The 57,671-nt window shown below is 61.0% G+C and carries 45 protein-coding genes, 1 pseudogene and 1 other annotated feature (2 of these 47 running past the window's edge); of the genes and pseudogenes, 23 read left to right on the top strand and 23 right to left on the bottom strand.

Annotated features, from left to right (window positions below; all coding sequences use genetic code 11):
• On the top strand, positions 1-198 hold the end of the coding sequence (locus AACW87_RS10375) for a class I SAM-dependent methyltransferase (protein ID WP_241324936.1). 993 nt of this gene lie to the left of the window's left edge; only the last 198 of its 1,191 coding nucleotides appear in the window; its start codon lies off the left edge, out of view; the stop codon is at positions 196-198.
• 461 nt (positions 199-659) lie between these two features.
• Here AACW87_RS10375 and AACW87_RS10370 read toward each other — a convergent pair whose 3' ends face one another.
• Positions 660-1,304 carry a glutathione S-transferase family protein gene (locus AACW87_RS10370; protein ID WP_241324935.1) on the bottom strand — a complete coding sequence of 215 codons (645 nt, stop codon included), beginning with the start codon at positions 1,302-1,304 and terminating at the stop codon, positions 660-662.
• 265 nt (positions 1,305-1,569) lie between these two features.
• Here AACW87_RS10370 and AACW87_RS10365 point away from each other — a divergent pair, with 265 nt between their 5' ends.
• The 4 genes from AACW87_RS10365 to AACW87_RS10350 all read left to right on the top strand — a co-directional run bounded on the left by AACW87_RS10365 (position 1,570) and on the right by AACW87_RS10350 (position 6,013).
• On the top strand, positions 1,570-2,754 hold the full coding sequence (locus AACW87_RS10365; protein WP_241324934.1) for an acyltransferase family protein: 1,185 nt from the start codon (positions 1,570-1,572) through the stop codon (positions 2,752-2,754).
• A 401-nt stretch (positions 2,755-3,155) separates the two neighbouring features.
• On the top strand, positions 3,156-4,193 hold the full coding sequence (selD, locus tag AACW87_RS10360) for a selenide, water dikinase SelD (RefSeq protein WP_241324933.1): 1,038 nt from the start codon (positions 3,156-3,158) through the stop codon (positions 4,191-4,193).
• A 28-nt stretch (positions 4,194-4,221) separates the two neighbouring features.
• Positions 4,222-5,337 carry a tRNA 2-selenouridine(34) synthase MnmH gene (gene mnmH, locus AACW87_RS10355; protein WP_241324932.1) on the top strand — a complete coding sequence of 372 codons (1,116 nt, stop codon included), beginning with the start codon at positions 4,222-4,224 and terminating at the stop codon, positions 5,335-5,337.
• 31 nt (positions 5,338-5,368) lie between these two features.
• Positions 5,369-6,013: an MBL fold metallo-hydrolase gene (locus AACW87_RS10350; protein ID WP_241324931.1), complete on the top strand. Its 645-nt coding sequence runs from the start codon at positions 5,369-5,371 to the stop codon at positions 6,011-6,013.
• Here AACW87_RS10350 and AACW87_RS10345 read toward each other — a convergent pair.
• The 7 genes from AACW87_RS10345 to AACW87_RS10315 all read right to left on the bottom strand — a co-directional run bounded on the left by AACW87_RS10345 (position 6,003) and on the right by AACW87_RS10315 (position 17,439).
• Positions 6,003-7,004, bottom strand: a complete 1,002-nt coding sequence (locus tag AACW87_RS10345; protein WP_043555675.1) for a response regulator — start codon at positions 7,002-7,004, stop codon at positions 6,003-6,005. The genes AACW87_RS10350 and AACW87_RS10345 overlap by 11 nt on opposite strands.
• Positions 7,001-10,171, bottom strand: coding sequence for a hybrid sensor histidine kinase/response regulator (locus tag AACW87_RS10340; RefSeq protein ID WP_241324930.1), 3,171 nt, complete (start codon positions 10,169-10,171; stop codon positions 7,001-7,003). The genes AACW87_RS10345 and AACW87_RS10340 overlap by 4 nt, the downstream gene beginning before the upstream one ends.
• A 205-nt stretch (positions 10,172-10,376) precedes the next feature.
• Positions 10,377-10,664, bottom strand: a complete 288-nt coding sequence (rplY, locus tag AACW87_RS10335) for a 50S ribosomal protein L25 (protein WP_042037696.1) — start codon at positions 10,662-10,664, stop codon at positions 10,377-10,379.
• Positions 10,665-10,770: 106 nt separating this feature from the next.
• Positions 10,771-11,619 carry a hypothetical protein gene (locus AACW87_RS10330; protein ID WP_241324929.1) on the bottom strand — a complete coding sequence of 283 codons (849 nt, stop codon included), beginning with the start codon at positions 11,617-11,619 and terminating at the stop codon, positions 10,771-10,773.
• A 96-nt stretch (positions 11,620-11,715) separates the two neighbouring features.
• Complete coding sequence (gene hrpA, locus AACW87_RS10325; protein ID WP_241324928.1) at positions 11,716-15,645, bottom strand: ATP-dependent RNA helicase HrpA; 3,930 nt, start codon at positions 15,643-15,645, stop codon at positions 11,716-11,718.
• Between the two features lie 215 nt (positions 15,646-15,860).
• The gene (locus AACW87_RS10320) at positions 15,861-16,283 is read right to left on the bottom strand and encodes a CBS domain-containing protein (RefSeq protein WP_043555667.1); all 423 of its coding nucleotides are present in this window, start codon (positions 16,281-16,283) and stop codon (positions 15,861-15,863) included.
• 85 nt (positions 16,284-16,368) lie between these two features.
• Entirely contained in the window at positions 16,369-17,439 is a 1,071-nt protein-coding gene (locus AACW87_RS10315; RefSeq protein WP_043134848.1) for a helix-turn-helix transcriptional regulator, read from the bottom strand.
• Between the two features lie 610 nt (positions 17,440-18,049).
• Between AACW87_RS10315 and AACW87_RS10310 the strand changes: the two genes are divergently transcribed.
• A complete protein-coding gene (locus AACW87_RS10310) occupies positions 18,050-19,372 on the top strand; it encodes a YjiH family protein (RefSeq protein ID WP_241324927.1) in 1,323 nt (440 codons plus the stop codon).
• A 304-nt stretch (positions 19,373-19,676) separates the two neighbouring features.
• On the opposite strand, the gene AACW87_RS10305 is transcribed toward AACW87_RS10310, so the two are convergent.
• From AACW87_RS10305 to AACW87_RS10290, 4 genes are all read right to left on the bottom strand, one after another.
• On the bottom strand, positions 19,677-20,006 hold the full coding sequence (locus AACW87_RS10305) for a YbaB/EbfC family nucleoid-associated protein (RefSeq protein ID WP_042037688.1): 330 nt from the start codon (positions 20,004-20,006) through the stop codon (positions 19,677-19,679).
• Positions 20,007-20,132: 126 nt separating this feature from the next.
• Positions 20,133-22,703 (bottom strand): DNA polymerase III subunit gamma/tau, encoded by a 2,571-nt coding sequence (gene dnaX / locus AACW87_RS10300; RefSeq protein WP_241324926.1) that lies wholly within the window; start codon positions 22,701-22,703, stop codon positions 20,133-20,135.
• A 179-nt stretch (positions 22,704-22,882) separates the two neighbouring features.
• Positions 22,883-23,428 (bottom strand): adenine phosphoribosyltransferase, encoded by a 546-nt coding sequence (gene apt, locus AACW87_RS10295; RefSeq protein WP_043134853.1) that lies wholly within the window; start codon positions 23,426-23,428, stop codon positions 22,883-22,885.
• A gap of 132 nt (positions 23,429-23,560) precedes the next feature.
• Entirely contained in the window at positions 23,561-23,938 is a 378-nt protein-coding gene (locus tag AACW87_RS10290; protein WP_241324925.1) for a YbaN family protein, read from the bottom strand.
• Between the two features lie 176 nt (positions 23,939-24,114).
• On the opposite strand from AACW87_RS10290, the gene dusC reads away from it, so the two are divergent.
• The 3 genes from dusC to AACW87_RS10275 all read left to right on the top strand — a co-directional run bounded on the left by dusC (position 24,115) and on the right by AACW87_RS10275 (position 26,378).
• Positions 24,115-25,059, top strand: a complete 945-nt coding sequence (gene dusC / locus AACW87_RS10285) for a tRNA dihydrouridine(16) synthase DusC (RefSeq protein WP_241324924.1) — start codon at positions 24,115-24,117, stop codon at positions 25,057-25,059.
• 97 nt (positions 25,060-25,156) lie between these two features.
• Positions 25,157-25,525, top strand: coding sequence for a TraR/DksA family transcriptional regulator (locus tag AACW87_RS10280; RefSeq protein ID WP_043134855.1), 369 nt, complete (start codon positions 25,157-25,159; stop codon positions 25,523-25,525).
• A gap of 94 nt (positions 25,526-25,619) precedes the next feature.
• Complete coding sequence (locus AACW87_RS10275) at positions 25,620-26,378, top strand: substrate-binding periplasmic protein (RefSeq protein ID WP_241324923.1); 759 nt, start codon at positions 25,620-25,622, stop codon at positions 26,376-26,378.
• Between the two features lie 57 nt (positions 26,379-26,435).
• Here the strand turns inward: AACW87_RS10275 and rnd are convergent, their stop codons facing one another.
• The 7 genes from rnd to AACW87_RS10240 form a co-directional block, all read right to left on the bottom strand.
• On the bottom strand, positions 26,436-27,548 hold the full coding sequence (gene rnd / locus AACW87_RS10270) for a ribonuclease D (protein ID WP_241278778.1): 1,113 nt from the start codon (positions 27,546-27,548) through the stop codon (positions 26,436-26,438).
• An 84-nt stretch (positions 27,549-27,632) separates the two neighbouring features.
• On the bottom strand, positions 27,633-29,309 hold the full coding sequence (gene fadD / locus AACW87_RS10265) for a long-chain-fatty-acid--CoA ligase FadD (RefSeq protein WP_156994889.1): 1,677 nt from the start codon (positions 29,307-29,309) through the stop codon (positions 27,633-27,635).
• A 198-nt stretch (positions 29,310-29,507) separates the two neighbouring features.
• Positions 29,508-30,359 (bottom strand): alpha/beta fold hydrolase, encoded by an 852-nt coding sequence (locus AACW87_RS10260; protein WP_241324922.1) that lies wholly within the window; start codon positions 30,357-30,359, stop codon positions 29,508-29,510.
• Between the two features lie 8 nt (positions 30,360-30,367).
• A complete protein-coding gene (locus AACW87_RS10255; RefSeq protein ID WP_241324921.1) occupies positions 30,368-30,883 on the bottom strand; it encodes a Slp family lipoprotein in 516 nt (171 codons plus the stop codon).
• A 106-nt stretch (positions 30,884-30,989) separates the two neighbouring features.
• Positions 30,990-31,688, bottom strand: a complete 699-nt coding sequence (gene tsaB, locus AACW87_RS10250) for a tRNA (adenosine(37)-N6)-threonylcarbamoyltransferase complex dimerization subunit type 1 TsaB (protein ID WP_241324920.1) — start codon at positions 31,686-31,688, stop codon at positions 30,990-30,992.
• Positions 31,689-31,953: 265 nt separating this feature from the next.
• Positions 31,954-33,864, bottom strand: a complete 1,911-nt coding sequence (locus tag AACW87_RS10245) for an ATP-dependent DNA helicase (protein ID WP_241324919.1) — start codon at positions 33,862-33,864, stop codon at positions 31,954-31,956.
• A gap of 67 nt (positions 33,865-33,931) precedes the next feature.
• Complete coding sequence (locus AACW87_RS10240) at positions 33,932-34,174, bottom strand: hypothetical protein (protein ID WP_043134867.1); 243 nt, start codon at positions 34,172-34,174, stop codon at positions 33,932-33,934.
• Between the two features lie 186 nt (positions 34,175-34,360).
• Positions 34,361-34,489, top strand: a sequence feature (His leader region).
• Positions 34,490-34,514: 25 nt separating this feature from the next.
• On the opposite strand from AACW87_RS10240, the gene hisG reads away from it, so the two are divergent.
• The 11 genes from hisG to hisIE all read left to right on the top strand — a co-directional run bounded on the left by hisG (position 34,515) and on the right by hisIE (position 49,298).
• On the top strand, positions 34,515-35,411 hold the full coding sequence (gene hisG, locus AACW87_RS10235) for an ATP phosphoribosyltransferase (protein ID WP_241324918.1): 897 nt from the start codon (positions 34,515-34,517) through the stop codon (positions 35,409-35,411).
• A gap of 12 nt (positions 35,412-35,423) precedes the next feature.
• A complete protein-coding gene (gene hisD / locus AACW87_RS10230; RefSeq protein WP_043134872.1) occupies positions 35,424-36,734 on the top strand; it encodes a histidinol dehydrogenase in 1,311 nt (436 codons plus the stop codon).
• Positions 36,731-37,831 carry a histidinol-phosphate transaminase gene (hisC, locus tag AACW87_RS10225; protein WP_241324917.1) on the top strand — a complete coding sequence of 367 codons (1,101 nt, stop codon included), beginning with the start codon at positions 36,731-36,733 and terminating at the stop codon, positions 37,829-37,831. Before hisD ends, hisC begins: the two co-directional genes overlap by 4 nt.
• An 11-nt stretch (positions 37,832-37,842) precedes the next feature.
• A complete protein-coding gene (gene hisB, locus AACW87_RS10220) occupies positions 37,843-38,952 on the top strand; it encodes a bifunctional histidinol-phosphatase/imidazoleglycerol-phosphate dehydratase HisB (protein ID WP_241324916.1) in 1,110 nt (369 codons plus the stop codon).
• Positions 38,952-39,581 (top strand): imidazole glycerol phosphate synthase subunit HisH, encoded by a 630-nt coding sequence (gene hisH / locus AACW87_RS10215; protein ID WP_241324915.1) that lies wholly within the window; start codon positions 38,952-38,954, stop codon positions 39,579-39,581. Before hisB ends, hisH begins: the two co-directional genes overlap by 1 nt.
• 5 nt (positions 39,582-39,586) lie before the next feature.
• Positions 39,587-40,333, top strand: a complete 747-nt coding sequence (gene hisA, locus AACW87_RS10210; RefSeq protein ID WP_241324914.1) for a 1-(5-phosphoribosyl)-5-[(5-phosphoribosylamino)methylideneamino]imidazole-4-carboxamide isomerase — start codon at positions 39,587-39,589, stop codon at positions 40,331-40,333.
• A gap of 153 nt (positions 40,334-40,486) precedes the next feature.
• Positions 40,487-41,596: a response regulator gene (locus AACW87_RS10205; protein WP_098984098.1), complete on the top strand. Its 1,110-nt coding sequence runs from the start codon at positions 40,487-40,489 to the stop codon at positions 41,594-41,596.
• Positions 41,589-43,748, top strand: a complete 2,160-nt coding sequence (locus tag AACW87_RS10200) for a PAS domain-containing protein (RefSeq protein WP_241324913.1) — start codon at positions 41,589-41,591, stop codon at positions 43,746-43,748. The genes AACW87_RS10205 and AACW87_RS10200 overlap by 8 nt, the downstream gene beginning before the upstream one ends.
• Entirely contained in the window at positions 43,745-47,716 is a 3,972-nt protein-coding gene (locus tag AACW87_RS10195; protein ID WP_241324912.1) for a PAS domain S-box protein, read from the top strand. The genes AACW87_RS10200 and AACW87_RS10195 overlap by 4 nt, the downstream gene beginning before the upstream one ends.
• 180 nt (positions 47,717-47,896) lie before the next feature.
• Positions 47,897-48,670 (top strand): imidazole glycerol phosphate synthase subunit HisF, encoded by a 774-nt coding sequence (gene hisF / locus AACW87_RS10190; protein WP_241324911.1) that lies wholly within the window; start codon positions 47,897-47,899, stop codon positions 48,668-48,670.
• Positions 48,663-49,298 carry a bifunctional phosphoribosyl-AMP cyclohydrolase/phosphoribosyl-ATP diphosphatase HisIE gene (hisIE, locus tag AACW87_RS10185; RefSeq protein WP_241324910.1) on the top strand — a complete coding sequence of 212 codons (636 nt, stop codon included), beginning with the start codon at positions 48,663-48,665 and terminating at the stop codon, positions 49,296-49,298. The genes hisF and hisIE overlap by 8 nt, the downstream gene beginning before the upstream one ends.
• 34 nt (positions 49,299-49,332) lie before the next feature.
• Here hisIE and AACW87_RS10180 read toward each other — a convergent pair whose 3' ends face one another.
• Together AACW87_RS10180 and AACW87_RS10175 are read right to left on the bottom strand one after the other, a co-directional pair.
• Complete coding sequence (locus AACW87_RS10180; RefSeq protein ID WP_241324909.1) at positions 49,333-50,829, bottom strand: KAP family P-loop NTPase fold protein; 1,497 nt, start codon at positions 50,827-50,829, stop codon at positions 49,333-49,335.
• A gap of 139 nt (positions 50,830-50,968) precedes the next feature.
• Positions 50,969-52,591 (bottom strand): annotated as a pseudogene (locus tag AACW87_RS10175) (acyl-CoA synthetase).
• A gap of 604 nt (positions 52,592-53,195) precedes the next feature.
• On the opposite strand from AACW87_RS10175, the gene AACW87_RS10170 reads away from it, so the two are divergent.
• A complete protein-coding gene (locus AACW87_RS10170; RefSeq protein WP_277606754.1) occupies positions 53,196-54,722 on the top strand; it encodes a YfcC family protein in 1,527 nt (508 codons plus the stop codon).
• A gap of 93 nt (positions 54,723-54,815) precedes the next feature.
• Here the strand turns inward: AACW87_RS10170 and AACW87_RS10165 are convergent, their stop codons facing one another.
• Positions 54,816-55,004, bottom strand: a complete 189-nt coding sequence (locus AACW87_RS10165; RefSeq protein ID WP_043134896.1) for a hypothetical protein — start codon at positions 55,002-55,004, stop codon at positions 54,816-54,818.
• A gap of 203 nt (positions 55,005-55,207) precedes the next feature.
• Between AACW87_RS10165 and AACW87_RS10160 the strand changes: the two genes are divergently transcribed.
• Entirely contained in the window at positions 55,208-55,498 is a 291-nt protein-coding gene (locus AACW87_RS10160) for a hypothetical protein (protein WP_241324907.1), read from the top strand.
• Between the two features lie 129 nt (positions 55,499-55,627).
• The gene (locus tag AACW87_RS10155; RefSeq protein WP_042871864.1) at positions 55,628-56,170 is read left to right on the top strand and encodes a glycine zipper 2TM domain-containing protein; all 543 of its coding nucleotides are present in this window, start codon (positions 55,628-55,630) and stop codon (positions 56,168-56,170) included.
• 162 nt (positions 56,171-56,332) lie between these two features.
• On the opposite strand, the gene AACW87_RS10150 is transcribed toward AACW87_RS10155, so the two are convergent.
• Positions 56,333-57,671, bottom strand: partial view of an ExeM/NucH family extracellular endonuclease gene (locus AACW87_RS10150; protein ID WP_241324906.1) — the end only. 1,880 nt of this gene lie beyond the right edge of the window; 1,339 of the gene's 3,219 nt are visible here — the last part of the coding sequence; its start codon lies beyond the right edge, outside the window — the gene reads right to left on this strand; the stop codon is at positions 56,333-56,335.

Here is a 57,671-nt window from a genome sequence, read left to right as displayed (position 1 = left end):
GGTGGCGTGCTCTTGACCTACTCCTGCTCCGGCCTGATGGAGCAGAGCCTGTTCCAGAAAATCGTGGCGGATGCGGCGCTGGACGCCGGTCGCGATGCCCAGATCCTGGAGCTCCTGTCCCAGGCCTCCGATCACCCGATCGGCACCGCCTATCCGGAAGGTTTCTACCTCAAGGGTCTGGTGGTGCGCGCCCGCTAAGAGCCGCCGACCAGAGTTGGCCGCCCCTTGCCCCCGGTTCCAGGCCCGGGCTTGGTGCGGCAAGCCAGCCATCAAAAGGCCCGCTATCGCTAGCGGGCCTTTTTTGCGCTGCACTCCAAAGAGATAACGCCGCTCACTCCCTCTCCTCGGCTTGCCGCTGCCATCCCTCTAGCGTGCGTTTCCAGCCCTTTAACCAAGCTCTGTGCTCACGGCATCCACCCAGGGAATGGCACTCAGCCCACCTGCAGGAACCTGACCGATCTTTTATTTATGCAAAAATATGAAAATAAAATCACCAAGATTGGAAAATCCTCGGGGAAATATCGGCATAAATCGCATCGAAAATCACTCTTCTGCATAAATCAGTTTTCCCCCTCTCCTGATCCCGGCCACTCCCCCATTTCGGCTGCACATCATCTCTGGGTCGGCAGCAGGCCTGTCGTCGGGCTCAAGCACCCGGCTCAGTCACGGGCCGGTGCCCCCAGCGGGAAATAATGCCGAAATGGCCTGGCCTCATCCACGACGCGCACCACAGAGGGCCAACTCAGCAGGCGAGCACGGTAGGCCCGCAGTCTGGCGTGGGAGTGCGGTATCTCATGGGCCCAGTCGGCATAGAAGAGCGAGGGGGCGGCGGCGCAATCGGCCAGGCTGAAGCCATCGCCAGCGATCCAGCGACGCCCTTCGAGTCGCAGATCGAGCCAGGGGTAGATCTGGTCGAGCAGCTCACGGGCCTCCATCACGCCATAGCCGTCGCGCTCGGCCTGCGGGCGCAGCGCATCCAGCACCACTTTCTGCATCGGCGTCATGACATAGTTGTCGAAGACGCGATCCAGCATGTGAACCTCCAGACCCGCATCGCCAGCCGGGATCAGGCTGATGGGGCCCGGATGGTGCGCCTGCAGATGCGCGACTATGGTGCTGCTTTCGAGGATGCAGCGCCCGTCATCCAGCAGCACGGGGAAGCGCTTGAGCGGCCAGAGGGCGGCAAGCTCGGTGTTGGCCGCCGGATCTTCGAGGTTCTGATAGTCAAACGGAGTGGCATTCTCGTAGAGAGCGATCAGCACCTTCTGGCTGTAGGATGAGAAGGGATGGGCATAGAGTTTCATCGGGCGTGCTCCTTGCGATCAGATGGACGACATCCCTAGTCTAGATCCCCACGCCAGCCCCTGATCTTGCCCCCATACAGCTGGCTGTTTTTGCGTAAAAAACGCATATTTATGACGAAAATCACACCCGTATGACTCTCTTTTAGGTAGGGTGATCCCGCCTGTGGCCAGCATGAGTCCAGGCTGCTGGGGCATCAGGCTCGATGCCCCAGCACAACAACAAAATCGATGTCAGGCCAAGCTGAACATCGCAAGGGATCCCTATATGAATCAATCATTGCCGCTGTTGACGCCGCTGCGGGGCATAGCTGCCCTGATGGTGGTGCTGTTCCATGCCCGATTGCTGCTCTTTCCCCAGTGGATGGAGTCGATCGCCGGCCACACTCAACTCGTCGAGAACGGCTACCTCTGGGTCGATCTCTTCTTTATTTTGAGCGGCCTGGTACTGGCCCACGTCTACGGTGAGGCCTTCAGCCACACGCCCCGCACCCTGAGCTATGGCCGCTTTCTCTGGCTACGGCTGACCCGCATCTACCCCCTCTACTTTGTGACCCTGCTGCTGCTGGTGGGCTGGGAGCTTTACAAGGCCCGCCATGGGGTAGGCTTCTATGCCGGCCCCCTGTTCAAGATGTGGGAGTGGGAGGGAATGCCTCCCTTCGGCTCTCCTTTCACCCCGGCCGAGGCGCTGCCAAGCGCCTTCCTGCTGCTGCAGGTGGTGACCGATCACGGATTGACCTGGAACTTCGCCGCCTGGTCCCTGAGCGTGGAGTGGATAAGCTACCTGCTGTTCCCACTGCTCATTCCGCTCGCCGTGACCCGCAGTCGCTGGAGCCATCTCGCGCCCCTGTTGGCGCTGACGGTGCTGGCCTTTATCGTGCACAGCCGGGGCACCCTGGATGTCACCAGCGGCGCGCTGGCGGTGGGACGCGGAGTGAGTGAATTCGTGCTCGGCCTCTGGCTGCTGCCCAGGGTCAAGGCCGCACGACACTTGCCCATGATGCAACGGGATCTGCCGCTGCTGATCGCCTTTGTGCTGCCCTTCGCGCTGATGCAGTTCACCATGACACCGCAGCTGACCCTGCTGCTGATCAGTTCCTACGTGCTGCTGATCTGGATTGCCGCCTCCCAGAGCGCTCGCCAGAGCCCGCTGCTGCGCCTGCTGGACAACCGCCTCACCAACTGGCTGGGGGATCTCTCCTACTCCATCTACCTGCTGCACGCGCTGGTGCTGCTCACAGGTTGTGAGCTTCTCCACTATCTGGCGCCGGAACTCACCGACTGGTGGTATGCCCAGACCCACCCGCTGCTGGGGGTAGTGGCGACCCTGTTGATGCTGGCGGTGCTGATCGGCCTCTCGGCCCTTAGCTACAGCCTGCTGGAGCGACCGCTGCAACGGCGCCTGCGTCGCTGGGGCAAGGCTCGCCAGCCGGTGATGGAGCAAGCCGGGTAAGGTCCGCCGCCCAAACATGGCCCCGAAGTGAGACAGGCTCGGCCTCATCGGGGCAACACAGGGGGATATGCCTCACCGCCAGCGCATGGCGAAGGCTGTCCCCCTCTCTCATTTTTCCCGCCAATCCCCTGCGCTTTGTGTGAATTCCAGTTCGAACCAGAGAGGGCATTTGTGGCATAATGGCCCGTCCTGTGGCCCTTGGCGGGGCTGCTCTGGCGCACCATGTCGCCCCTCCTCCCCCGTCCGGCTTGGCGGCCTTCCCATGGCTGCCTGAAATCGTTGCCCCTGTTGGCACCGAGGCCACCCATTTTTTGCGGTATCTTGTCTGCCTGTCTACAAGGCGACGGATGACCGCCCATTGACCAAGACGGCTCCACAGAGCCTCTGCATAAGGGGTAAGTATGTCTTCCATTCGTCTGACCCAATACAGCCACGGCGCTGGCTGCGGCTGCAAAATTTCTCCCAAGGTGCTCGACACCATTCTCAAGAGCCAGATCCCGGGCTTTGACGACCCGACCCTGGTGGTCGGCAACAGCAGCAAGGATGACGCGGCCGTGGTCGATATCGGCAACGGTCAGGGTATCGTCTCCACCACCGACTTCTTCATGCCCATCGTCGATGACCCCTTCACCTTCGGTCGCATCGCCGCTACCAATGCCATCAGCGACATCTACGCCATGGGCGGCAAGCCCATCGTCGCCATCGCCATCCTCGGCTGGCCCATCAATACGCTCGCTCCCGAGATTGCGCAGCAGGTGATCGACGGCGGCCGTCAGGTATGCCACGAAGCGGGTATCTCGCTGGCCGGTGGCCACAGCATAGACGCGCCCGAGCCCATCTTCGGCCTCGCGGTGACCGGCATAGTGCCGCTCGATGCCATCAAGCAGAATGACACAGCCCAGGTGGGCGACATCCTCTATCTGACCAAGCCCCTTGGCATCGGCATACTCACCACGGCCCAGAAGAAGGGCAAGCTCAAGCCAGAGCACGAGCAGCTGGCCCCCAACGCCATGTGCACCCTCAACAAGATTGGCCAGTGCTTTGCCGAACTGCCGGGCGTGCACGCCATGACGGACGTGACCGGCTTTGGTCTGGCAGGTCACCTGCTGGAGATGTGCGAAGGATCAGGGGTGTGCGCCACCCTCGATTTCAAGGCGCTGCCGCTGCTTGACGAGGTGGATTACTACCTGAGCGAGGGCTGCGTACCGGGCGGTACCCTGCGCAATTTCGACTCCTATGGCCACAAGCTCGATGCCATGGACGATCGTACCCGCAACATCATGTGCGACCCGCAGACCAGCGGCGGCCTGCTGGTAGCCGTCGGTAAAGAAAGCGAAGCCGAGCTCCTTGCCATCGCGACGCAAGCGGGGCTGACCCTCTCCCCCGTCGGCCAGTTGAAGGCGCGTACCGGCGATCAGTTTATCGAGGTTGTCCAATGAGTCAGCGGCTGCTTGCGGAGGCCATGCTATGAGCCAACTGCCACTGGCCACGGATCTGGCCCGGATTTTTCTGGACGATGTCCCGCTCATCGACTTGCGTGCACCCATCGAGTTCAAGGAGGGGGCCTTCCCCTGCTCGACCAATCTGCCCTTGATGACAGACGATGAGCGCGCCCAGGTCGGTACCTGCTTCAAGAAGCAGGGTCAGGCGGCCGCCATCGAACTGGGTCACAAGCTGGTGGGGGGCGCCGTGCGGGCCGCACGCCTCGAAGGCTGGCTGGCGCAGTTGCGCCAGCAGCCCGACGCCCTGCTCTACTGCTTTCGCGGCGGCCTGCGCTCGCAAACCGTACAACTGTGGCTGCATGAGGCCGGGGTCACTCGTCCCCGCGTCGCCGGTGGCTACAAGGAGCTGCGTCGCTTCCTCATCGATACCCAGGACAAGGCCTCTGCCGAGTGCCACTGGACTGTGCTGACCGGTATGACAGGCTCCGGCAAGACCCATATGCTGGGCCATGTGACCCAGGCGCTCGACCTGGAAGGCCATGCCCGCCACCGGGGATCCTCCTTTGGCCAGCTGCCCGGCGGCCAGCCCGGCAACATCAACTTTGAAAACAACATGGCCATCGAGCTGCTCAAGCGCCGCCACAAGGGCGAACAGGCCTTCGTGGTAGAGGACGAGAGCCGGCTCATCGGTCGCTGCTGCCTGCCGAACACCCTGTTCGATGCCATGTGCGAGGCCCCGCTGGTGGTGGTGGATGTGCCGCAGAGCGATCGGGCCGAACAGATCCGCCAGGACTATGTGCACGATCTCTGGCTGCGTTATCAGGCCATGTTCGGCGCAGAAGCGGGCTGGCCGCTGTTTGCCGCCTACCTCACCGATGCGCTGGCCCGCCTCAAGCGCCGCCTCGGGGATCAGGCTCACCGCGAGCTGGATGCGCTGATGCAGACGGCCCTCACCGAGCAGGCCAGCAGTGGCGCGACCGAGCTGCATCTGGCCTGGATCACCCTGCTGCTGACCCGTTACTACGACCCCATGTATCTCTATCAGCTTGGCAACAAGCGTGAGCGCATCGTGTTCCGGGGTGACAAGCAGGCCTGTCTCGACTACTTCGCCGAGCAGCACGCCAGAGCGCAACAGGGCTGACCCCGTCGCCTTTCCAACAAGAGGACCCCATATGTTGAAATTCGAGGTGATCCCGGTCACCCAGTTCGCCCAGAACTGCTCCCTTATCTGGTGTGACGAGACCCATCAGGCGGCGCTGATCGATCCGGGTGGCGAAGCGGACAAACTGCTGGCCGCCATCGCCAAGCGCGGGCTTACCCTGACCCATATCCTGCTGACCCACGGTCATCTGGATCACGTGGGGGCTGCGGCCGAGCTGCGGGAAAAGACCTGCGTGACCATCACGGGGCCCCACAAGGAGGACGCCTTCTGGCTCGACATGCTGCCCCAACAGAGTCAGATGTTCGGCTTTGCCCATACCCCCGCCTTCGCCCCCGACCAGTGGCTAGCCCAGGGTGACAAGGTGAGGGTGGGCAACTGCGAGCTGGAGGTCCATTTCTGCCCGGGCCACACTCCGGGCCACGTCATCCTGCTCAGCCAGAGTGAGCGGCTCGCCTGGGTCGGCGACGTGCTGTTTGCCGGCAGCATAGGCCGGACCGACTTTCCGCGCGGCGATCACGCCACCCTGATTAGGTCGATCACCGAGACCCTGCTGCCGCTGGGTGACGAGATCGTCTTCATCCCGGGCCACGGCCCCAGCTCCACCTTCGGCCGCGAGAAGGCAAGCAATCCCTACCTGACGCAACCTATCTGGTGATCCCCCGCTCCTCGCGGGTGTCCCACTGGGCCTTGAGGCGCAAGATCTCCGGCATGATCTCGAGAAAGCATGCGAACAGCCGGGGATCAAAGTGCTGGCCAGCACCGTCACGCATAGTGGCCAGCACCTGCTCCAGAGGCCAGGGATCCTTGTAAGGGCGACGCACGCTCAGGGCGTCAAACACATCGGCGATGGCCACGATCCGCGACGCCTCGGGGATCCCTTCGCCGGTTTCTCCTGCGGGGTAACCCGAGCCGTCCCACTTCTCGTGGTGATGCAGGGCAATCTCCGCCGCCATGCGGAAGATGAGCCCGTCGGAGCGCTTCAAGATTTCGTAACCGATGCGCGGATGGGTGCGCATGATGGCCCACTCCTCTTCGGTGAGGGGACCGGGCTTCTTGAGGATGTAGTCGGGGATCCCGATCTTGCCCATATCGTGCATGGGGGCCGCCAGCTCCAGCAGCTCCGACTGCTCCGAACTCCAGCCCGCCGCGTCGGCCAGGGCTCGGGCATAGGCGGCCATGCGCCAGATATGTACCCCGGTGTCGGTGTCGTTGTAGTGACCCGCCTCGCTCAGCATCACGATGGCGGTGCGGTAGCTGCGCTCGAGCTGATCGAGGCGTACCAGAGAGAGGTGGTTGCGCACCCGGGCGCGCACCGTGCTTGGGCAGACCGGCTTGTAAATATAATCCACCCCGCCCGCCTCGAACCCCTGGCTCTCGCTGTCTGCGTTGTCGCTCGCCGTGATGAACAGCACCGGGATCCCGGCGTGGGCCGGATCGGCCTTGAGCCGGCGACACACCTCGTAGCCATCCATGTCAGGCATGCGCACGTCAAGCAGGATCAGGGCGGGCTCGTGGCGCTCCACGGCGGCCAGCCCCTCCTCGCCTCCCTTGGCGAAAAAGAGGCTGTACTCCTCCTTGAGGATTTGCCGCAGCAGCCCGAGGTTGCTCGGCTCGTCGTCGATGATCAACACTCGCGGTCGATTCATGATCCAGGTGCCTCCCGATTTTCCAGATACCCCTCCAGCTTGCAGGTCGCGAGCTGGATGTCGAACAGCTCCAGGGCCGCACTGATCTCGCTCACCAGCTCAGAAGGCAAGTAACTCTTGGCCTGGCCCAACGCCGGTTCAATCAGTTCCAGATCCTCGCTCATCAGGGCCTCACGCAGAGCGTGCAGACACACCTCCTGCGCCTCACCCTGAGCCAGCGGGGAGTTGACGGCCCCCGGCTCGCGCCCGGCATAGATGTCGATGGCCTGTTGCGCCCGTTCCAGCGCCTCAAGGAAGGGGGCCATGAGCTGGCTGGTGTCCCCTCCCTGCTCGATGGCCTCATTCAGTTCTGCACTGATGCGCGCCACATCGGTGAGCGACAGGCTGCCCGCCACCCCCTTGAGCTTGTGCGTCAGGCTCGCGGCGGCATCAGTCTCGTGCTGGGCTATGTAGTCCGGCAGCACGGTACCGACCGTCATGTAGTCATCGCGGAATCGGCGCAGGTATTTGAGATAGACGGAGGCCTCACCCCAGTTGCGAAGTCCGGTATCGATATCAATGCCGGCTACCGGCTCCAGGGCAGGCGGCGTGTCGCTGATCGTTAGCGGCACCACACTGTCTGGCAGGTAACGCAGCAGGGTCGCGATAAGCTGCTCCACGTCGAGCGGCTTGGCGATGAAATCGTTCATGCCGCAGGCCAGCGCCGCCTCGCGTTGATCCTTGAACACCCCGGCGGTGAGTGCCAGCACGGGAGTCTCCTTGCGTCCCTGCAGCTGGCGCAGGCGACGGGTCGCCTCGTAACCATCCATCACCGGCATCTGTACGTCCATGAGCACCAGGTCGATACGCTGCGCCGGGTCGGCAAGACAGGCCAGAGCCCGCTCCCCGTCGATGGCGGTGATCACCTCGGCCCCCTCCCGCTGCAGCAAGCGGGTTGCCACCTCCAGGTTGATGTCGCTGTCATCGACCAGCAGTATATGAACGCCAGGCAGGCGCAGACGGCGCTGACCGCTCTTCAGCAGATCCACATGCTCGCGCTTCTCGTGGATGAGGCGCGCCACCGCGTTGTAGAGGCTGGAACCTGTGACCGGCTTGTGCAGCACCAGATCGACCTGCTCCGAGCCGGGGCTGCGCATCAACTCTTCCTGGGAATAGGCAGTCGCCATGATGATGATGGGCGAGCGCTCCTGCAGCTCGAAGGCACGGCGAATGGCCACGCAGGTCTCGAGCCCGTCCATGCCCGGCATGATCCAGTCGAGCAGGATCACGTCGAAACGCTCCCCCTGACGCAGCAGATGGTGCAAGGCCTGCTCGCCTGACTCCACCACCCGTGACTGCCAGCCGAGGGAGCCCACCGTCATCGACAGGGTATCGCGGGTCACCTGGTTGTCGTCGGCGATCAGCAGCGAGACGTGCTGCAGCCGCTCGTGGAAGGCCTCGGGCTGCTCTACCTGCTCCAGCCGGACGCGGAACCAGAACTCGCTCCCCTTGCCCAGTTCGCTGGTGACGCCGATGTCGCCCCCCATCAGGCTCACCAGACGGCGACTGATGGTCAGGCCAAGCCCGGTTCCCCCAAAACGGCGGCTGGTGGAGGAGTCGGCCTGGGAGAAGGCATTGAAGATGTTTGCCTGCTGCTCGGGCGGAATGCCGATCCCGGTGTCGCGCACCCGAAACAGCAAGGTGGCCATGCCATCTTGCTCGGCTTCCAGCTCGACCTTGACCTCCACCTCCCCGCGCTCGGTGAACTTGATGGCGTTGCCGGTCAAGTTGAGCAATACCTGCTCGAGGCGCAGGGCGTCTCCAACCAGATGGGCGGCCTGCTCGGGGGCACTGCTCACTACCAGTTCGAGGTGCTTGTTGCCAACGCAGGTGGACATGATGGCCGCCACATGATCGAGCACCTCTTCCAGGCTGAATGGCACCTGCTCGAGCTCGAGCCGGCCCGATTCAATCTTGGAGAAATCGAGGATGTCGTTGATGATCCCGAGCAGAGCCTGCCCGGCCTGATGGATCTTGCGCACCAGGGCGCGCTGGCCATCGTCGAGCCCCCCTTGTTCGAGCAGGTAGGCCAACCCCATGATGGCGTTCATGGGAGTACGGATCTCGTGACTCATGTTGGCGATGAAATCCCCTTTGACCCGCGCCAGTCTGGCCGCCTCCTGCTGCGCCAGCTGCTCCCGATGCCGGCTGAGCACCAGCGAGGCTACTCCGGCACCGAACAGCAACAGCAAGATGGCGCAGGTGGCCGAGATGATCCCCCAGATGTGAGTACGAATGGCCAGCAGCTCGCTGCGTGGCACCATGGAGGCAGTCTTCCAGACCAGCTGATCGTGACTCAGGGCCGGGTACAGAGTGGTCCAGCTCCACAGGCCGTCGGCTAGCTCAACCTGGCCGCTCGAAGCACCCAAGAATGCCTGCCAGGCCTGGGGAGAAAACTGCTTCAAGGTGAGGTCCGGACGCTCGAGCATGAAGCCCCACTCTTGTGCCGGATCCGGGCTGCGCAGCCAATAGCCATCCTGATTGAGCAGCATGGTGTGATCGGCGGCCTTGCCACTGCTGTTGGCGAATACCTTGAGCATACGGCCGGCCTGTACGTTGATAAGCAGCAAGCCCAGATCGCGAGCCCCCAGGCGCAGGCGCTTGGCGATACGGATCATGGGATTGAAGGGGCGATCGATCACCCCCTGCTCGACGTTGAGATCGAGCGGCGAGACGTAGATCCGCTCCCAGGGCAACGCCATGGCATCGCGGAAATAGTAACGATCCTTTTTGTTTTGCAGCTGGTCGTCAGCCACACGCTGCAGATGCTGGCCCTGACGATTGAACCGCACCAGCTCCATGCCATCCGGCGCCAGCCAACGCACCTGGGCATAGTCGGGATTGCGGTTCATCAGAACGGTGAACTGGGCGGCAATGTTGTCACGTTCGTCGCGACCCGCCGCCTCGAGCAGGATGGGCTCTTCAGACATGCTACGCACATGGCGCAGCGGCACTGCCAGCTCGTCGTCGAGACGACCGCTGGCGAGCGTCAGGAAGGTGCTCTCATCGCTACGTACACGGTAGAGCTCACGCTCGATCAGTGCGTCACCCAGCAGATACCCACCCACCAAAACCAGCACAAGAATGGGTGAGAACAGCAGGAAATATCCCCGTATGATTCCCTTCATCACGGTCAACATTACCCCGTATGTGGACTTGTTCGAATACTTTATATATGCCAGAGCACCACAACGGGTGTCCTGCTGTCAATCATGCCTACAAGTAAAGACTAACAGTACTATTTGAGTATTTTATTTTTATCGGGAAAAAACGCCGTAAAAACAAAGAGGCCACCCGATTGGGTGGCCTCTTTACAGGAACGTTCGTTGCCGATTAAACGCGAACGAAGTCCAGGTGAACCAGCTTCGGCTTAACCGGGTGACGCTGGATAGCCTTCACTTTAACGCTGACTTCTTCACCGTTGATGACCAGGGTCAGCACGGATTCGTAGAATTCCGGCTTCTCTTGGGCGATGATGAATTTTTTGTGGTCAACAGTGATGGACTGGGCTTCTTTGCCTGCACCATAGATGATGGCAGGAACTTGGTCAGCGTGACGCAGGCGGCGGCTCGCACCTTTCCCCAGGTCAGAACGGACTTCAGCTTGGAATACGAAAGACATAGTGGTTATCTCATATAGATGAATTTATGGTGCTGACTGCGACCGGTCAGCACCTCGCAAAACGAGGGCGCATACTAGCACGGGCCCAGTACAGTGACAAGAAACCTTAACGCCCCTGCTCCAGCCGGGCAAACCGCTGCTGCCGCTCTGCCGCACTCAGGGCATCGAAGCGGGCCAGGGTCTGGGGCGCCGGACAGTAAAGGGTATCCCCCGCCTTGACCCGGATGCTGTTGCCCATCAGCGGACGATTGTCATCGACTATGGCCAGCAGATAGCTGTAAGTGTCTCCCGCCGCCCCAGTGACGGTGCCATTCTGGGCCAGGGTGGCGGCGATGCGCCACAGTGTCTCCCCGGATGCCACCTGATGACAGACCCGCTTGCCATTGCCGGCCGCCGGCGCCGAGAGCGTCAGCGTCTCACCGCCGGAGGATGCGTTCACCGCCGGAGTTGTCTCACCATTAGCAACACGGACCAGCAGGGTATCCGGCGCCCGCCAGGTCGCGTTCAGAGCCAGGCTCACCGCCAGCCATTCGGTGCCCAGGCGGGTGGTGTACCGCTGGCCCGGCATCACCGGCGGCGTGAATTCGGCCATGAAGGGTACTCCCAGACCGGCCACCTCCTGCTCGCTGTAATACGGTGACGCGACGGGTGCCAGACCATAGGCGGCCTCATCGATGCGCCTGAGCCTGGCCAGATACGCCTTGGAGAGCTGCGCCTCCCCTTCGAACAGATCGAAGGGCGGCACCAGCCGGGCCGGAAACAGCACCTGCCAGCGCCCCTTCTTCTGTTTGAGTTCGAGAGGGGGAAACTGATTGCCCCGCCAGGCCACGAACATGGCCGGCGGTGGGCGGTGCAACGGGTAATATTCCGGGTTCAGCTGCACCCAGGTTTGCTCTGCAATAGGCTGGTAACCGCTGATCACCACCTGCGCCACACTCAACCAGATCCCCAGCATCCTTGCCTCCCTGACTTGTGGTTTGAAGGGGGCCGCCTGACTGGCAGCGCCGCCTCATAAAGCTATATCACGCAGTTAAAACAGACAGATAGCAGCTTAGCACTGGGCGATGGCGTTAAGCACCCGTTTATCTGACACCGGATAGGGGGTCCCCAGATTCTGGGCGAAGAAGGAGACTCGCAGCTCCTCTATCATCCAGCGGATATTGGCCACCTCGGCCGGGATCAGCTGGGATTTTGGGATCTTGGCGAGCAGCGCCTTGTAATCGGCCTCCACGCTCTGCACCTTGAGCATATAGACCCGATCCCGGTTGGGATCGATGGCCAGCTTCTCCATCCTGCGCTCGATGGCGCGCAGGTAGCGCAGCAAGTCCGGCAGCCGCTGCCAGCCGGTCTCGGTGACGAAGCCCTTGTGAATGAGGTTGCCCAGCTGCAGCTGGATATCGGACATGGCAAAGGCGGTATCAAGCTGCATCTTGCCCTTGAGCCGCTTCTTGATCTCGTGAGACAGGGTCAGCACGGCTTCCACCTGGCTGGCCACCTCCACCACGGCATCGTTGAGCTCGGCGCGCACGAACTCCTTGAGCGCCTCGAATCCCGCCTCGTCCCAGGCCAGGCCGCCGTGGCGCTCGATGAGCTTGTCGCAGCCGCAGGCGATGCAGTCATCGATCAGCTCAGCCACCTTGCCAAAGGGGTTGAAGTAAAGACCCAGCTTGGCCTTGTTGGGCAGCTTCTCCTGCAGGTACTTGATGGGGGATGGCACGTTGAGCAGCACCAGCCGGCGCTGACCCGCCCACATCAGCTGCTGCTGGGCCACAGGGCTCTCCACCAGCTGGATGGAGACAGAGTCCTTCTCATCCACCAGCGCCGGATAGGCCTTCACCTCGAAGCCGCCGCGCTTTTGGCTGTACTCCTGGGGCAGCTCGCCAAAACTCCACAGGGTAAGGCCGGACTGCTCTATGTCATCGTCCGCCACCTGGGAGAGGGTCTCCTGCACCTTGCCGCGCAGGGATTCCTTCAGCGCTTCCAGGTCTTTCCCTTCCGCCACTTTCTTCTGCTTGTCGTCCACCACCCGGAAGGTGAGTTTCAGGTGATCGGGCACAGATGCCCAATCCCAGGATTCGCGGGGCACGGAGACGCCTGTCATGCGACGCAGCTGGCGCTCCATCTCGTCCAGCAGCGGCCCCTGCTCTGGGTTGAGGCTGGCGAGCAGCGCATCGGCGTAGTTGGGAGCCGGCACGAAATTCTTGCGCATCGGCTTTGGCATCGACTTGATGAGGGCCACCAGCAGCTCATGGCGCAGCCCGGGGATCAGCCACTCGAACCCTTTCACCTCAACCTGATTGAGCAGCGGCAACGGAATGTGCAGGGTGACACCGTCCGCCGCCTCCCCCGGTTCGAACTGGTAGCTCAACTTGAGCTTGAGTCGCCCCTGCTGCCAGAAGTTGGGGTAGTCGAGATCGCTGATGTGGGCCGCATCCCCCTTCATCAGCATCTCTTTCTCGAAGTTCAGCTGCTCGGGATCCTGCTTCTGCGCCTCCTTCCACCACTTGTCGAAGTGGCGGGCGGAGATGACGTCTTCCGGCAAGCGGGCATCGTAGAAGCGGAACAGGTCCTCGTCATCCACCAGGATGTCGCGGCGCCGCGACTTGTGCTCCAGCGCCTCCACCTCGGCGAGCAGCTTGCGGTTCTCGCCAAAGAAGCGGTGACGGGTCTCGAAATCCCCCTCCACCAGGGCGCGGCGAATAAACAGCTCGCGGCACAGGGCCGGATCGAGGCGGCTGAAGTTGATGGTGCGCTCGTTGACCAGGGTCAGGCCATAGAGAGTCACCTTCTCCTTGGCCATGACGGCGCCACTTTTCTTCGACCAGTGCGGGTCGCTGTGGTGCAACTTGATGAGGTGCGCCGCCAGCGGCTCCACCCATTCCGGCTCAATCTTGGCGTTGACCCGGGCGTAGAGGCGCGAGGTCTCCACCAGTTCGGCGGCCATCACCCACTTGGGCGGCTTCTTGAACAGGCCCGAGGCCGGGAACAGGTGGAAGCGGCCGTTGCGGGCGCCGAGAAACTCGGGTTTCTCCAGATCCTTGTTGCCGATATGGCTCAGGAGGCCGGTCAGCAGGGCGCAGTGCACCGTCTTGAAATCCGCCGGTTCATGGTTGGCTTTAAAACCAAGTTCCTTCACCGTCTGGCGCAGCTGGAAGTGGATATCCTGCCACTCGCGCACCCGCAGGTAGGAGAGAAACTCCTTCTGGCACATGCGGCGGAACGGGTTGCTGCCCAGCAGCTCCTGCTGCTCCTTCAGGTAGTTCCACAGATTGACGAAGGCGAGGAAGTCCGAATCCTTGTCTTCAAACCGTCTGTGCTGCTCGTCGGCGGCCTGCTTCTTCTCCATGGGTCGCTCGCGGGGATCCTGGATGCTGAGGCCGGTGGTGATCACCATGACTTCGCTCAGGCAGCCGGTTTGCGCCGCCGTGATCACCATCTTAGCCAGACGCGGATCAAGGGGAATGCGCGACAGCTGGCGACCTATGTCGGTCAGCTGCAACTTGGGTTCGAGATCCTGCTCCTGGCCGGCTTGCTGGGCAGCGGCGTGACGGGCAGGCAGTTCGCGTACCGCCTCCAGCTCCTTGAGCAGGCTCAGGCCATCCTTGATGTGGCGCGATTCCGGCGGCTCGACGAAGGGGAAGGCCTCCATGTTGCCAAGGCCGAGCGCCAGCATCTGCAAGATGACGGAGGCCAGGTTGGTGCGCAGGATCTCAGGATCGGTAAAGGCGGGACGGCCGTTGAAATCCTCTTCCGAGTAGAGACGGATACAGATACCGTCCGCCACCCGGCCGCAACGCCCCTTGCGCTGGTTGGCACTGGCCTGGGAGACGGGCTCGATGGGCAGGCGCTGCACCTTGGTACGCCAGGAGTAGCGGCTGATGCGGGCGGTACCCGGGTCTATCACATAGCGAATGCCCGGCACAGTGAGGGAGGTTTCCGCCACGTTGGTGGCCAGCACTATGCGCCGGCCGGCGTGTTGCTGGAACACCTTGTTCTGCTCGGCGTTGGAGAGGCGGGCGTAGAGCGGCAGCACCTCGGTATCCCGCAGATTGAGCTTGCGCAGGGCCTCCGCGGTATCGCGGATCTCCCGCTCGCCGTTCATGAAGATGAGGATATCCCCCAACCCTTCGCGGGCCAACTCTTCCACCGCATCGAAGATCCCCTGCAGCTCGTCGCGCTCCTCCAGCCCTTCACTCTTGTCACTGACGAGGGGGCGATAGCGCACATCGACGGGATAGGTGCGACCGGAGACCTCGATCACCGGCGCCTTGTTGAAATGACGGGAGAAACGCTGGGGATCTATGGTGGCCGAGGTGATGATCACCTTGAGATCCGGGCGCCTTGGCAGCAGCTGCTTGAGGTAGCCCAGGATGAAGTCGATGTTGAGGCTGCGCTCGTGGGCCTCATCGATGATGATGGTGTCGTACTGGGTGAGCATGCGGTCGTGCTGGATTTCTGCCAGCAGGATACCGTCTGTCATCAGCTTGATGTGGGTCTGCTCGCTCACCTGATCGGTGAAGCGCACCTTGTAGCCCACGTAGTGACCCAGTTCGGATTGCATCTCCTCGGCGATGCGGGCCGCCACGGTACGGGCCGCGAGGCGCCGTGGCTGGGTGTGGCCTATATAGCCTTTCACCCCGCGCCCGAGCGAGAGACAAATCTTGGGGATCTGGGTGGTCTTGCCCGAGCCGGTTTCGCCGGCGATGATCACCACCTGATGTTCGCTGATCGCCTTGGCGATCTCCGCCTGCTTCTGGCTGACCGGCAGGTTGGCCGGGTAGGTCACCTTGGGCACGCCCGCCAGACGGGACTGGTAGCGCGCCTGTGCAACATCCAGATCCGCGGCCAGGGTCTCAAGCACGGCAGCCTGCTTGCCCTCAGGCAGCTTCTTGACCCCGTGCAGACGGCTGGAAAGGCGACGGGCATCGAGATTCATGCAGGCAGAAAGACGGCGGCGCAGCGCCTCGATAGAGAGAGACAAGGTACGAATTCCTTAAATGAGTGCCCAGAGGGGCCATATCGACAAGCGTTGGGAGATCCTAAAGAGCGAGGAAGAGAGGTGCAAGCCTTAAAGCGATTGGGGTGGCGATGAAAACCGGAATAACGGGCGCCTGGGCAGAAGCATCTGAATGGCGCGTCTGAATAAAAAGAGCAGGCACCCGGCCTGCTCCCGATGACGCATGGCGCCCAATCCGATCAGGCCCGGGCCTTGTGTACGAAACAGGTGCCCAGCTGGGCGTGGATCGCCAGCATCACATCGTGACGGCTGATCACCCCGAGCAGATGCCCCTCCTCCACCACAGGATAGATTTTGGGCTTTTGCCCCATCATCATCTCGGCCAGCTCCAGAATGCTGGTGTCGGGTCCGACCGCCAGCACCTCCTTGCGCATCACATCCTTGACCTGGGCGACCTGCTCGCAGTGATAGGCCTCCTTGAGCATGACGGCGATGCAGTCCTGTTCGGAAACCCAGCCGATCAGATGGCCTTGCGTATCCACCACGGGACCACCAAGTTGGTGGCTGTTGAGAAACTTTTCGACCGCAGACTGCACCATCATGTCAGCGCTGAACGTGATGGGCCGGGTCTGCATGTAATCCTTTGCCTTGAGTGATTCCATTGTGCGTTCCCCCAACCAGCCTCCCGGGCGGGAGGCGCAAGCCGGGCACTATGTCCGGCTCACTCCAAGCATAGCTCGCACCGGATCAGGAGATGGATTGCAGCAACAGCAGCAGCTCGTTCTGACTGTGGCAGTCGGTCTTCTTGAAGACCCCTTTCAGGGTCGAGCGGACGGTTTCTACCTTGACACCGCGCAACTCGGCGATGTCGTTGCTGCTGTAACCCTTGCTCATCAGCACCAGCAGCTCCTTCTCGCCAATGGTGAGCGGATAGAGGCTGGCCAGCGCTTCTATGTCGGGATTGAAGGAGTGCTCGGGATCCCGCAGCACCACTTCCACATAGCGCTCGAACCGGCTGAGACCGCTCATCAGGGTGCACTGGATCAACAGCGGCCTTAAATTGGCCTGACGGGGAATCGACATATAAGCGCTCGCCCCCGGCAACAAGTAGGCAAAGCCATTCAGGATCTCCTTGAACTGACGTTGTTGATCCTTATTTTGCAGCGAGAAAATACCATTGATGGCTCGCAGTTCCACATTCTCATCGGAGATACGATTGAAGGCCACATTGGAATAATGGATATGGCCTTTGTCATCGACGATGGCACTGGGCTTATTATGGTTTTTAACCAGTTGCTGCAGCTGATAGTTCTGGGTTTCCAGGGCCAGCAGGTTCCAATAATGGTGGCTCCAGGCCGCAAGACCAGAATAAACCTCCGTCAGCGAGGAGATATCCTGAGCGCTGAAGTCATCCTGGCTGGCACCGCGATAGGTGCACAGGCTGCTAAGGCCCCGCCCCTTCACCCGGCAGACGCCTCCGGCCGCAAACTGGGCACCGAAACTGGCCAGCAGCCCGGTCGAATTGGACAGTGTGGTGGCATTGACTATGCCCTGGCAGCCCTTGTCCAGATAGTGATTGAACCACACATCCTGGCGATGGTGCTGCACATAGAACTGCTGCTGGGCCTCCGTCAGCCCACTGGAGAAGAGTTTTATCCCGTCGCTCTTGTCATCATCCCGTAACAGAAACAGCGAGGAACTCCCCGACACATCGGAGCGGAACTGATCCACCACCAACTTAATGTCAGAGTCATTAATACCGCACTCATATAACTGGCTTATATAGGGCGATACCCTTTCTTTTGCTAATGCCTTCACACCCGAACTCCTAATTCTTATTTTTATTGAAGTGGCATCTTACTCTGCAATGAGAAACCCGAAAAGTAGTCAAATGAACAAAGGTTTTATAACTGATCCATAAATAGTAATGATGAAAGTACATAAGGATGAGCGAAAGCGAAAATCTGAAATCCAAGTTAATGTTTTATATGATTTTTGTCGCTATAGATCTTTTTATCATCATCAGGGTTCCCGTCACGGCGAGATCCGTATCCCACGACAAACCTCGCATTTTTTCCCCTTTGGCCCCGACGACCGGCCCGGTTCCAATAAAGCTCCCGCCCCCTGCCTCCCCTGGCCTAGTTATTCTTGGTCTGGCGATGCCCGCACGACAGCGCCACATCTTGTCTGAGCGCGAGCCTCCCCTTTACTGCCCAGGCTAGTTATCCCACTCGCCACCCTTTGCCTCTCCTGCACCCAGCTCGCCATCGACGTTGCCATCCGCTCGCCCTCTCACGCCGGACTCAAAGTGCCAATGTTTCACATTGGTTAATTTTGTGTTTAATTTGTGAGCCGGTGACGATATTGTATATACAATTAGCTCGGTCAGATGTCGGGCAGGTGTCACACCACAAGGAGAAATGACAGTATGGAACAGGACAATGTACTCATAGCCCCCACAAAATCAGGTGCCGGCATCAAGCTGTTGCTGACCAGCCTGCTTGGCATCGCCATCTTTTTCATCCCGTTCGAGCTGGCGGGACGCAGCACCATACTGGTGGATCATCTGGCTGGCTTGCTGATGGCACAGCGGCCATTGGCGGTGGGATTGATCCTGCTGCTGATTACTTATGGGGCCGTGACTCCACTGCTGGATGGCCGCTGGCGCGCGCGTCCCATCGACCGGCTCCTGAGCCTGTTCAAGCTGCTCGGTCTTGGGCTGGCATTGATGCATGTTGCCGAGCTGGGACCAGCCTGGCTGATGACCCCGGATCGCCTGCCCTTTCTGTTCGACAAGCTGGCCATGTCGGTCGGCCTCATAGTACCCATAGGTGCCATGGCCCTCACCTTCCTGCTCGGCTTCGGCCTGCTGGAACTGATCGGGGTACTGATGCAGCCCGTGATGCGCCCGCTATGGCGCACACCGGGACACTCCGCCATCGATGCGGTGGCCTCGTTCGTCGGCAGCTATTCGGTTGGTCTGCTCATCACCAACCGGGTCTTCCTCGCGGGCAAATACACGGTGCGGGAAGCCGTCATCATAGCCACCGGGTTTTCCACCGTGTCGGCCGCCTTCATGATCATTGTGGCCAAGACCCTCAACCTGATGGAACACTGGAACTTCTATTTCTGGTCCACCCTGGTGATCACCTTTGTCATCACCGCCATTCTGGCGCGCGTGCCCCCCATCTCCAACATGGCCCATCACGGGGAGACCGATGAGCCACTGCCCGCCGGCATGCGCCGCTGGCAAGCCGCGCTGGCATCCGGGCTGGCTCAATCCCGTCAGGCGGACCCAGTGCTGCGCCAGTTGCAGGACAACCTCAAAGATGGCCTCAGCATGGCGGCCGCCGTGGTGCCTACCATATTGTCGGTCGGCCTGCTCGGCCTGCTGCTGGCACAGCACACCCCCTTGTTCGATCTGCTGGGCTGGCTGCTGTGGCCCCTGACCTGGTTGCTTGATCTGGGCGAGCCACTGGAGACAGCCAGATCGCTCTCGGCCGGGTTGGCTGAGATGTTCCTGCCCGCCATCCTGCTCAAGGATGCGGATCTGCTGGTGCGCTATGTCACCGCCGTGGTGTCGGTCAGCTCTGTCCTCTTCTTCTCCGCCTCCATTCCCTGCATCCTGGCCACCAGGATCCCGGTGAGCGTGGGCCAGCTGGTAGTGATCTGGTTCCTGCGCACCCTGCTCGGCATAGTGCTGGCCGCACTCTGCGGCAAGCTGGCCATGGCGGCAGGCTGGCTCAGTTAAGCGAGGTGGCAACGCTGGTGATGAAGCGCAAGCGCGTGCACAAACCAGGAAGGCGCCCGAGGGCGCCTTCCTTTTTTGCACAGCAGCCATGGACCCGCCACAACAGGGGCTGGATTGGCACGCACGCATAAAAAAACGCAGCTGATACAGAGTGCCTGCATCAACTGCGTTCTGGTCATGCTTGATGGGGCTTGCCATGCCAGATGGGGAAGGTATGAAACACCCACCCTGCGCCACATCGCGGGAACATCAGACCGCTCTGGCCCTTAGCCCGCGCCCCTGTCGAAGCATTGGATTGACATCCTTAGAAGGGCAGCTTCATGCCCGGGGGCAGTTGCATGCCGCCGGTCAGTTCGCCCATCTTGGTCTTGTTCTGCTCTTCCACACGACGAACGGCATCGTTGACGGCGGCCGCGACCAGATCTTCGATCATCTCTTTGTCATCTTCCATCAGGCTCGGGTCGATCTCGATGCGACGCACGCTGTGGCTGCCGGCCATGGTGACCTTGACCATGCCAGCACCGGCTTCGCCGACCACTTCCATCTGGGCAAGCTGCTCTTGCATCTTCTGCATGCGCTCTTGCATCTGTTGGGCCTGCTTCATCAGGTTCCCCATTCCACCTTTACCAAACATATGTCGTCTCTCGTCTTGAAATCCGGCATCCAGCGCCGGGCTGTGGGCTTGTTCTGTCCTAGATGGGGACAGGCAAACCCCTTTTCAACCGGGCACCGGGCCCGGCATGGGTGTTAAACATCGAATTCAATTGCTTAGCGGCTCTATGCTCTCGTGGTGGAGCACGGCGCCGAATCGCTGAACTAAAAACTGCACGTTGGGATCCTGCTCCAGATCCCGGCTCACCTGCTCGCGCACTCCCAGGTAGAGGCGGTGCTCTATCTCCAGCGGCGTCTCCTTATCGGGCACCAGACCTAGGGTCACCTCCACCTGCACGGCCTGGCCCAGCTCGGGGCTTATTATCTCGGCCAGATCGGCGCGGGCCCGATCGCTGATGAGGTGGCGCTGCTCAGGCTTGAGGGTCAGCAGCACAATGTTTCCCTGCTGGCTCATGACAGAGTTGATCGCCAGCTGACGCAACCGGCCGCCGACCCCGGTGCGGGCAATCAACTCGGCCCAGGGATCACCGCAGTTGACCAGCAAGGAGGACGGGATCAGTCTGGCGACCTCTTCCCCCTCCTCGGGTTGGCTGTCGCTCTCCAGCTCATCCCAGTCGATGGTCTCCATCACGGAGGCCGCCGTCGGCTGTGGTTCGCTGGCAGCAGCAATCTGGGGCATCGCGGGTGCGGCACTTGGCACGGCAGGCGCTACCTGCGCCCTCGCGGCCGGCGTACCGTCCAGATCCCAGGGCGGCAGATCGTCCGGATTGGGACTAGCCCTGGCGGGAACCTGAACCGGGGCAGCCTGACCATAGGCAGGCCCGGCGCTGGCCGCCGGTGCCCGGTGCGGCATGGGTGCACTGGCAGCGGCATCGCTAAAACCTTGGCTCAGGTACTCCTCGTAATCGCTGCCACTGTCGTCATAGGCATCGAGCGGCGGCAGCTCCTCATAACCCGCAACCGCTGAACTCTGGGTCGGCGCCACGGTGGCAGCTTGCCAGCCGGTAGAGGCTGGTGCAGCAACTGGCGGCGCAATAGGGCTGGCCTCGGGGGCCGCCACCGGCCGGGTGGGCGCAACGCGAGGGGGGGCAGACGCAACGGCGGTAACCCCTGGTTCACCACGCAGGCGGCTGCGCAGCAGATTGCGCTTGCCCAGCAGGCTCTGCATGCTGGACGCAGCAGAAGGCGCCGCTTCCGGCTCGGCAACGGGAGCCGCCTCGATGTGAGGCTCGGGGGATGGCAGTACTGCCAATGAGGCGTCCTGCCGCGCGTCGTCACGCCTGCTGACGGGAGCCATTGGCTCACTCGCGCCAGAGGATCCCTCATAGCCCATCTGCTGCGCCTCACGCAGCAACTCGTCCTGCTCGGCAAACAGCGGCGCACTCAGCGCATCGCTGGTGCTCTCTTGCTCATCCGCAGAGAGGGGGATGACAGGCTCGGCCTGCACAAGGGTGTGATCCCCCGGCGTGGGGGTCGGAACATCACCAGATACAGCCGGTTGGGGCACAGTCGCTGTGGCCGAAGCGGGGGCTGGCTCAACCCCCTGAGGCTTTCCCAGCGAGGCCGGTGCGGTCCTTCCTGCCACGGCAAGTCCGGGCGGCAGAGCGGCAAGGTTGGCCGGGTGCACGGCCTCACGGCGCGGGGAGAAGGCCAGCATGCGCAGGCAGGTCATCTCGAGCGCGGTGCGGCCATCGGGCGCCCAGGGCAGATCCTTGCGCCCCCCCAGCACTATCTGGTAGCAGAGCTGTACCTCTTCCGGACTCATGGCCTGGGCCAGCTGCAACAGGGCATCGGCATCGGCCCCCTGCTCCTGTACGGTGGCGGGCAGCAGCTGGGCCATGGCAATGCGATGGAGCAGCCCTTCCAGCTCGGCGTGCAGCTGATCAAAATCGGGACCCAGGGTCGCAATCTCGGTGATCTTGGCCATGGTCGCCGGGGCATCCTGGCGCAGGATGGCCTCCAGCAACTGGTGAAGGTGGCGATGATCCAGCGTCCCCAGCATGGCCAGCACGCTCTCGAGGCGTACGCTGCCATTGCCGTGGGCCAGCGCCTGATCGGTCAGGCTCAGGGCATCGCGCATGCTGCCGTCGGCCGATTTGGCCAGGGCCTGCAAGGCGCGCGGCTCGAACGGTTGCCCCTCCTGATCCAGCACCCACTCCAGCTGCTTGGCGATCTGGGTCTGATCCAGACTCTTCAGATGGAACTGCAGGCAGCGGGAAAGGATGGTAATGGGCAGCTTCTGCGGATCCGTGGTGGCTAGCAGGAACTTCACATAGGGGGGCGGCTCTTCCAGGGTTTTGAGCAGGGCGTTGAAGCTGTGGCGCGACAACATGTGCACCTCATCGATGAGGTAGACCTTGAAGCGGCCACGGGCCGGCCGGTACTGCACGTTGTCGAGCAGCTCGCGGGTGTCTTCCACCTTGGTGCGGGACGCCGCATCGATCTCCAGCAGATCGACAAAGTTCCCCTGATCGATCTCGCGGCAGGTGTCGCACACACCGCACGGATGGCTGCTGATCCCCTGCTCGCAATTGAGACTCTTGGCCAGAATGCGGGCTATGGTGGTCTTGCCAACCCCACGGGTACCGCTCAGCAGATAGGCGTGATGCAGCCGTCCCTGATCCAGGGCGTTGGTCAAGGCGGTCAGCACATGGTGCTGGCCTACCACTTGTTCAAACGTATGGGGGCGCCATTTACGCGCCAGAACCTGATAGCTCATAAGTCTCGATGCAGGGATGACAAGGCATTGAGGCAGAATGCTAACACAAATGCCAGGCGGGCTGTATCGGCTATCGGCGAGGTCGGGAGGGATCGCTTGAATTTCAAACCGATGCCCGGATGGGCACCGGTTTCGGGACACGCAACAGGCTGACGAGGCCTGCGTTGCATCCTGGGGGATTACTCGCCGGCCAGTTCGACCAGTGAGACGACCTTGATGCCGGCCGCCGTCAGACGGGCATCGCCGCCCAGAGATGGCAGGGAGATGATGAAAGCCGCATCGGCCACATCACCACCGGCACGGCGGATGAGCTTGACGGTCGCATCGACGGTGCCGCCGGTGGCCAGCAGATCATCGACGACCAGCACCTTGTCACCCGGCACTATGGCATCTGTGTGCAGTTGCAGGGTGTCGGTACCGTATTCGAGGGCATAGGACTCCTCGATCACGTCGCGGGGCAACTTGCCCGGCTTGCGCACAGGCACAAACCCCAGGCCCATGGCGAAGGCGACCGGCGCACCAAAGATGAAACCGCGGGCCTCGGTGCCGACGATCTTGGTGATCCCTTGATCACGATAATGCTCAGCCAGCAGATCGATGGTGGCCTTGAAGGCCTCCGCGTTCTCTATCAGGCTGGTGATGTCACGAAACAGAATGCCCGGCTTCGGATAGTCGGGGATGGTCTTGATGCTCGCTTCGATAAATTTCAGGGTATCCGGATTCATTGTTTGACCGCTTATTTTTTGAGCCCAGGCGTGGCCGTATTTCTCGATTCCCGCCAGCGGGAAATAAAAAGGCCCGTCACGCAAAATGACAGGCCGACTCCATAGCATTATTGCCGCAATAGCTTAGGGACTTCACTTCGCCATTGCAACTGGCTCCAGTACCGGCAGACGCATTAACCAGGTGAGCAGGATCACCATTATGGCAATGAGCAGCAGCCTGACCCACAACAGGGGCACCACCGCCAGCGACACCGAGAAGGAGATCAGGATGAAGATGATGGCCCGGCGCCGGGCGTGGCGGCGAATGCCGCGATACTGCTGCCAATCGGCGATGGGAGGACCAAACCAGGGGTGAGCCAGCAGCCAGCGGTGAAAACGGGGGGACGAGCGGGCAAACAGCGCCGCCGCCAACAACATGAAGGGGGTGGTCGGCAACAACGGCAACACGATTCCTATGATGCCGGTGACGAATGCCAACCAGCCCAATCCCATCAGACACCAACGTTTCATGGCCGCTCCTCTTCAATCCAGCTCTGCTTAGCCTAACAGAGTTGACCCGAAAGCTGACAGCCCAGCCCCGCGAGCGGCGGCTGATTAGGCTCAACGAGTGGGCTGACGGCTGACAAGACCGGCCATTGCCACTACAATCTGCGCTCTTTTTTCTCCCCTTGTCTTCGGAAGCAGCTATGCGCGTTATTTTGGCCCCCATGCAGGGGGTGCTGGATCACCTGATGCGGGAGGTACTCACCTCCGTCAACGACTACGACCTCTGCGTCAGCGAATTTATCCGCGTGGTCGATCAGCTGCTGCCTGCCAAGGTGTTTTATCGCCTCTGCCCCGAACTCAAGCAGGGCGGCAAGACCCGCGCCGGCACCCCGGTACGGGTGCAACTGCTGGGGCAACACCCCGAATGGCTGGCCGAGAACGCGGTGCGCGCCATCGAACTAGGCTCCCCCGGGGTCGATCTCAACTTCGGCTGCCCCGCCCCCACGGTGAACAAGAGCAAGGGCGGCGCCGTCTTGCTCAAAGAGCCCGACACCATCTACCGCATCGTCAAGGCGGTACGGGAGGCTGTGCCTGCCCACCTGCCGGTCAGCGCCAAGATCCGCCTCGGATACGATGACAAGGATCTCTACCTGGAGAACGCCCAGGCCGTCTATCAGGCGGGGGCCAACGAGCTGGCGGTGCATGCCCGCACCAAGCGCGAAGGCTACAAGGCCCCGGCCCACTGGGAGTATGTGGACGCCATCCGCCGCGCCCTGCCCATCCCGGTCACCGCCAACGGCGAGATCTGGGATCATCAGGATGCGCTGACCTGTGCCAGCGTCTCCGGCTGTGATGCCCTCATGGTCGGGCGCGGCGCCATCTCCCTGCCCAACCTAGCCAACGTGATGAAGACAGGCTGCGCCCACATGAGCTGGGCCCAGGTGCTGCAGCTGATGGTGAACTACACGGAGCAGGATCTGGCCAGCGAGAAGGCGGACTACTACCCCAGCCGCATCAAGCAGTGGTTCAGCTACCTGAAGCGGGAATACCCGCAAGCCGACCTGCTGTTTCGCGACATCCGGCTGCACAAAGAGACGGATCCCATCCGGGAGGCCTTGCTGCAAGCCTCGAAAACTGTGATCTAACCGTCCTTTACTTGACGCATATCATCTTGATAATCCTGTCGTCTCCCTATACTGCCCTGGATTTGTAATTCGTCTGTTGGGGGCTAGTGTGTGTGAAATGACGCAAGCTCGGTTGGCCGTGTGGCGTGATCGCCTGCTGACTGACTGGGCGCAAGTAAGAGAAGAGTTGATCGGCCAGCTCAAAGCCTGTCGGCGTGACGAGTGGGCGGAAAAAGTGGATCACTGCGAACGGGATCAGCTGGTGGATCTGACCAGTCGCCTCGACTTGCCCAAGGTGGAGCAGAGCGTGGCCAGCCTCAAGCGGATCGATGCCGCCCTCTGTCAAATGGATCTGGGTCTCTATGGCCTCTGTTCCGATTGCGAAGAGCCGCTTGCCATCGAGCAGCTCGAACAGGATCCGACCCTGCAACGCTGCCCGCGCTGCGAAGCCCGCTATCGCAAGGGATTCCACGCCCACGAACTCTGAGGGATGCACTTTCGTGCATCCTCGCTTCCGGGCTGGTCAGCCTGCCGTTTCTATCCAATAATCAACAACAACCACGCTGAACAGGGACAGATCCGTGTACAGAGTCTTGTTGTTATGGTGTCTGTGTTGCACCGCCTGGGCACAGGAGTCACTGGTCGTGGGCTGGTCAAGCTGGCATCCGTTCAGCTTTCGCGATGAACAGCAGCAGTTGCAGGGGCTGGACATCGACTTGCTGGAGGCCATCTTCAGCCGGGCCGGTTTTGATGCCAGTTACAGCGAGATGCCCTGGGCCCGCGTGCTGCGCGAGCTGGAGTTCGGCTCCATACAGTTGGCCATGTCCGCCAGTCAAACCGCCCAGCGCGAACAGTTCGCCCGCTTTTCCATTCCCTATCGCAATGAAGAGACTGTGCTGCTCATCCGGCGCCAGGACACGTCACGCTGGCAGGGAATAGCCCAGCTCTCCGATCTGCTGCCTCACACCGAGTTCACCATAGGCATGCTGCGCGACTTTGACTATGGCGTGGATTTTCGTGCCTTCATGCAATCTCCCCAGCTGAAGGATCGCCTGCTCGTCAGGCTGCGGCTGGATCAGCTGGTGAAATTGCTGCTGGCAGGCCGCATCCAGGGTGTGGTCATGGATCCCATGGGGCTGCAGGAACTGAGCCTCGTTGGCATGCCACTCGATGAGCTGACCATCTTGCTCACTATCCAGCAGACACCCGTGCATTTGATGCTGAGCCGCCGTACCACCACGCCCCAGCAGTTGCAACGGCTCGATGAGGCCATCCGGGCGCTGCTGCAGAGCCCGGAATATAGGCAGATCCTCGCACGCTACCGCTACCCGCTGCAGTGAGGCATAGTGAGACAGATAAAAAAATGGGCCCATCGGGCCCATTGTTGACTGTATAGCTTATTGTGCCAGCAGGTGACCTACCAGCTCATGACGCCACCCTTGCAGCAGCATGGGCTTGTCGGCGCGAGCGCGCTCTTCATCGCTCATGCGCCAGCTCCAGGTGAAGTACTGGTGAATGATCTTCTTGCTCGCCACCAGTTCCGGCGGAATGTTGCTGGCCTTGGCCTTCTCTTCCACCATCCCCTTGATGCGCTTGAGCTCGGCCTTGTACTGGGGATAATCCACCAGCCGGCGAATGGGCTCTGGCCAGCTCGCAGGGTCGCTCTGCTGGGCCGTCGCGACTATGTCCAGCATCCGCTTGCCGTGGATCTTGATTTCGATGGGAGCCAGCCCCAGCTCGTTGAGATCGCGCAGCGATGTGGGTTTGCGCTCCGCCACCTTGAACAGGTGCAGCTCCTTGACCACGAAGTTGAGGGCCAGATCCCGCCGTACTGCCTCTTGCTGGCGCCAGGCGGCCAGCTCGCGCAGTATGGCCAGTTCACGGCGCCCCAGTTGCCAGGCATTGATTATCTCGAGATAGGCCTGACGGGGATCGCTGCCCTGGGTTTTGCGGGCCGAGTGGTTCTGACACTCCTGCTCGAACCAGGCAAACTTGCCGCTCTCGTGCAGCCGGGCCATCACCTTCTCGTAGAGCGGCATCAGGTAGAACACATCGGCCGCCGCGTATTCGAGCTGACGCTCGGTGAGCGGACGGGCCAGCCAGTCGGTACGGGCCTGATCCTTCTCCAACTCCACCCCGAGGAACTCCTTGACCAGGGCGCCGAAGCCCACCGAGACGCCGTGCCCCAGGAAGGCAGTCGCCAGCTGGGTATCGTGCATCTGATTGGGCAGATGGCCGGCCTCGTGCTGGATCAGCTCCAGATCTTCGCCGGAGGCGTGCAATATGGCGATCTGCCCTGCCCGACCAAGCCGTTGCCAGAGAGGGGTGAGATCCAGGGCCAGAGGATCCAGCAGGGCCAGATGCTCGCCATCATAGATCTGGAACAGGCCCAGTTGGGGGTAATAGGTGCGGGTGCGGACGAATTCAGTATCTATGGCCAGGGGAACGTCGGCCAAGGAAGCGAGATACTGTTCCAGTTCGGCTTGCTGTGAAATGAGTTGATAGTGCATCTTTGCCTGCGCGTTGATCAGGGCCAAAAGAAAAAACCGTGGCATGACCCACGGTTTTGCATGACAGCGGCGCATCGCCCGCTATTACTGCTTGGCAATTTCCTCGTCGCGCAGCACGCGGCGCAGGATCTTGCCCACATTGGTCTTGGGAAGTTCGTCGCGAAATTCTACCAGTTTCGGCACCTTATAGGCAGTCAGATGTGTGCGGCAGTGGGCAATAATCTCGTCCTCCTGCAGTTTTGCATCTTTCTTGACCACGAAGATCTTCACCAGCTCGCCGGAAACCTTGTGCGGCACGCCGACCGCCGCCACTTCCAGCACCTTGGGGTGAAGCGCCACCACGTCCTCGATCTCGTTCGGATAGACGTTGAAACCCGAGACCAGGATCATGTCCTTCTTGCGATCGACGATCTTGAAGAAGCCCTGCTCGTCGCACACGGCGATGTCGCCGGTACAGAGCCAACCATCCTGCATCACCTCGGCAGTAGCCTCTGGACGCTGCCAGTAACCCACCATCACCTGAGGGCCGCGCACCTGCATCTCGCCGGGCTTGCCAAATTCGGTGATCACCTGACCGGCGTCATCCACCAGCCGGATGTCGGTGGAACAAACCGGCAGACCGATGGATCCGTTGTAGTCGAGCAGATCGTAGGGGCAGACGCTCACCAGCGGCGAACACTCGGTCAGGCCATAACCTTCCAGCAGCGGGGTATCGGTCAGCCCCTTCCACTGTTCGGCCACCGCCCGTTGCACCGCCATGCCCCCCCCTATGGTCAGCTTCAGCTTGCTGAAATCCATCGACTGGAATTCGCCGTTGTTGACCAGGGCATTGAACAGGGTGTTGACCCCTGTGATGCAGGTGAAGGGGTATTTTCTGATCTCTTTGACGAAGCCCGGGATGTCGCGCGGGTTGCTGATGAGCAGGTTGTATCCCCCCATGCGCATGAACAACAGGCAGTTCACGGTCAGGGCGAAGACATGGTAGAGCGGCAGTGCCGTGACCACGAACTCCTTGCCCCGCTCCAGCATGGGGCCGTAGACGCCGAGGCACTGCTCGACGTTGGCGATCATGTTGCGATGGGTCAGCATGGCCCCCTTGGAGAGGCCTGTGGTGCCGCCTGTGTACTGCAGGAAGGCGAGATCGTCGTTGGTGATCTCGGGCTTGATGTACTGCAGGTAGCGTCCCTTGGAGAGAGCCTGACGCATGGTGCTGGCGTGGGGCAGATTGTATTTGGGCACCAGTTTCTTGACGTATTTCACCACGAAGTTGACGAGCGTGCCCTTGGCCAGCCCCAGGTTGTCGCCCATGCGGGTCAGGATGACATGCTTGATCGGGGTGTCGTAAACCACTTTTTCCAGGGTATGGGCAAAGTTGGAGACGATGACGATGGCCTTGGCACCCGAGTCCTTGAGCTGATGCTCCAGCTCGCGCGGGGTATAGAGCGGGTTGACGTTCACCACTATCATGCCGGCGCGCAGTATGCCGAACACGGCGATGGGGTATTGCAACAGGTTCGGCATCATCACCGCCACCCGATCACCCTGGCTGAGCTTGAGCTCGTTTTGCAGGTAGGCGGCAAAGGCGCGGGACTGCTCTTCCAGTCGGCGGTAGGTGATGGTCTGCCCCATGTTGACGAAGGCAGGCTGATCGGCGAATTCGGTCACCGATGCCTCAAACATGTCGACCAGGGAGCTGTATTGGTCTGGGTTGATCTCGGCGGGGACCCCTTCCGGATAACGCTTCAGCCAGACTTTTTCCACGAACTTCTCCTGCATAACTAGCACCTGTGCGCTCACTGTGTTGCCTCCGTCCCTGTTCACATCCATTTAAATCGGTTGTTTTAAGCTCATGCTCTAATGCCGCACATATTTACATAGGGCAACATCAATTAACAGCAAATTAACAACGGAAAAGTGTGAGGGGGAAGACAAACCTGGAATTATTGAAAGCCGGTGATTCTACCGAATTTGACAAAATTTTTCGATACAAACGGCGGTATCGACCGAATTTTCCATATGAAAATGGTGGTTTCCCGCCAAAACGACCATTTCTATTCGCTCGAATGCGCCATGACGCAACTGCCACTGCGCCAGCAGGCTGGCAAAGCCCTGCTCGCCCTGGATAAACAGCACAGGGCAGCGGATGGCCCGGATCAACGCCTGGGCCTGGCCTTCGCTCATGCGCAGTGGCGACAGATCCCGCAATCTGGGATCGCTGCGCCAATGCCAGCGCCCTGCCCGCTCCACCAGTTGTCGCTCACAGATAAGCCGCGCCGCGTTCGGGGCAATGTCCGCCACCTTGCAACGGGCCATTGCCGCTTCCTCGATGGAGGCAAAACCATTGGAGACCCGCTCACGGGTGCGGCTGCGATTTAAAATCGCCCGCCGCAGCTGAGCCGGCACCTCCTCATCGGGCTGGCTCAAGGGGCCCAGCCCCTCCAGCATGATGAGCCGCTCCACCAGCTCGGGAAAGACACCGGCATAGGCGGAGGCGATCAGTGCCCCGAGGGAGTGACCGAGCAGGCTGAAACGCGGCCAGCCTGCCGCCTGAACGATCTGGTAGAGATCGTCCAGCCAGTCGACAAAGACATAGGGGGTGGTTTTGTGATCCGAGTGACCATGGCCCGGCAGATCGACGCAGATCAGATGAAAATCAGCCAGATAGGGGGCCAGAGGCAGAAAGCTGGCGCCGTTGTCGAGCCAGCCGTGCAAGGCGATCAGCAGCGGCTTGCCCTGCTGCTCGTTGTCAAGCAAGGCCACCCAACGACCATCGGTCAGGGTGACCATTTTCTCCTGCATGATGAGTGTCATGAGCAACCTTAGCGACGCAGCGGCCGTCTCGGCCAGAAGGGATCATAGAAGGGGTCGTAGAAATAAGGGTCCATGTAGCGGATCTCCACCTCCTTCACCGGCGGCCACAGCTTGCTGGAGCTGACATCGAGCACGGAGAAGCGATACTTGTGCTGGCCAATCTGGCCATCCACCGGCTTGCCGACAGTGCCGAGCACCGTCAGGCTGCGCCCCTTGGCGTACAGGGTCGGATCGACGAAGCCCTTCATGACAGCGAAAAACCGACCCGGGCTCTGCTCGGTCTGCTCCGGCACGCCGTTGGATTTGAGCGGCAGATAAACCATTTCGATGACACTCTTCTCCGTCAAATTGTGCACCGCCGAGATGACCCCGCTCCAGCGCGCCGGCTTGCCTTCCTGACCAGCCAGGGCTGGCTGATACGCCACCAGCTGGCTTTCCGGCTCATAGGCCAGCTCCTTGGGCACGGAGCTGCACGCGCCGAGCAACAAGCCCGCTACCCCTAACACAATCGCACGTTTCATCATGTCACTCTCCTGTTTGCCGAATACCGAACCTGTTACCAGACCCTGTCCGGCATGGGGATCTTGGTTTACGGCAGGGGCGACCGGCATGCCACGCCGCTTTCTGCCCTTATTCGCGACCCGGCAATTTTTTCCAGGTTACCTTGTCTCGCAAGTATACCGGGGTGGCCTGCTCCACAGGTACAGCCTCCCCCGCCAGCAAGGCGGCACGCGCCAGCGGCAGCATGTCGACGGCCGCCGGGAAGCGCACCTGGCTCATGACAACCTCCTCGGCCAGACTACCCAGGATCTCGCCATAGGTCTCAAAGCCGGTGCCGACACGGGTCCAGCGACCCGCCAGCGGGCCAGACGCCACCAGCGCAGCCGGATCGCTCACGACCTCTTCGCCCACCAGCTGCATGCGGCCCTCCTTCAGCGCGTACTGACCGAAGTAGACCTCCCCCATGCGCGCATCGATGGCGGTCAACACCCGCTCGGCGCCTTCCAGCCGATAAGCCCCCTGCGCCATGGCGGCCAGCGTGGAGATGCCGATGAGCGGCACGCCAACCCCGAAGGCCAGCCCCTGGGCCACGCTGATCCCGATCCGCACGCCGGTGAAAGAACCCGGACCACGCCCGAACGCGATGGCATCGAGCTCGCTCAAGGCTATCCCGGCATCGTCCAACACAGCCTGAACCATGGGCAAGATTTTACGGGTGTGATCCCGCGGCGCCTCTTCCCAGCGAGAGAACAGCTTGTCGCCCACCAGCAGGGCAGCGGAGCAGGCTTCGGTGGCGGTATCAACGGCCAGGATCTTCAACTCGTTCATGCTTTCCAATCTCTATAAAATCAGTCAATTACGTAACCGGCAAGCAAGTTGTGCTCGCCCGTTGTTCAATTCTGTCATCTATCTGCAAGCGGCTCGATGAAAAACCCTCGAAGCGGGCTGCGTGGCCGCCGCATCTCTTGAGAAAATAGCCTTAACTGCCATCAACAGGCCACTGGATACCCATCAGCGGGGCACCTATTCGCCGCGATCGAAGAAACTCCCCTGCGTCGCCAGTTCCAGGGTGCAGGGCACATAACCGGCAGCCTTATTCACCACGATCGAAGAAACTCCCCAGCGTCCCTAGCTCCCGGGTACGGGGAATGGCGGGCAGACTCTTGATAAAGGTGGCGCCGTAGGGTTTGTTGACCATTCGTGGATCACAGATGACCAGCACACCGTGATCACTGCGATCACGAATGAGCCGCCCCACCCCCTGTTTGAGCGCAATCACCGCCTTGGGCAGCTGGAGCTCGGCGAAGGGATCTCCCCCCTTGAGCTTGCAATCATCCACCCGCGCCTTGAGCAGCGGATCGTCTGGGCTCGCAAACGGCAGTTTGTCGATGATAACACAGGACAATGCCGCCCCTCGCACGTCGATCCCCTCCCAGAAACTGCTGGTCGCCACCAGCACGGCGCGCCCGTTCTCGACAAACTCCTTGAGCAGCCGCTGCTTGTTGTCCTCTCCCTGCAAGAGCACGGTACGACCTATCTCGCGGCGCAGCACCTCGGCCACCTGGCGCATCACCTGATGGCTGGTGCAGAGGAAGAAGCAGCCCCCCGGCGTCTTGTTGATAAGGGGGATCATCAGATTGGCCAGCTGTTCCCCCCGCCCGAAGGCGTTGGGCTCGGGCAGAAAACGGGGCACGCACAGCCGCGCCTGTTCGGCGTAATCAAACGGGCTGTCGAGGATGAGCTCGGCGCTGCCCGCGAGCCCGAGTTCCGCCACAAAGTGATCGAAGCGCATGTCCACCGTCAGGGTGGCGGAGGTGAAGATCCAGGCCACCTCGGGGCGCAGCACCTCGGCGCCAAAGCGCTCGGCCACCGACAGCGGGGTGATGTTGAGGGAGAAGTGCAGCCGCGAGCAGTCATACCAGTAGGAGAAACCGGTCTGGTTGATGGTCAACACCTCCCCAAGGCGGGCGCGCAGCTCGCAGATCCGCTCGAAGGCGTGATCCAGCTGCTCACCGCGCCCCAGCGCGAGTTTGAGCACCTCGTAACAGAGCCCGAGGGCATCGTTGAGGCGGGCCAGCGCCTGGGCCCAGAGCGGCTGGCGCAACATGTCGCGGGTATTGCCACGGCCGCCGTCCACCCCGAAGGCGAGGCGCAAATCCTGGCTGGCGATGGAGAGCCGGTCCGCCGCCTTGCCAAGCTGCCCCATGTCGTGGGCCTCGGCGCGATAGGCAAGCTGGATATCCTGCGCCAGATCCTGGATGGTGCGGCTGCCCACCGATTTGCCGAAGTAGTTGGTGGCTATCTCCGCCAACTGATGCGCCTCGTCGAACACATAAACCTGGGCTTCGGGCACAAGCTCGCCAAATCCGGTGTCTTTCACCGCCATATCGGCGAAGAAGAGGTGATGATTGATCACCACCACCTGGGCATCCATGGCGCGGCGGCGGGCCACCACCAGATGGCAGTCGTCGTAATAGGGGCAATCGCGGCCGAGGCAGTTGTCGTTGGTACTGGTGACGTGGGCCAGGATCTCGGCGTTTTCCTGCAGACCCGGGATGTCACCCACATCGCCGTTGTCGGTGGCGGTGGACCAGGATTTGACCTTGACCAGATCGTTGAGGATTTCCGGCTTTTGCAGATGGGATTCGCTGAGCAGGCGGTTCATGCGCTCTATGCACAGGTAGTTGCTGCGCCCCTTGAGCAGGGCCACAGGCGGGGTGTAGGAGAGCGCCCCCGTGATGGTGGGGAGGTCCCGGTAGAAGAGCTGCTCCTGCAGGTTCTTGGAGCCTGTGCTGATCACCACCCGCTTGCCGGACTCCAGCGCCGGCACCAGATAGGCATAGGTCTTGCCGGTGCCCGTGCCCGCCTCCACCAGCAGACGGCCACCGCTCTTGATGGCGCTGGAGACGGCCTCGGCCATGGCCAGTTGCGGGGCGCGGGCAACAAAGCCGTCGATGTGGCTGGCCAGAGGGCCATCTGGCTTGAACAGGGTCTGGATGGTCAAAAGGGCGTCCCGCAGCAAAAGCGGGCATTATGCCAAAAATGCGGTGAAAGCGGGACTGATAATGCGTTCAGACGAAGAGATCGATCTGGTGCTCTGGATCCGGCTTGTGATCGTCCTCTTCAGGCTTTGGTTGATCACGCTTGGCAGAGGGGTAGGCCTGCTGGCGCTGCTGGGACTCACCGTTGTCGGTGCTGGTCTTGCGCAACTGGTGCTTCTGGCTGATCTGGGTCACTTCCCGCTTGATGTCGTCAGGACTCGGGGTCGCTGGCGCCCGCGGCAAAATGGGGAACAACAGGTCCTGGCTGGGCATGATCTCGCCTCCTCTGGGGCATCTTGTCTAGTTATCGACCAAGAAACCGTTTTCTCAACTTTAATCGATGGAATCACATTTTCGAGTTGCTTTTTCCGTCAAGGAAGGTAGTTTAAATCGGGCGTCAACTACGACATCTTATTTGTAAAGGATTAGTTACATGAAGTTCACCCTGCTGAAGACTCATCACCACCATCATCATCCCGACTAGTCTTTCAGGAGGTTGACTGCTGGAAGACACTTAACTGGTGACTTCCAAAAGGACCGCAAGATTCATAAACCCTCGGAAGCACATACTTCCGAGGGTTTTTTCGTTTTTGACTAGAAGGAAATCGAGCAAATGGAAACACAACGCCTGCGTATCGCCATGCAAAAGTCCGGTCGTCTGAGCCAGGATTCCCAAGCCCTGTTCAAGAGCTGCGGACTCAAGATCAACCTGCGCGAGCAGCGTCTTATCGCCCATGTGGAAAACATGCCCATCGACATACTGCGGGTGCGTGATGACGACATCCCCGGTCTGGTGATGGAAGGGGTGGTCGACCTTGGCATCATAGGTGAGAACGTGCTGGAAGAGGCGCAGCTCATTCGCGCCTCCCAGGGGCTGCCCGCGGAAGTGAAAACCCTCAAGCAGCTGGATTTCGGGGGCTGCCGCCTGTCGCTGGCGGTGCCGGACGATGTGGCCTACACGGGGCCGCAAAGCCTGGCGGGCAAGCGCATCGCCACCTCCTACCCGGGCCTGCTCAAGCGCTTCTTCGATGAGCAGGGGCTCAATTTCAAGAGCGTCATGCTGGGCGGCTCGGTGGAAGTGGCCCCCCGCGCGGGTCTGGCCGATGCCATCTGCGATCTGGTCTCCACAGGCGCGACCCTGGAGGCCAACGGCCTCAAAGAGGTAGAGGTGATCTACCGCTCCAAGGCGGTGCTGGTGCAAGCCCCCAACCCCTTGAATGAGGCCAAGCAGAAGCTGATCGACAAGCTGCTGCCCCGTATCCAGGGCATGCAGCAGGCGCGCGAGAGCAAGTACATCATGCTGCACGCCCCCAAAGACAAACTCGATGCCATCACGGACCTGCTGCCCGGCGCCGAGCGCCCCACCATAATGCAGCTGGCCGGTGACACCAATCAGGTGGCGCTGCACGTGGTATCCAGCGAGACCCTGTTCTGGGAAACCATGGAGCAGCTCAAGGCGCTCGGTGCCAGCTCCATCCTGGTGCTGCCCATTGAAAAAATGATGGAATAAGGAGGGGACACCATGCAGACCCTGATCTGGAAGACCCTCTCCCCCGCCCAGCAAACCGACGTGCTGACCCGGCCCGCCCTCAATGACGAGGCGGACATAGGCGCCGTGGTCAAGGAGATCATCGCAGCCGTGCGCAGCCGTGGCGACGAGGCCCTGCGCGAGCTCGGCCTGCGTTTCGAACGCGCCCCCCGTGAACAACTGCGGGTCAGCGAGGCCGAAATCGAGGCCGCCTGCGCCCGGCTGGATGATGACATCAAGGGTGCCATCGAAGCCGCGATTGCCAATATTCGCACCTTCCACGCCGCCCAGGTGCAGCCGGTGGTGCGGGTCGAGACCCAGCCCGGCGTGGTGTGCGAGCTGCGTACCCAGCCCATCAGCCGGGTCGGTCTTTATGTGCCGGGGGGCAGTGCACCGCTCCCCTCCACCGTCATGATGCTGGCCATTCCGGCACGCCTAGCTGGTTGCCGTGAGGTGGTGCTCTGCACCCCGTCGCCGGCCAGCGACGAGATACTGTTTGCCGCCCGCGCCTGCGGCGTCGAGAAGGTGTTCGCTATCGGCGGCGCCCAGGCCATCGCCGCCATGGCCTATGGCAGCGAGAGCATCCCCAAGGTGGACAAGATCTTCGGCCCGGGCAACGCCTACGTGACCGAGGCCAAGGGCCAGGTCTCCCGTGACTGGCGCGGCGCCGCCATCGACATGCCTGCCGGCCCCTCCGAGGTACTGGTGATTGCCGACGAGAGCGCCAACCCCGCCTTCGTGGCAGCAGATTTGCTTTCCCAGGCCGAGCACGGTCCCGACAGTCAGGTGGTGCTGGTCACCACCTCACCCCTGCTGGCCGATGCCATTGCCGGCGAGATCAAGGGCCAGCTGGCCCGGCTCAGCCGCCGCGAGATCGCCGCCAAGGCGCTGGGCGCCAGCCTGGTGATCCTCTGCGACAGCCTGGACGAGGCCTGCGCCATCTCCAACGCCTATGCGCCGGAGCACCTGATAGTGCAGACCCGGGCGCCACGGGAACTGCTTGGCAAGCTCGAGAACGCCGGCTCCATCTTCCTTGGGGCATGGACACCGGAGTCGGTCGGCGATTACGCCAGCGGCACCAACCACACTTTGCCCACCTACGGCTACGCCCGCACCTGCTCGAGCCTGGGGCTGGCCGATTACCAGCGCCGCTACACCGTGCAGGAGCTGAGCGTCGAGGGCATCCAGGGGCTCGGCCCCATAGTCCAGCGCATCGCCCAGGCAGAAGGGCTCGATGGCCACAAAAACGCCGTCACCCTCAGATTGAGCGCACTTTCAAACCAGCCGCAAAAGGATTTGTCATGAGCATCGCCAATCTGGCCCGACGCGTAGTGCGGGCCCTCACCCCTTACCAATCCGCCCGCCGCATCGGCGGCAAGGGCCACATCTGGCTCAATGCCAACGAGGCGCCACAGGCCTACCCCTTCACCATCGAGGGAAATCGCCTCAACCGCTACCCCGAGCCCCAACCGGCCGAGGTGGTCAACGGCTACGCCGCCTATGCGGGGGTGAGCCCAAGTCAGGTGCTGGTGAGCCGGGGCGCCGACGAGGCCATAGAGCTGCTTGTTCGCACCTTCTGCGAGGCGGGGCAGGATCAGATCCTGATCTGCCCGCCCACCTACGGCATGTACGCCATCAGTGCCGAGACCTGTGGTGTGGGTATCGTCGAACAGCCTTTGACTGCCGGCCGTCAGCCGGACTGGGCCGCCATCGCCGACCGCCTCTCCGACGTCAAGCTGGTGTTCCTCTGCTCCCCCAACAACCCCACCGGGGATCTGATGGGTCGCGACGGCCTCATCGCCCTGCTGGAGAAGGCCAGAAAGCGCGCCATTATCGTGGTCGACGAGGCCTATATCGAGTTCTGTCCAGAGGCGTCCGTGGTGGACTTGCTGGCCCGTTTCCCCAATCTGGTGGTGACCCGCACCCTCTCCAAGGCCTTTGCTTTGGCCGGGATCCGCTGCGGCTTTACGCTGGCGAGCCCCGAGGTGATCGCCATGCTGGCCAAGGTGATAGCTCCCTACCCCATCCCGGATCCCATCGCCCAGATAGCGGCGCAGGCGCTCTCCCCCATGGGACTGGAGCTGATGCAGGAGCGGGTCACCGAGCTCAACAAGCAGAAGGCGATGATCAAGGCCGAGTTGGCTAGCCTGGCCTGCGTGCGGGAGCTTTTCGAGGACAAGGGCAACTTCATACTGGTGCGCTTCGTTGACGGCGCCACCGTCTTTGCCGCCATGAAGGCCGCCGGCATCATATTGCGGGATTTCTCCACCAAACCGGGCCTGGACAACAGCATTCGCATCACCATCGGCTATCAGGGCGAAATGGACGCCGTGATCGCAGTATTGCGAGACGTCTCGGCCAACCAGATGCCACTCAACAACCCGTCTGCCGCCAGCGTATAAGGATGTCATTGATGAAGACCCCGTTTTTGTTTATCGACCGCGACGGCACCCTGATTGAAGAGCCGGTGACCGACAAGCAGGTGGACAGCCTCGCCAAGCTGCGCTTCGAGCCCATGGTGATCCCTGTGCTGCGCGAGCTGCAGGCCGCCGGTTACGTGCTGGTGATGGTGACCAACCAGGATGGGCTGGGTACGGCCAGCCTGCCGCTGGAAAACTTCCAGCCGCCCCACGACCTGATGATGCACCTGTTTGAATCGCAAGGGGTCCACTGGGAACAGGTGCTGATCTGCCCGCACTTCCCGACTGACGGCTGCAGCTGCCGCAAGCCGAACCTCGGGCTGGTGAAGGAATATCTGGCCTCCGGTCGCATCGATTTCGCCAACTCTTTCGTGATTGGTGACAGACAGACCGACCTGCAGCTCGCCGACAACATGGGTATCCGTGGCATTCGCTATCAGCCGCAGGATCACGACTGGCTCGCCATCCGTGATCAGCTGCTGTCCAAGGGACGCGTGGCCGAAGTGGAGCGCTACACCAAGGAGACCCGCATCCAGGTGGCGGTGGATCTCGACAAGAGCGGCGGCAACCAGATCGCCACCGGCATAGGCTTCTTCGATCACATGCTGGATCAGATAGCGACCCACGCCGGTTTCAGACTCAAGCTGAAGGTGAGCGGCGATCTGCACATCGACGATCACCACACGGTGGAAGATGTAGGGCTGGCGCTGGGTCAGGCCATGCGCCAGGCGCTCGGCAACAAGCGCGGCATAGGTCGTTTCGGCTTCGTGCTGGCGATGGACGAGGTACAGGCGGTGATCGATGCACGCCCGCTCACCGAGCAGGAAGTGAGTACCGCCCTAGACTTGAGCGGCCGCCCCTACTTCGTGTTTGACTGCCCGAGCGGCTTTGGCCGCGACAGCGTGGGCGAGATGGCCACCGAGATGGTGCCCCACTTCTTCCGCTCCTTGTCGGATGCCATGGCCATCACATTGCAGATGAAGGTCGGCAGCGGTAACACCCACCACCAGGTGGAGGCGTTGTTCAAGGGCTTTGGCCGCGCCCTGCGCCAGGCCATCCGGGTGGAAGGGAGCGAGCTCCCCTCCAGCAAGGGAGTCTTGTAATGGCAACGAACTCTCAGAAACTGGTCATCATCGACACCGGCTGCGCAAACCTGGCCTCGGTCAGAATGGCGTTCGAGCGCCTCGGCGTACAGCCGCTGGTTTCCAGCAAGGCGGCCGATATCGAGAGTGCCGACAAGCTGATCCTGCCCGGGGTGGGCACAGCCGTGGCGGCCATGAAAAACCTCAACGAGCGCAATCTGGTGCCCCTCATTCGCGCCGCCAAACAGCCGCTGCTGGGCTTTTGCCTCGGCATGCAGATGCTGGCGGAGGCGTCCGAAGAGAGCATGAGTGCAGATGGCAGCAGCGGCGATCTGATCGACTGCCTCGGCATAGTGCCGGGCAAGATCCGGCTGATGGAGGTGGGCAAGCTGCGCCTGCCCCACATGGGCTGGAACCAGATTGAACACGACGAGCGCCATCCCCTGCTCAAGGGGATCCCAAGCGGCAGCTACTTCTATTTCGTCCACTCCTACGCCCTGGAGGTGACAGACGCGACGCTCGCCACCTGTGACTATGGCAAGCCGTTTACCGCCATCGTCGGGCGGGACAACTTCTTCGGCGCCCAATTCCACCCGGAACGCTCAGGCGCGGCGGGTGCCCGTTTACTGCAAAACTTTCTGGAGCTATGACAAGGATGATCATTCCTGCAATTGACCTTATCAAGGGTCAGGTGGTTCGCCTCTATCAGGGTGACTACGACCAGAAGACCGCCTACAGCGACAGCCCGCAGGCCCGCTTTGACGAATATGTCTCCCAGGGGGCGGTGCAACTGCACCTGGTGGATCTGGACGGTGCCAAAGAGACACAGGCCCGCCAACTCCCCCTGCTGACCCAGCTGCTGTCGGCCACCGAGGCGCCGGTGCAAGTGGGCGGCGGGGTGCGCACCGAGCAAGATGTGGCGGATCTGCTGGCTGCCGGTGCCAGCCGGGTGGTGATCGGCTCCACCGCCGTCAAATCGCCGGATCTGGTGGCGAGCTGGATGGAGAAATATGGCCCCGAGCAGATAGTGCTGGCGCTGGATGTCAATATCGACGCCCAGGGCAATCGCCATATCGCCGTGGCAGGCTGGCAGGAGAACAGCGGCGTGACCATAGAGGTGCTGATCGAACGCTTCCTGCCGGTCGGTCTCAAGCATGTGCTCTGCACCGACATCAGCCGCGACGGCACCTTAGCGGGCACCAACGTCGAGCTCTATCGGGATCTCTGCGCCCGTTACCCGAGCGTGGCCTTTCAGGCCTCGGGCGGCATTGGCGGGATCCAGGACATAGAGGCGCTCAAGGGCTCCGGGGTCAAGGGGATCATCCTCGGCCGCGCCCTGCTGGAGGGCAAATTCTCCGTGGGTGACGCCATCACCTGCTGGGCCAACGGCACGCCAGATTGACGGCTTGATCAGCCGCCGTGACATGAGAGCCTGCCTGACCACAGGGGTCGGGCAGGTATCTCTCCATCCAGAGATAAGTCAGGGTAAGTCCTTATTACTTGGTAACAATTGACTCTATACTCGAACTCATTGAGACAACGTCACGGAGGACTTATGTTCACATCTCACGCCGCCACCATACTGATCGTCGATGACTCGCCCGAGAATCTGATGGTGCTGACCGATCTGCTCTCTCCTACCTATCGGGTGCTGGCCGCCCAGAGCGGAGAAAAGTGCCTGCGGATCGCGACTGGCAAAACGGCGCCGGATCTCATCCTGCTGGATGTGATGATGCCGGGCATGGATGGCTATGAGGTGCTCAAACAGTTGCGCATCACCCCCGAGACCAGCCGTATTCCCGTGGTGCTGCTCACCGCCCTCGCCGATCCCCAGAGTGAAGAGTACGGATTGTCGCTGGGAGCGGCCGATTACATCACCAAGCCCATCAAACCGGCCATCGTTCAGGCCCGGGTGCGTACCCAGCTGGAGGCCAAGCAGGCCCGTGACGGCTTGCAGAGCCAGAACACGGCACTGGAGGCCGAGGTGGCACGCCGCATGATGGAGAACGACCTGATCCAGCAGGTCTCCATCCGTGCCCTCGCCCACCTGGCGGAGATCCGTGACCCCGAAACCGGCAACCACATCTTGCGCACCCAGGGCTACGTGCGGCAACTGGCCAGCGCCCTCGCCACGCATCCCCGCTTTGCCGAGACCCTGACCCCCCGCTACATAGACCTGCTGAGTCGCTCGGCCCCCTTGCACGACATCGGCAAGGTGGGCATTCCCGATCACATACTGCTCAAACCGGCCAAGTTGACGGTGGAAGAGTGGGGCACCATGCGCACCCATGCCAAGCTCGGCAGCGATGCCATCGAGCAAGCGGAACAAGACATAGAACAACCCTTGGCATTCCTTACCCTGGCCAAGGAGATTGCCCACTGGCACCACGAGAAGTGGGACGGCAGCGGCTACCCTGACGGCCTGCACGGCGATGACATTCCCCTCTCGGCCCGGCTGATGGCGCTGGCCGACGTGTTTGACGCCCTCATCAGCGTAAGGGTCTACAAGGCCGCCATGCCCTATGACGAGGCGAGAACCCTGATCCTCACCGGCAGCGGCCAGCATTTTGATCCGGACGTGGTGGCGGCATTTGACAGCCATTTCGAGCAGTTCGTCGCCATCGCCGAGCGCTACAAGGATGACAACGAGGCACAGCATGGCTGACCAGCCCCCGCTCACCCGGGCCTATATTCTCAACCTAGTGCTGACCTATGCCGCCGTGGCCAGCCTGTGGATCCTGCTCTCCGACAAGGCGGTGGAGTGGCTGTTCAGCACTCAGGCCCAGTTTGCCCTGGCCAGCACCATCAAGGGCTGGCTGTTCATCCTCATCACGGCGCTCATGCTCTATGCCATGCTGCGCCGTCGCATCGACATGCCAGTGGTCACCCGTCAATTCTCTCGCCGTCAGCTTTTGCCCCTTATCCTGATCAACGGCCTGATCCTGGGGCTCACCGGCATGGCCATCGCCCAGAGCCTGGGTCACACCCAGGACAAGGAGATAGCCAGGATCGAGGCCATCGCCGATCTCAAGAGCAAACAGATCACCGAGTGGCTCAATGCCCGTGAGCGCGATGCCCGCCTGCTGATCGAAAGCCCGCTCTATGCCAATCTCTATCGCCAGGGACAAGTTGCACATCCGGCGGATGGACATACCCCCCTGATGACCCGGCTGGCCGAGTTCATCTCCATCAGGGGATTCAGCGCGGCAACCGTATTCAGCCCGACCGGCACAGCCCTGTGGCAGACGCCTGGGGCCAGCGGCCTTGGCGCGCCGCTGCGTGAGGCCTTGACACAGGTGGAAACGGGCAACGTCATGCGGGTGGGGCCCTATCTCGATGAGCAGGGCCAACCCAGGCTCGACTTCATAGCCCCGCTGTCCATGACTGGCAGCGGCGCCCCTCTTGTCGTGCTGCAGATCAGCTCCAGCGACTGGCTCAACCACATTCTCAAGCAGTGGCCCATTCCGGCCAGCAGCGGGGAAGCCCTGCTGTTTCGAAAACTCGGCAATCAGGTGCAGTTCCTCAATGACGTGCGCTATCGTCCCCACTCAGCCCTCACCCTGCAGATCCCCATCGACAACAAGGCGCTGCTGGCAGCCCAGTTTCTCAACGGCGGTGCCAAAGAGGGGCTCAGACAGACGTTCTTTGGCCAGGATTACCGGGGGGTCGAGGTCTTTGGCACCATCCACTCCGTCATCGGCACCGACTGGTATCTAATCGCCAAGATAGACAAGGCGGAGCTCAACCACGCCGCCTTCAGGGAGAGCATCTGGATTGGGCTCATAGGCCTGCTGGTGCTATTCATCGCCAACGCCGGCATCATATTGCTGCGCCAGCACACTCAACTCTTCATGGCCGAACAGATCCGTCAATCCCAGGCGGGACGCCTGCAGGCGCTGCAACTGCTCTCCGCCATTGCCGACAGCTCGGAAGACGCCATTTTTGCCAAGGACATGGAAGGCAAATACATCTTGTTCAACCGCGCAGCCAGCCAGTTCGTCGGCAAGCCGGCCGCCGATATGCTGGGCCAGGATGACATGGCCATCTTCCCGCCCGACCAGGCACGAATGTTGATGGATCTTGGCAAGCAGGTCATAGCCCGCAACAAGGTACAGACACAGGAGGAGTACCTCACCCTGCCCAGCGGCGATCGGGTGTTCCTCGCCACCAAGGGGCCACTGCAAGACAACGAGGGCCAGGTGATCGGCATCTTCGGCATCTCCCGCGACATCACGGATTTCAAGCGGGCCGAGGCGGGCCTCAAGGAACGGGAGGGGCTGTTTCGCGCCCTGGTGGAACAGTCCCTGGCCGGCATCTATATACTCCAGCAGGGCCAGCTCTGTTACATCAACCCGGGCTTCGCCCGTCTGTTCGGCTACGGCTCGACCAACTCCCTGCTGAAAGTCGGCACGCTGCACGCTCTGGCCAGCCCGAAAGACAGCGACAGGGTGGCGGAGCAACTGCTGCGCTGTGAGCAGGAAGATACCGAGATCCACACCCGGTTCACCGCCTTGCACCACGACCATCAGAACATAGAGGTGGAGCTGTATGGACGGCGCGTCGACTATCGTGGCCAGCCCGCCGTTCTCGGCCTCTTGCTGGACGTCACCGAGCGGGAGCAGGTCGAGCAGGCCCTGACCCGTCAGGCCGCGGAACTGCGCCAGCAAAACAGCGAGCTGGAGCGTTTCAACAAGGTGATGGTGGACAGGGAGCTGGCCATGCTCACCCTCAAGCACCAGATCAATGCACTGTCACTTCAGCTCGGGCAGCAGCCACCCTATCCTCAAGCCCCCACGCCGCCGGAGGAGTCCCTATGATGAGCTGGTCCCAGCTGTGGCATATCCGCCAGCCCCGGCAACGGTGGGGGGTCTGCCTGCTGGCCATTCTGCTGCCGATTCTCATGTTGCAGATCCGGATACAGCTGCCCATCGCCTTTGGCGAACGGCCGCTGCTGGTGCTCTTCATGCTGCCCATCATCCTCTGCTCCCTGCTCGGTGGCCTGCTGCCGGGTCTGCTCAGCACCCTGGTGAGCGCCCTGGTCACCACCTACTTCCTGCTGCCCCCGCTCCATTCGCTGACCATTGCCGCCGGCCAGGATCTGGTGCAATGGGGAATACTGCTCGCCAACGGCGTCCTCATCAGCCTGCTCAGCGCCGCCATGCACAGATCCCGCGCCAGGGAGACCCAGCGCTGGCAGGAGCTGATGAACATCCAGTCCCGTCTGCAGCAGAGCGAAACCCGCTTTCAGGCCACCTTCGAGCAGGCGGCGGTGGGCATTGCCCTAGTCGCCCCGGATGGCAAGTGGCTGCGGGTCAACCAGCGGCTGTGCGACATGGTGGGCTACCAGGCCGATGAGTTGATGGGCATGACTTTCCAGCAGATCACCCACCCGGATGATCTCTTCATCGACCAGACCTATGTGACCCAGATGCTGGCGGGCGAGCGGCCTCACTACACCCTGGAGAAACGTTACCTGCGCAAGGGGGGCGACATTCTCTGGATCACCCTCACAGTGGCGCTGGTCCGGGATCTCAAGGGGGAGCCCGACTACTTCATCTCGATCATCGAGGACAACCAGCAACGCAAGGAGACCGAAGAGGCCCTGCGCCGCAACGAGGTGATCCTGCGCGAATCCCAGCATCTGGCCAAGATAGGCAACTGGCGCTGGCACATTGCCGACAACAGCCACTACTGGTCACCCGAGATCTACCGCATCTATGGCCGCGACCAGTCCCTGCCTCCCGCCGTCTACCCAGAGGTGAGAAAATATTTCACCCAGGAGGGGTGGCGCGCCATCGCCCAGTCCGTCGAGCACTGCCTGCAGACCGGCTATCCCTACGAGTGCGATGCCGAGGTGATCCACGAACAGGGGGAGCCCATCTGGATCATTGCCCGGGGCGCCGCCTTGCGCGATGGCAGTGGCACCATAGTCGAGCTGTACGGCACGGTACAGGACATCACGGAGCGCAAATTGGCCGAGCAGCAGCTGTTGCAAAACCAGCAGGTCGCACTCGATACCCAGCGCCGCGCCCGCCTGGCGGCACTGAATCTGATGGACGATGCCATCAGCGCCCGCATCCGCGCAGAGACCACCAGCACAGCCCTGCGCAATAGCGAACAGCGCCTGCTGATGGCCCAGGAAGGGGCGCACGTCGGCATCTGGGAATGGGACATCCCGAGTGGCCAGCTGTTCTTCTCCCCCGAATGTGCCCGCCTCTATGGCCGCAGTGTGGAGCAGCTCAACACCTTCAGCACCTGGCAGAGTTGCGTGCATCCGGACGACAAGGTCCGCATCGACAAGCTGCTGTCCGACTTGCCAGGAGCAGGCAAACCGCTCGAGATAGAGTTTCGCATCCTGCTGCCCAGCGGTGACATCCGCTGGCTGGTGAGCAAGGGCAGCGTCTATCGGGATGCCCAGCAGCGCCCGCTGCGCCTGCTCGGCATCAATCTGGACATCACGGAGCGCAAGCAGGCCGAACAACAGTTGCGACAACTGTCGCTGGCCCTGGAGCAGAGCCCGGATGGCGTCTTCATCACGGATACCCAGGCGCGCATCGAGTACGTCAACGTCGCCTTCCTGGCCGCCAGCGGATACCAGCAGAGCGAGGTGCTGGGCCAGACCCCCTCCCTGCTGCGCTCAGGTCTCACTCCCAAGGCGACCTATGTTGCCCTGTGGGACGCCATCCATCAGGGTCAGCGCTGGCATGGCGAGTTCATCAACCGCCGCAAGGATGGCTCCCACTACCAGGTGCTGGCCACCGTCTCCCCCATTCGGCAGGAGAACGGCGTCATCACCCACTATGTGACAGTGCAGGCGGACATCACGGAGAAGAAACAGCTCGGCGAAGAGCTGGATCAATACCGCTACCACCTGGAAGAGATGGTCAACGAGCGCACCCTGCAACTGGCCCAGGCCCATCAAAGGGCGGAGAGCGCCAACCGTGCCAAGAGCGCCTTCCTGGCCAACATGAGCCACGAGATCCGCACCCCCATGAACGCCATTTTGGGGCTCACCTATCTGCTCAAGCGCGACACCCCGGATCACACCCAGCACGATCGGCTGGAGAAAATAGACAACGCCGCCCAGCACCTGCTCACCATCATCAACGACATTCTGGATCTCTCCAAAATCGATGCGGGCAAGATGGTGCTGGAGCAGAGTGACTTCTCCCTCACCGCCATGCTGGACAACGTCAGCGCCCTGATGAGCGAGCAAGCCCGCGCCAAGGGACTCACCATCATAGTCGACATCGGCGATACCCCGGCCTGGGTCCATGGCGACATCACCCGCCTGCGCCAGGCGCTGCTCAACTACGCGGCCAATGCCATCAAGTTCACCGAACAGGGCTCGGTCACCCTGCGGGTACGGATAGAACGTCCGCTGCCCACGGGGTATCTGCTGCGCTTCGAGGTGGAAGACACCGGCATCGGCATCAGTCCGGAACAGAGCGAGAAGCTGTTCCAGGCATTCGAGCAGGCCGACGTCTCCACCACCCGCAAGTACGGTGGCACCGGCCTTGGCCTGGCCATCACCAGCCGGCTCGCCACCCTGATGGGGGGCGAGGTCGGTCTGAGCAGCGTGCCGGGCAAGGGCAGCTGCTTCTGGTTCACCGCTCTGCTCTCCCTGGGGCAGAGCGAGCCGCAGCAAGCCGCGCGACTCGAGCAGACGGTGCAACAGACGCTCTTTTTCTCCAACCACGCCCGCGTGCTGCTGGTGGAGGACAACGCCATCAACCGCGAGGTGGTGCTGGAACTGCTCAACAACAGCGGCCTCGTCATCGAGACCGCCGTCAACGGCCAGGAGGCGCTGGAGCGCGTCAGCCAGCACGCCTTCGATCTGATCCTGATGGACATACAGATGCCCCTGATGGATGGCTACAGTGCCACTCGTGCCATTCGTGTCTTGCCGGGCTGGGAGAAGATCCCCATTCTGGCGCTGACCGCCAGTGCCTTTGAAGAGGACAGAAAAGCCTGTGAGGCGGCGGGCATGAACGATTTCATCGCCAAGCCCGTGACCCCCGCCAAGCTGTTTGAGGCGCTGCAACTGTGGCTGCCCGCCAGCACGCCGGTACAGCCTCAATACCAGCGCAGGGCCAGCGATACCCTGATAGCCCCGCTCACCCGGCTGCAATCCTTCCCCGGTCTGGATCTGCAACAGGGGCTGGCGGCGCTGCAGGGCAACCAGGTGAAATACGCCGCCTTGCTGCGCCATTTCGCCAGTGAACACAGCCAGGACATGCAACTGCTCAGCAGCCATCTGCAGGCGGGTGATCAGCCGGCCGCCACGCGCCTCGCCCACACCTTGCGCGGCGTCGCCGCGACTTTGGGCTGGGTATCCCTGGCCGACCAGAGCCAGCGACTGGAACACGACCTGTCCCGCGATGGCAGCGAGCTGACCGATCAGATGACGGAGATAGCAAACGCACTCGGCGCCCTGCTTGAGCTGCTGGGTCAGGAAGAGCCTGAACCCGCCGCCGTGTCGGCCCCCCTCAACGGCCACTGGCAGCAGCAGTTGCTGCGCCAAATTGAAGGCCTGCTGCTGCAAAGCGACACAGCCGTCATTCCGCTGTTCGAGCAGTACGCCGGTCCTCTGCTCCTTGGCCTCGGGCCCAAAGGGGATACGCTGGCACGCCAGTTGAAAGTGTTCGATTTCGACGGCGCCCTGCTCACCCTGCGCAGCCTGCAGGCGACGCAGGAACATACCACAGGATTTGAACCGGCGGGCCCGGATGCGCCGACCCGGCATCCCGCGGCGACAAAGAGAGATAAAGGGTTGAATCACTGAATAAAGTCATGCATATAGTGTTGGTTCCCCTGTCGAACACGTCCCCTTGTGGCCACGTTGTCGCCCGGCTGGGCACCACCTGTTGAAGCATGCCGACGATCTTCACTCATTGGCCGTCTGACGCCCGCGTCACCCGGCAATAACGATGTTTTTAACCGTGCGTTACATGGAGCAACGAGCATGTTGTCAAAGCGTATTATCCCCTGTCTGGACGTCAAAGATGGCGTTGTGGTCAAGGGAGTGCAATTTCGAAATCATGAAGTGATGGGCGGTATCGTCGAGCTCGCCCGCCGCTATGCAGAGGAAGGGGCCGACGAGCTGGTGTTCTATGACATCACCGCCTCGAGCGATGCCCGTGTGGTCGACAAGAGCTGGGTGAGCCGGGTAGCGGAAGTCATCGACATTCCCTTCTGCGTCGCCGGTGGCATCAAAAGCGTGGAGGATGCCCGCCAGATCCTGGAATTCGGGGCCGACAAGGTCTCCATCAACTCACCAGCCCTGGCCGATCCAACTCTCATCACCCGACTGGCCGAGCGCTTCGGCGTGCAGTGCGTGGTGGTGGGCATCGACTCCTATTTTGATGCGCAGACCGGTCACTATCAGGTCAAACAGTTTACCGGTGACGAGAGCCGCACCCGCACCACAGCCTGGCATACCCTCGACTGGGTCGAGGAGGCGCAAAAGCGTGGCGCCGGTGAAATCGTGCTGAACGTGATGAACCAGGACGGCATGCGCCAGGGCTACGACCTCGAGCAGCTCAAGCTGGTCCGCGCCATCTGCAAGGTGCCGCTGATCGCCTCCGGTGGTGCCGGCACCATGGCACACTTTCTCGATGCTTTTACTATCGCAGACGTGGACGGGGCTCTGGCCGCCTCAGTGTTCCACAAGGGCCTTATCCCCATTCCCGAATTGAAACGCTGGCTGAAAAATGAAGGAGTCGCCATCCGTGAATAATCAAGCTGTAAACAACGAGCTACCGCTCGCCGAGCGCCTGGACTGGGCAAAGTGTGACGGCATGATCCCCGCCATCGTCCAGCATGCCGCCAGCGGCCAGGTGCTGATGCAGGGCTTCATGACCCGCGAGGCGCTGGAAAAGACCCAGGCCACCGGCCAGGTCACCTTCTTCAGCCGCAGCAAGCAGCGCCTCTGGACCAAGGGCGAAAGCTCGGGCCATGTGCTCAAGCTGGTCGCCATCAGCACCGACTGCGATCAGGACTCTCTGCTGATCGCAGCCAATCCCGTCGGCCCCACCTGCCATCTGGGTACCTCCTCCTGCTTCGACGGCCACCCTGTGCCACCGCTCGGCTTCCTGGCCGAGCTCGAGCAGATCCTGGCATCACGCAAGGGTGCCGACCCGGCCACCAGCTACACCGCCAGCCTCTATGCCAAAGGCACCAAGCGCATCGCCCAGAAGGTGGGTGAAGAGGGTGTGGAAGTGGCGCTGGCCGCCATGGCCAAGGATCGGGAAGAGCTGATCAACGAATCCGCCGATCTGCTCTACCACCTCACAGTGCTGCTGCAAAACGAGAGGCTGGAGTTGAAGGATGTGGTGCATCGGCTTTATGAGCGGCACAATAAATAACTGTATTATGATAGATGGGCGTCAAGCCCATCTATCATAATAACAAGGTAGATAATTCGACCAACTCTATATAATCAGAATTTCCCAACTTCTTACTTGTCAGACATACTTGATAATATACACCGCTGTCATCACACCTGACACCTGATCTTGTAACAGTTATCTGATTCATTTCATCTAATTTATATTTATTACTAGCTAGGTAGTAATTATCGAGGATTTTGTGAACCTGTATTATATATGCGTAAAAATCGTCCACATTCCAAACCACCTTTTCATTGCATCCTGACTGAATACCAGACCAATAATTAATTGCTAATGAAATTTTAGCCTTGTTTTTAAATGAGAGTACAGTCTCTTTATTCACGTTTATATTAGCAATCTCAGCATCTAAGCGTATTCCACCATCACGAATAATCACATATGCCGCAGGAACCTTTGAATGCATAATAAGTAAGGCAGACAAATAGATAATATCTGTAGAATGCTCCGATACTGAATTTAATATAGCAAATAAAGTATCTAGGAATGACTCTATCTCTCTTGCCGAAAGATGGAATGCATCCACTATTTTTGAAATTGTTTTAGAAAAATCATTAACATCAGAAAAACAATGAAATGTTTTACTACATAAAAACTCGAACCGGTCTGCAGCAAACTCTTCTATGAGAAAATGGCTAGGGTATTTATTCAAATAAAAACGTCTTTTGAAAAACCTGCCTAGATAAGTCTGAGCATCAAACCCTTCCCCATAAATTACCTTGATAGCGTGTTGCAACTGCTCGGTATCCGTTGCCAGCACAAACACTACACCCTTAATATCAAAGATATGCTTGATGGTCTCCAGCATTTCCACAGCATAGGAGGGGCGACAGCGGTCCAGTTCATCAATCAAAATAAAGGCGGGATAATCCAAACGACCTTTGCCATCCAATTGGTCTAAGTTTGCAGAAACAGCAGCTTCAACCCATTTCCGGATCTCTTGTTTAAGATACTGAATAGATTCATAACGCTCTTTATGATTGCTACAAAGCGTATCAACCAGCCTGTCTGCATCTTCTCCTTCAACAGAAAAGTCACCATCTTCCAGTCCAGCTTTTTTAATGGCTGACTTGAGTACCAATTTTCCACCAGCCTTTAGCAATCCTAAAAGCTTTGATTTAATGCCATCAGGTACAGCAAGCTTATTTCCTGTGGCGTCTCTCAATTGCTCAATAATCGACGAAATCACCGTCAGCAATGGATCATCGGAAAAGTCCTGCTGCCAGGCATCGATATAGACGGTGGGATAGTGCTGTTTCAGCTCCATATACCAGCGCTTGATAAACCAGGTTTTGCCCGCCCCCCATTCGGCATTGAGGTTCAGCACATAGTTGCGCTGCTTGCCCTCGGCTGCCAAATAGTTGGTCAGAAACTCGGCATAGCGAGCGCGGTCCAGTCGATCTCCCGCGAGAGTGTCCTGCACTCCTTCAATGGTTCCCGGACCACTCCATGCTATGGAGTTTTCCCAATTAAACTCTGCACGCGTCATAATATTTCCCTGCCTCGATATTGAGCAGGATATTACCAGAGTGAGCCCCGAAAGAGTTTGATGAACATAGAAGTTTGGCGCCATATTGCTCCAGGCAAAATGGCGCCAACTCAAAACGTTGGATGAAAGTGACTCGCTCCTACCCCAGCTGCTGGCGCAGCATAAATTTCTGCACCTTGCCGGTGGAGGTCTTCGGCAGCGGGGTGAAGATGATCCGCTTGGGGGCCTTGAAGTGGGCCATCTGCTCGCGGCAAAACGCAATCAGCTCGGCCTGACTCAGCTCCCTGCCCTCCTTGAGTTTCACGAAGGCACAGGGCACCTCCCCCCACTTCTCGTCAGGCATGGCGATCACCGCCACCTCGTCCACATCGGGATGGCGATAGAGCACGTCCTCCACCTCCAGACTGGAGATGTTCTCCCCGCCCGAGATGATGATGTCCTTGGATCTGTCCTTGATCTCCACATAACCATCCGGGTGCCAGACCGCCAGATCGCCGCTGCGAAACCAGCCCTCCGCCATCGCCTCGGCGCTGGCCGCCGGGTTCTTGAGATAGCCCTTCATCACCACATTGCCGCGCAGCACTATCTCCCCCAGGGTCTTGCCATCCTGGGGAACCGGCTCGCCGCTGACCGGGTTGATGACCCGCATCTCCCCCTGCAGCGGGGATGCAACCCCCTGGCGCGCCTTGAGACGCGACAGCGTGGTGGCATCCTGCCCCTGCCAGCTTCGCTGGGGTTCGCACAGCACGCAGGGACCATAGGTTTCGGTGAGACCATAGACATGGGTCACGGCGATCCCCATGGCCTCCATGCCGGCGATCACGGTGGCGGGCGGCGCCGCCCCCGCCGTCATCACCTTGATGGGATGATTGAGCCCATATTTAAGCGCAGGGTCGGCGTTGTTGAGCATATTGAGGACGATGGGCGCGGCGCAGAAGTGGCTCGCCTTGTGCTCGCGCAGGGCATCAAAGATGGCCACCGCCTGCACATGGCGCAGACAGACGCTCACCCCGGCGGTGGCCGCCAGGGTCCAGGGGAAGCACCAGCCGTTGCAGTGAAACATCGGCAGGGTCCAGAGATAGATGGGGTGTTTGGGGAGCTCCCAGGAGAGCACGTTGTTGACCGCATTGAGGTGGGCGCCGCGGTGGTGATAGACCACCCCCTTGGGGTTGCCGGTGGTGCCCGAGGTGTAGTTCAGGGAAATCGCCTACCATTCATCGCTCGGCAGCCAACCGGGCTCATCCTCGTCCCCTTGGGCAAGAAACTGTTCATAGTCGAGCTCGCTTATCAGCTCCCCCTCCCGATAGAGGGGATCGTCGATGGCGATGACCAACGGCGAGTGTTCAATCAATGCCAGCGCCTTGCGCACCACGGCGCCGAACTCCCTGTCCACCAGCACCACCTTGCTCTGGGCATGCTGGAAGATGAAGGCCATGGACTCGGCATCGAGCCGGGTGTTGAGGGTGTTGAGCACGGCGCCGCTCATGGGCACCCCGAAGTGGGCTTCGAACATGGCCGGGGTATTGGGGGCCACGATGGAGACAGTATCCCCCTCGCCTATGCCATGCCGACGCAGGGCCGAGGCGAGCTGGCGGCAGCGTCGCTCGGTCTGGGCCCAGTTTTGACGCAAGGCCCCATGGATCAGCGCCGGATAGTCGGGATAGACCCGCGCCGCCCGGGCCAGGAAGCTGATGGGGGTCAGCGCCTCGAAATTGGCGGGGCTTTTATCAAGGCCGGCCTCATAGATGTTCTGCTCTGTCATCGGGTTCCTTCCTCGCAGGTGGCACAAAGCGGCTGGATCGGATTGGGCGGGAGATCTCGTCGGCATCATGCCCTACACCGATCTCTTATGGGGCTGACAGCCTAACAGCAGCGCCATGGCGGCAGGTATTAGCAAAACGTCTTAGGCGATGGTGCTGCTTGGGTTTTCACCCGGTCATGATACGGGGTATTGCCAGCCTTGAATAATATGTATCCATTATCAAACCGGCATGGGTTGCCATGCATCCTTTACATCTTTATTTGCAGCCGAGGCGTTGTTGCCAATTATATTCACCAAATGAACTTGGATAATTATTGAATATAATGACCCCGCATGGGTACGGCATTGAAATTAACGACAACTCCATCAGCAAATATATTTTGTGAGCCAACCCATAAAGCGGGCCGTGCTTCGTATTCATCCCAACACCAGCAGGTTATGGTTACATAGTGAAATAATCTACCGCATGCCCAATATCAGGCCAGACTTCTCGCCAACGAGTACGCCATTACCAGTAGATCTGCGCACTCCAGCCCCATGACGAAGGAACCCTGTCGACCCGATATTCCGCCGAGCCCGAACCTGCTTTATCGAGGAGCATTTTATGTGTGCCGAGCCGAATACCAAGCCACGCAGACAATTTCCCACTGCCTTTACCATTTTGTTTCTTATTATGTTGCTGGCCATTGCCCTGACCTGGATCATTCCGGCGGGGGCCTATTCCAAGCTCTCCTATAACTCGGCCAACCACACCCTGATGGTCAATAGCCCGCAGGGAGAAATAAGCCGGGTGCCCGCCACCCAGAGCGAGCTTGAAAAACTCAATATCAATATTGGGGTGGAACAGTTCACCAGCGGCACCATCCGCAAGCCCATCGCCATCCCCGGCACCTATGAGCGGCTGGCACAGGCCCCCAAGGGGCTCGCCGACGTGGCGGTCAGCATGGTCAAGGGCACCATAGAGGGGGCTGACATCATAGTCTTCATCCTGGTGCTGGGCGGGCTCATCGGCGTCATCAACAAGACGGGGGCCTTCAGCGCCGGCCTGGTGGCGCTGTCGCGCAGGACCCGGGGCAACGAATTCATGTTCGTGGCGCTGGTCTGCTTCGTCATGGCGCTGGGGGGTACCACCTGCGGACTGGAGGAAGAGGCCGTCGCCTTTTATCCCATACTGGTGCCCATTTTTCTGGCACTCGGCTATGACGCCATCGTCTGTGTGGGAGCCATCTTCCTTGCCGCCTCCATGGGCACGACTTTCTCCACCATCAATCCCTTCTCGGTAGTGATCGCCTCCAACGCCGCCGGCATTCCCTTCACCGAGGGGCTGATCTTTCGCGCCGTCGGCTGTCTGGTGGGCACCCTGGTGGTCATTGGCTATCTCCACTGGTACTGCAAGAAGATCAAGGCCAACCCGGCCTTCTCCTACACCTATGAGGACAGAGAGAGCTTCCGGGCCCGTTTCCTCAAAGAGGGATCTCTCGATGAAGGAGTCCCCTTCACCCTGCGCCGCAAGATCATCCTGACCCTGTTCATCCTCGCCTTTCCGCTCATGGTGTGGGGCGTCTCCATGGTCGGCTGGTGGTTCCCGCAGATGGCGGCCTCCTTCCTCGCCGTCGCCATCATCATCATGTTCATCTCGGGGCTGAAGGAGAAAGAGGCGGTCGAGGCCTTCACCCAGGGCGCCTCCGAACTGGTGGCGGTATCGCTGATCATAGGGCTGGCGCGCGGGGTCAATCTGGTGCTGGATCAGGGGATGATCTCGGACACCATACTGGCTTACGCCTCCAGTCTGGTGGCCGGCATGCACGGCGCCGTGTTTGCGGTGGCCCAGATGCTGGTGTTCACCCTGCTGGGGCTGGTGGTGCCCTCCTCCTCCGGGCTGGCCGTGCTCTCCATGCCCATCATGGCGCCGCTCGCCGATACCGTGATGATCCCGCGCTACATAGTGGTGTCGGCCTACAACTGGGGACAATACGCCATGCTGTTCCTGGCCCCCACCGGGCTGGTGCTGGTCACCCTGCAGATGCTCGGCATCCAGTTCAACCAGTGGGTCAGGTTCGTGCTGCCCATGGTGGGCTTCGTGCTGGGCTTTGGCGCCCTGATGCTGGTGGTGCAGGTGATGATGATCTGAGGCGGGCCTCACTGCCAGAGCGCGCCCGGCCCACTGTGCCGGGCGCGCTCTGTGCGGTCCACGGCTCCAGGGAAACGCCCACTCACTCGTGCATCAATGACGCACCCGGCCTTGCTGGCGAAAGCAGTAGAGCTTGAGGCTGATGTCGACTATATCGGCGGGCAGCTCCTGCGCCACCTCGGAGAGGGGTTGATAAAGGGATGCCAGCAGTCGCTGTGCCTGCTGCTGGGTAATGATCTCGGCCTGTACGGCCGGCTGTATCCATCTTGGCAGCATCGACATAAGTCCCCCTTGCCGATTCTTGCTTGACCACCACAGTCCCAACATGTGCCGCGTCGGGATTGCCTCGGTATTGCCGTTGTCACTTTCACTGGCCCCGAGATGATGACGGCGTTACCTGGCTCACCGGCACTGCATCGCGCCTGTCGGGGTGAGCCACTGTCGCTCATGGGCCCGTCACTCTCTCTGCCAAATGACCAAGCATAATGCTTGCCGTGATCTGTTATCGGCAGCAGGTCTCCGTCAGTCCAGCGATTTATCAAGCACTTGCCGCACAAGTCGGTGCACTCGGGCAATTCCTTAAAGCCCGCATCGGGGGGGCAAGCGCGGCAGAGCGCCGCTCTATGGCGGTGGCGCGGCAGTGGTTTGACGCAAAATGGATAAAAAGACCCCATATGAATCGCAAATTGCGACGCATCCACCCGATCCAGAGTGACATGCCCATTTTCCAGCCCCAGCTCCACGGCCTTTGTCGCCAAAGCCCGACACCTTTTTGACGAGGGGCTTTTTGGTGAAGTCAGGGCTTGTCGTGCCTGCACGCTGGCCGCCTTGTTCATCCCCGGGGTTGTGCCAAGATCGCGGCAAGCAACAGCCGCATCAGGTGATGCATTTCAGGAGAACGCAAAATGAACAAATCCATGTTGGCAGGTGTCGGGATCGGTGTGGCCTCTGCGCTGGCATTGTCGGCCGCAGCCAGCGGATCCCTGTTTTCAGCCCAGCCCCAGTTTGCCGAGGTACTGGCCAGCAAGCCGGTGACCGAGACCATCAAGACACCCCGTCAGGAGTGCCGCAACGTGACAGTGACCCACCGCAAACCCGTGCAGGATGAGAACAAGATCCTGGGTACGGTGGTTGGCGCCGCGCTCGGGGGCGTGCTTGGCAACCAGTTCGGCGGTGGCAGCGGCAAGAAGGTCGCCACAGCCGCGGGCGCCGTGGCCGGTGGTTATGCAGGCAACCAGGTGCAGGGCAACATGCAGGCGGGTGATACCTACACCAGCACCCAGCAGCGTTGCAAGACGGTGCAGGAGAGCAGCACCCGGACCCTGGGTTATGATGTCACCTACCGCCTCGCCGGTCAGGAAGGCGTCATCCGCATGGACAAGGCTCCCGGCGCCACCATACCGGTCAAGGATGGCAAGCTGGTGATCGACAGCCAGAGTCAATCCTGACAAACCCCGTCCTATGAGCCCCCCAGGCCCATCACACCGATGGGCCTTTTTGTTGCGCGTCAGCCGCCTCATCTGGCCTGGCTAACCACCCTGTCCAACCCCATTATGCTCAGTAAAAAGGGGCCCGCAGGCCCCTTGTATCACGCATGTTCATGACACCTATCAGTGACGGCCAAACGGCCACCAGGACTTGTCGTTGTCCTTTATATCGACCAGGGTCTCCTGCACGACGCCCGGTTTGCCCCCCTGCAGCTGACGCAGACTCACCTTGAACTGCTCGGTGGACTCGACAAACCAGTCATCCAGGATCAGCACCTTGATGGACTTGCTGCCCCCCTCACCGGCGGCCCAGCTCACCGACTGACTGAACCAGGGCAGGAAATCCAGTCCCCAGCGCGCCGTGATCCCCTCAAGGCCCAACTGGGCACGGGCCGGCTTGCTCAGATCGCCGCTGCGTATCACGGGGATCTCGGCAAACCACTGCCCCTCGTTCACCGTCATGCTGGCGCGGGCCAGCGCAATGGTGGACGGCGCCAGCTTGTCCTTGATGGTCACCAGAGTCTGGCTCTGCTCACCCAGCGCAGCTCCGCTGGCATCGAACAGCTCCAGGGTGAAGGTCTCATCCCCCTCACGCAGTGTGTCGCTCTTCACCGGGATGCTGATGGTCTGGCTGTCGCTCTGGCCGGCCGCCCAGTTCAGAGTGCCGGTCAGTGGCGCCACATCATTGGCATCGGCGCTGCCAAAAGCGATGCGGTAGTTCACGCTGGCCTCGCCATGGCTGCCATCGCGGCGACTGACGGTGAGGCTCAAAGCGCTGCCCTCCTCCACGCTGGCGACTGCGCTCTCCAGACTGATGACCCCGGCAGGCGGCAACGGATACTGGATGGCCACCAGCACGGGATCGTGATCCGAGGCGCTGAAGGGGCCGTCCGATTTGGCCAGCTGGCCTGTGTACTTGCTGCCGTACTCGAAGAAGTTGCTCTCGGCGGAGTTGATGTGCCAATCCTCTATGCCGATCACCTTGGCCGCCAGGCTGGTGCTCGCCAGGGCGTGATCCAGGTTGCCGAGCTCACCTTCATAGCTGTAGGAGTAGGTGTCGGTGCCGTGGAAACGGGTATTGAGGTTCACAAAACCATACCCCTTGCCAAGGGCGCTGCCGCTCTCCTCATAGGGCTGGCCCGCCAGCGTGGTGAAGGAGGCGCTCATGATCTGGCGCGGCTGGGCCGCCGGATCATAGCTGGTCAGCACCCGGATGGGATCCTCCATGCCATAGGCGTTCATGTCGCCGATGAGCAGCAGATCCCCGCCCAGCGCCTTGAGACTCTCCCCCAGCACCTTGGCGGCGGAGACCCGCAGCGCGTTGCAGTGACCCTGGCCATCCAGCGGATCGGCGGTTGCATAGTCGGGATAATCCTCGAAGCAGGCGGAGCCCTTGGACTTGAGGTGGTTGACCACCAGGGTCAGAGGCGCATCCCCCTTGGGTGAGCTGAACTGCTGCAAC

Origin of the sequence: Aeromonas sp. MR7 (genome assembly GCF_963899385.1) — a bacterium.
Classification (GTDB): Bacteria; Pseudomonadota; Gammaproteobacteria; order Enterobacterales; family Aeromonadaceae; genus Aeromonas; species Aeromonas bestiarum.
The sequence above is the reverse complement of the archived record's forward strand: the minus strand, read 5'-3'. Positions and strand labels throughout refer to the sequence as shown.

Excerpts from the sequence above, each read along its gene's own strand:
- AACW87_RS10370 (WP_241324935.1), bottom strand. The coding sequence starts at position 1,304 with ATGAAACTCTATGCCCATCCCTTCTCATCCTACAGCCAGAAGGTGCTG.
- AACW87_RS10365 (WP_241324934.1), top strand. The coding sequence starts at position 1,570 with ATGAATCAATCATTGCCGCTGTTGACGCCGCTGCGGGGCATAGCTGCC.
- selD (WP_241324933.1), top strand. The coding sequence starts at position 3,156 with ATGTCTTCCATTCGTCTGACCCAATACAGCCACGGCGCTGGCTGCGGC.
- mnmH (WP_241324932.1), top strand. The coding sequence starts at position 4,222 with ATGAGCCAACTGCCACTGGCCACGGATCTGGCCCGGATTTTTCTGGAC.
- AACW87_RS10350 (WP_241324931.1), top strand. The coding sequence starts at position 5,369 with ATGTTGAAATTCGAGGTGATCCCGGTCACCCAGTTCGCCCAGAACTGC.
- AACW87_RS10345 (WP_043555675.1), bottom strand. The coding sequence starts at position 7,004 with ATGAATCGACCGCGAGTGTTGATCATCGACGACGAGCCGAGCAACCTC.
- AACW87_RS10340 (WP_241324930.1), bottom strand. The coding sequence starts at position 10,171 with ATGAAGGGAATCATACGGGGATATTTCCTGCTGTTCTCACCCATTCTT.
- rplY (WP_042037696.1), bottom strand. The coding sequence starts at position 10,664 with ATGTCTTTCGTATTCCAAGCTGAAGTCCGTTCTGACCTGGGGAAAGGT.
- AACW87_RS10330 (WP_241324929.1), bottom strand. The coding sequence starts at position 11,619 with ATGCTGGGGATCTGGTTGAGTGTGGCGCAGGTGGTGATCAGCGGTTAC.
- AACW87_RS10320 (WP_043555667.1), bottom strand. The coding sequence starts at position 16,283 with ATGGAATCACTCAAGGCAAAGGATTACATGCAGACCCGGCCCATCACG.
- AACW87_RS10310 (WP_241324927.1), top strand. The coding sequence starts at position 18,050 with ATGGAACAGGACAATGTACTCATAGCCCCCACAAAATCAGGTGCCGGC.
- AACW87_RS10305 (WP_042037688.1), bottom strand. The coding sequence starts at position 20,006 with ATGTTTGGTAAAGGTGGAATGGGGAACCTGATGAAGCAGGCCCAACAG.
- dnaX (WP_241324926.1), bottom strand. The coding sequence starts at position 22,703 with ATGAGCTATCAGGTTCTGGCGCGTAAATGGCGCCCCCATACGTTTGAA.
- apt (WP_043134853.1), bottom strand. The coding sequence starts at position 23,428 with ATGAATCCGGATACCCTGAAATTTATCGAAGCGAGCATCAAGACCATC.
- AACW87_RS10290 (WP_241324925.1), bottom strand. The coding sequence starts at position 23,938 with ATGAAACGTTGGTGTCTGATGGGATTGGGCTGGTTGGCATTCGTCACC.
- dusC (WP_241324924.1), top strand. The coding sequence starts at position 24,115 with ATGCGCGTTATTTTGGCCCCCATGCAGGGGGTGCTGGATCACCTGATG.
- AACW87_RS10280 (WP_043134855.1), top strand. The coding sequence starts at position 25,157 with ATGACGCAAGCTCGGTTGGCCGTGTGGCGTGATCGCCTGCTGACTGAC.
- rnd (WP_241278778.1), bottom strand. The coding sequence starts at position 27,548 with ATGCACTATCAACTCATTTCACAGCAAGCCGAACTGGAACAGTATCTC.
- AACW87_RS10260 (WP_241324922.1), bottom strand. The coding sequence starts at position 30,359 with ATGACACTCATCATGCAGGAGAAAATGGTCACCCTGACCGATGGTCGT.
- AACW87_RS10255 (WP_241324921.1), bottom strand. The coding sequence starts at position 30,883 with ATGATGAAACGTGCGATTGTGTTAGGGGTAGCGGGCTTGTTGCTCGGC.
- tsaB (WP_241324920.1), bottom strand. The coding sequence starts at position 31,688 with ATGAACGAGTTGAAGATCCTGGCCGTTGATACCGCCACCGAAGCCTGC.
- AACW87_RS10240 (WP_043134867.1), bottom strand. The coding sequence starts at position 34,174 with ATGCCCAGCCAGGACCTGTTGTTCCCCATTTTGCCGCGGGCGCCAGCG.
- hisG (WP_241324918.1), top strand. The coding sequence starts at position 34,515 with ATGGAAACACAACGCCTGCGTATCGCCATGCAAAAGTCCGGTCGTCTG.
- hisD (WP_043134872.1), top strand. The coding sequence starts at position 35,424 with ATGCAGACCCTGATCTGGAAGACCCTCTCCCCCGCCCAGCAAACCGAC.
- hisC (WP_241324917.1), top strand. The coding sequence starts at position 36,731 with ATGAGCATCGCCAATCTGGCCCGACGCGTAGTGCGGGCCCTCACCCCT.
- hisB (WP_241324916.1), top strand. The coding sequence starts at position 37,843 with ATGAAGACCCCGTTTTTGTTTATCGACCGCGACGGCACCCTGATTGAA.
- hisH (WP_241324915.1), top strand. The coding sequence starts at position 38,952 with ATGGCAACGAACTCTCAGAAACTGGTCATCATCGACACCGGCTGCGCA.
- hisA (WP_241324914.1), top strand. The coding sequence starts at position 39,587 with ATGATCATTCCTGCAATTGACCTTATCAAGGGTCAGGTGGTTCGCCTC.
- AACW87_RS10205 (WP_098984098.1), top strand. The coding sequence starts at position 40,487 with ATGTTCACATCTCACGCCGCCACCATACTGATCGTCGATGACTCGCCC.
- AACW87_RS10200 (WP_241324913.1), top strand. The coding sequence starts at position 41,589 with ATGGCTGACCAGCCCCCGCTCACCCGGGCCTATATTCTCAACCTAGTG.
- AACW87_RS10195 (WP_241324912.1), top strand. The coding sequence starts at position 43,745 with ATGATGAGCTGGTCCCAGCTGTGGCATATCCGCCAGCCCCGGCAACGG.
- hisF (WP_241324911.1), top strand. The coding sequence starts at position 47,897 with ATGTTGTCAAAGCGTATTATCCCCTGTCTGGACGTCAAAGATGGCGTT.
- AACW87_RS10180 (WP_241324909.1), bottom strand. The coding sequence starts at position 50,829 with ATGACGCGTGCAGAGTTTAATTGGGAAAACTCCATAGCATGGAGTGGT.
- AACW87_RS10170 (WP_277606754.1), top strand. The coding sequence starts at position 53,196 with ATGTGTGCCGAGCCGAATACCAAGCCACGCAGACAATTTCCCACTGCC.
- AACW87_RS10165 (WP_043134896.1), bottom strand. The coding sequence starts at position 55,004 with ATGTCGATGCTGCCAAGATGGATACAGCCGGCCGTACAGGCCGAGATC.
- AACW87_RS10160 (WP_241324907.1), top strand. The coding sequence starts at position 55,208 with ATGCTTGCCGTGATCTGTTATCGGCAGCAGGTCTCCGTCAGTCCAGCG.
- AACW87_RS10155 (WP_042871864.1), top strand. The coding sequence starts at position 55,628 with ATGAACAAATCCATGTTGGCAGGTGTCGGGATCGGTGTGGCCTCTGCG.